The 43,151-nt window shown below is 60.3% G+C and carries 31 protein-coding genes, 2 pseudogenes and 1 riboswitch; of the genes and pseudogenes, 9 read left to right on the top strand and 24 right to left on the bottom strand.

Annotated elements, in window-relative coordinates; genetic code table 11:
* Positions 1–884 precede the first annotated feature (884 nt).
* From BM413_RS30015 to BM413_RS30030, 3 genes are all read left to right on the top strand, one after another.
* On the top strand, positions 885–1,499 hold the full coding sequence (locus BM413_RS30015) for a plasmid pRiA4b ORF-3 family protein (RefSeq protein ID WP_091918546.1): 615 nt from the start codon (positions 885–887) through the stop codon (positions 1,497–1,499).
* Positions 1,500–2,036: 537 nt separating this feature from the next.
* Complete coding sequence (locus BM413_RS30025; protein ID WP_244538107.1) at positions 2,037–2,984, top strand: transposase; 948 nt, start codon at positions 2,037–2,039, stop codon at positions 2,982–2,984.
* 74 nt (positions 2,985–3,058) lie between these two features.
* Entirely contained in the window at positions 3,059–3,898 is an 840-nt protein-coding gene (locus BM413_RS30030) for a hypothetical protein (RefSeq protein WP_091918519.1), read from the top strand.
* A gap of 160 nt (positions 3,899–4,058) precedes the next feature.
* On the opposite strand, the gene BM413_RS30035 is transcribed toward BM413_RS30030, so the two are convergent.
* The 20 genes from BM413_RS30035 to BM413_RS30130 form a co-directional block, all read right to left on the bottom strand.
* A complete protein-coding gene (locus BM413_RS30035) occupies positions 4,059–4,523 on the bottom strand; it encodes a hypothetical protein (RefSeq protein WP_244538108.1) in 465 nt (154 codons plus the stop codon).
* 401 nt (positions 4,524–4,924) lie between these two features.
* Positions 4,925–6,088, bottom strand: a complete 1,164-nt coding sequence (gene argE / locus BM413_RS30040; protein WP_091918520.1) for an acetylornithine deacetylase — start codon at positions 6,086–6,088, stop codon at positions 4,925–4,927.
* A gap of 96 nt (positions 6,089–6,184) precedes the next feature.
* The gene (locus BM413_RS30045) at positions 6,185–8,182 is read right to left on the bottom strand and encodes an FAD-binding oxidoreductase (protein ID WP_091918521.1); all 1,998 of its coding nucleotides are present in this window, start codon (positions 8,180–8,182) and stop codon (positions 6,185–6,187) included.
* 11 nt (positions 8,183–8,193) lie between these two features.
* The gene (locus tag BM413_RS30050) at positions 8,194–9,828 is read right to left on the bottom strand and encodes an ABC transporter ATP-binding protein (protein ID WP_091918522.1); all 1,635 of its coding nucleotides are present in this window, start codon (positions 9,826–9,828) and stop codon (positions 8,194–8,196) included.
* On the bottom strand, positions 9,825–10,655 hold the full coding sequence (locus BM413_RS30055; protein WP_091918523.1) for an ABC transporter permease: 831 nt from the start codon (positions 10,653–10,655) through the stop codon (positions 9,825–9,827). Before BM413_RS30055 ends, BM413_RS30050 begins: the two co-directional genes overlap by 4 nt.
* A 14-nt stretch (positions 10,656–10,669) precedes the next feature.
* On the bottom strand, positions 10,670–11,647 hold the full coding sequence (locus tag BM413_RS30060) for an ABC transporter permease (protein ID WP_091918524.1): 978 nt from the start codon (positions 11,645–11,647) through the stop codon (positions 10,670–10,672).
* Positions 11,647–12,846, bottom strand: coding sequence for an amidohydrolase (locus tag BM413_RS30065; RefSeq protein WP_091918525.1), 1,200 nt, complete (start codon positions 12,844–12,846; stop codon positions 11,647–11,649). The genes BM413_RS30060 and BM413_RS30065 overlap by 1 nt, the downstream gene beginning before the upstream one ends.
* 121 nt (positions 12,847–12,967) lie before the next feature.
* Entirely contained in the window at positions 12,968–14,545 is a 1,578-nt protein-coding gene (locus tag BM413_RS30070) for an ABC transporter substrate-binding protein (RefSeq protein WP_091918526.1), read from the bottom strand.
* A 65-nt stretch (positions 14,546–14,610) separates the two neighbouring features.
* Entirely contained in the window at positions 14,611–15,849 is a 1,239-nt protein-coding gene (locus BM413_RS30075; protein ID WP_091918527.1) for an ABC transporter substrate-binding protein, read from the bottom strand.
* Positions 15,850–16,038: 189 nt separating this feature from the next.
* Positions 16,039–17,895 carry an ABC transporter permease gene (locus BM413_RS30080; RefSeq protein WP_091918528.1) on the bottom strand — a complete coding sequence of 619 codons (1,857 nt, stop codon included), beginning with the start codon at positions 17,893–17,895 and terminating at the stop codon, positions 16,039–16,041.
* 20 nt (positions 17,896–17,915) lie between these two features.
* Positions 17,916–18,635, bottom strand: coding sequence for an ABC transporter ATP-binding protein (locus tag BM413_RS30085; RefSeq protein ID WP_091918529.1), 720 nt, complete (start codon positions 18,633–18,635; stop codon positions 17,916–17,918).
* A complete protein-coding gene (locus BM413_RS30090; protein ID WP_091918530.1) occupies positions 18,628–19,386 on the bottom strand; it encodes an ABC transporter ATP-binding protein in 759 nt (252 codons plus the stop codon). The genes BM413_RS30085 and BM413_RS30090 overlap by 8 nt, the downstream gene beginning before the upstream one ends.
* Before the next feature lie 65 nt (positions 19,387–19,451).
* Positions 19,452–20,954, bottom strand: a complete 1,503-nt coding sequence (locus BM413_RS30095) for a sugar ABC transporter ATP-binding protein (RefSeq protein ID WP_091918531.1) — start codon at positions 20,952–20,954, stop codon at positions 19,452–19,454.
* Positions 20,951–22,096 (bottom strand): hypothetical protein, encoded by a 1,146-nt coding sequence (locus BM413_RS30100; protein ID WP_091918532.1) that lies wholly within the window; start codon positions 22,094–22,096, stop codon positions 20,951–20,953. The genes BM413_RS30095 and BM413_RS30100 overlap by 4 nt, the downstream gene beginning before the upstream one ends.
* Positions 22,093–24,207 carry an ABC transporter permease gene (locus BM413_RS30105; protein WP_091918533.1) on the bottom strand — a complete coding sequence of 705 codons (2,115 nt, stop codon included), beginning with the start codon at positions 24,205–24,207 and terminating at the stop codon, positions 22,093–22,095. Before BM413_RS30105 ends, BM413_RS30100 begins: the two co-directional genes overlap by 4 nt.
* 69 nt (positions 24,208–24,276) lie before the next feature.
* The gene (locus BM413_RS30110; protein WP_175544502.1) at positions 24,277–25,281 is read right to left on the bottom strand and encodes a sugar ABC transporter substrate-binding protein; all 1,005 of its coding nucleotides are present in this window, start codon (positions 25,279–25,281) and stop codon (positions 24,277–24,279) included.
* A gap of 31 nt (positions 25,282–25,312) precedes the next feature.
* Entirely contained in the window at positions 25,313–26,257 is a 945-nt protein-coding gene (locus BM413_RS30115) for an ABC transporter permease (RefSeq protein WP_244538110.1), read from the bottom strand.
* A gap of 74 nt (positions 26,258–26,331) precedes the next feature.
* Positions 26,332–27,105 (bottom strand): enoyl-CoA hydratase/isomerase family protein, encoded by a 774-nt coding sequence (locus BM413_RS30120; RefSeq protein WP_091918535.1) that lies wholly within the window; start codon positions 27,103–27,105, stop codon positions 26,332–26,334.
* Between the two features lies 1 nt (position 27,106).
* On the bottom strand, positions 27,107–28,348 hold the full coding sequence (locus BM413_RS30125; protein ID WP_091918536.1) for a CaiB/BaiF CoA transferase family protein: 1,242 nt from the start codon (positions 28,346–28,348) through the stop codon (positions 27,107–27,109).
* Positions 28,349–28,438: 90 nt separating this feature from the next.
* A complete protein-coding gene (locus tag BM413_RS30130) occupies positions 28,439–29,353 on the bottom strand; it encodes a hydroxymethylglutaryl-CoA lyase (RefSeq protein ID WP_091918537.1) in 915 nt (304 codons plus the stop codon).
* A 120-nt stretch (positions 29,354–29,473) separates the two neighbouring features.
* Between BM413_RS30130 and BM413_RS30135 the strand changes: the two genes are divergently transcribed.
* From BM413_RS30135 to BM413_RS30145, 3 genes are all read left to right on the top strand, one after another.
* Positions 29,474–31,492 carry a helix-turn-helix domain-containing protein gene (locus tag BM413_RS30135; protein WP_210189008.1) on the top strand — a complete coding sequence of 673 codons (2,019 nt, stop codon included), beginning with the start codon at positions 29,474–29,476 and terminating at the stop codon, positions 31,490–31,492.
* Between the two features lie 125 nt (positions 31,493–31,617).
* Positions 31,618–32,892: a hydroxymethylglutaryl-CoA reductase, degradative gene (locus tag BM413_RS30140; protein ID WP_091918539.1), complete on the top strand. Its 1,275-nt coding sequence runs from the start codon at positions 31,618–31,620 to the stop codon at positions 32,890–32,892.
* Positions 32,893–33,257: 365 nt separating this feature from the next.
* A complete protein-coding gene (locus tag BM413_RS30145) occupies positions 33,258–34,016 on the top strand; it encodes a glycosyltransferase family 2 protein (RefSeq protein WP_244538109.1) in 759 nt (252 codons plus the stop codon).
* A 351-nt stretch (positions 34,017–34,367) separates the two neighbouring features.
* Here BM413_RS30145 and BM413_RS30150 read toward each other — a convergent pair.
* The 4 genes and pseudogenes from BM413_RS30150 to BM413_RS30165 all read right to left on the bottom strand — a co-directional run bounded on the left by BM413_RS30150 (position 34,368) and on the right by BM413_RS30165 (position 41,081).
* Positions 34,368–35,488 (bottom strand): annotated as a pseudogene (locus BM413_RS30150) (ribonucleotide-diphosphate reductase subunit beta).
* 201 nt (positions 35,489–35,689) lie between these two features.
* Positions 35,690–38,420 (bottom strand): annotated as a pseudogene (locus tag BM413_RS30155) (ribonucleoside-diphosphate reductase subunit alpha).
* 173 nt (positions 38,421–38,593) lie between these two features.
* Positions 38,594–38,804: riboswitch (cobalamin riboswitch) on the bottom strand.
* Between the two features lie 103 nt (positions 38,805–38,907).
* Positions 38,908–39,573 (bottom strand): response regulator transcription factor, encoded by a 666-nt coding sequence (locus tag BM413_RS30160; protein ID WP_091918541.1) that lies wholly within the window; start codon positions 39,571–39,573, stop codon positions 38,908–38,910.
* The gene (locus tag BM413_RS30165) at positions 39,570–41,081 is read right to left on the bottom strand and encodes a histidine kinase (protein WP_091918542.1); all 1,512 of its coding nucleotides are present in this window, start codon (positions 41,079–41,081) and stop codon (positions 39,570–39,572) included. The genes BM413_RS30160 and BM413_RS30165 overlap by 4 nt, the downstream gene beginning before the upstream one ends.
* Positions 41,082–41,532: 451 nt before the next feature.
* Between BM413_RS30165 and BM413_RS30170 the strand changes: the two genes are divergently transcribed.
* The 3 genes from BM413_RS30170 to BM413_RS30180 form a co-directional block, all read left to right on the top strand.
* Positions 41,533–41,784, top strand: a complete 252-nt coding sequence (locus tag BM413_RS30170) for a hypothetical protein (RefSeq protein ID WP_091918543.1) — start codon at positions 41,533–41,535, stop codon at positions 41,782–41,784.
* Complete coding sequence (locus BM413_RS30175) at positions 41,785–42,759, top strand: YVTN family beta-propeller repeat protein (protein WP_091918544.1); 975 nt, start codon at positions 41,785–41,787, stop codon at positions 42,757–42,759.
* Between the two features lie 42 nt (positions 42,760–42,801).
* On the top strand, positions 42,802–43,151 hold a 350-nt coding region (locus BM413_RS30180; RefSeq protein ID WP_091918545.1), incomplete at its 3' end, for a hypothetical protein.

A 43,151-nucleotide genomic window follows, 5' to 3' on the forward strand; every position in this document is an offset into this window, starting at 1 on the left:
ACAACCGACCCATCCAAGCCTCCAATCCGTTGATCGGAAATCCTGAATCTGATTTGCTACGCCAAATCAACGCGATAAATGGGTTTGAACCCTAGCATCCCCCGCCGATCCCGTAGCGCGCTGCGCGAGCGCCATATGCGATAAGCGCAACCGACGGAGTGCTGGCCAACGTCGCTGGCCTAATTCTTCGCGGCTCTTGCGGCGGTCTATGTTCACTGCGAGACGGCAACCGTTTCGTCTGCTCCAACCATGTCGACGAAGAGCTTCGTGGTCGAAGCCCGGTACGACGAGTTGGGGCCTACTATCACCATAAGCCATCACCAGCAGGGAAGAGGCGCCAACTGCGTTAAAGGAGGCGAAGACACGGTCGCTGGCCACCTCGCGCTGGAAGCGGCTTCCTCGATCAGCACCGTCTTCGCCGGGGGATGGATTTCGCCGAGAGCCGATCAAAGCTCCTGCGTATCAGGTCCCTTACCATCAGGCAGCAGCGCAAGCGGTCGTCTGAAGCCCGCAAATGAGCGGTCAATCACGCCATGCAAGGATCACCATAAAAACGGGTGTGCCGATCAGAGCGCCAGCAATAGAGAACAACGGTCCATAGATCAGCGCGCTCAATGGAATGACAGAAATACATTCCCCGATACTATCATTCAGGCAGTTGTGCGACCCGCCCTCGAAAATGCCGTAGACAGGTAGAAACAGCCCGCGACGATCAGGCTGGCTAAAACCGCTAAGATGGCAGACAGGATCAGGTTCAAAGGTTATCTAGGTCGGCGCTTGACAGACTGTGTCAAAATGCCATGCGGTTTTTCCGCATGGCGTTTCCTGCAAACTGGCCAATGGCTTTGGCTTGATCTTTTTTGATCCGCCTGTTCATTTACGGCATGTTCAAAGCTATCAACGCAGTCCAGATCCACGTTTCGCTGGATGAGATCGAGCCGACAATTTGGCGTCGGCTGGTTTTGCCGGCGAACTGGAATCTCGAGCAGTTACATCTTGCCATTCAGGCGGCTTTCAATTGGTGGAATTACCACCTTCACGAGTTCCGGATTGGAGGATTGCGCTACGGCGATGTTGAGTTGTTGACCGAAGATACCTTTGACGACGACCCTTGTGTTTTCGATTTCCGTGACGTTCATCTTCGCGACTTCGAACAGGGTGCCCTCTTCCGTTATCTCTATGACTTCGGCGATAGCTGGCGCCACACGATCGTAGTCGAGGAATTCGGGGCCTTCGATGTCACACCCAAGCACGGGAGTTGCATCGATGGGGCGCGTGCCAGGCCGCCCGAAGATGTGGGTGGCGTGCCCGGATACGAGCGTTTTCTGGAAATCATGTCGGACAAAGCGGACCCCGAACATGCCGATACCAAACGGTGGTGTGACGGGCATTTCGATCCGGAATGGTTTGATCTCGCCGTGGCCGACAAGGATGTACGCAACGCCCTGCGCCCAAACGTGAAGCGTCGGCTGCATCAACCCAAGCCCAAGCGCGACTGACCGACGCCGGTAAAAATCATGCCAAAAGGCGGCGAGATGCAGATTATTTAGCCGCTATCCTTCAGATTTTGCTATGATTTCCATCCGAACCGGTGGAGTGAACATGACATATATCGTGGGGATTGATCGGTGTCAGGCAACGTTGCTGCCAGCGACGATCGATGACTATGTCGAGGTGGATTCCCCGATACGAGTCATCGACGCATTCGTTGAGAACCTTGATGTTTCCGCCCTCGGCTTCCAACGGGCAACTCCTGCACCGACAGGTCGACCATGCTACGATCCGAGCGACCTGCTCAAGCTCTATATCTATGCGTATCTGAACGAAGTTCGCTCTTCCCGCAGTATCGAGCGTGAATGCAAACGAAACGTTGAAGCTATGTGGCTGGTTGGCAAGTTGGTTCCTGATCACAAGACGATTGCCGACTTCCGCCGTGTCAATGGCGCTGCAATCATCGCAACTTGCCGGGCGTTCGTTCTATTCTGCCGTGAGCAAGGGCTTTTACTGCTCGTCTTGTCGCGATCGACGGTTCGAAGGTGCGCGCGGCGGCAAGTTCGCTGCGTGTGCTCGACAAGGCACGCATTGGCGAAGAGCAGGAGAAACTCGACAAACAGATCTCCGGTTATCTCAACCGCCTTGACGGCGAGGACAGCAAGGACATCATTGATGCTGGAGGCGTCGTAGGAAATGCCTTGCATATTCTAAAGGAGCGACGCGCCAAACTGCAGCGGTTATCGGAACAACTGGATCAGGATGACCGACGCCTTGTGGTACAGGGAGAGCCGGAAGCGCGCCCAATGGGCTTCGGTCGTGGTGGCAAACCTCCGTCATACAATGTGCAGATCGCGGTGCATGCCAATACGGGGATCGTATTGCATCACGCCGTCATTGATGAGGTCAACGATCAGCGGATGCTGCATCCCATGGCGAAGGCCGCAAATTTGCTGGAGTTGAAGGAGCTGACCGTGGTCGCCGATACCGGGTACTCCAACGGCAACGCGGCTGCTGCCTGCGAGGATGACGGCATCATCGCTTGCGTTCCGGTGAAGCGTTCAGTCAACAATCGAGGTGACGGCAATCAATTCGATCGTTCCAGCTTTATTTACGATGCTGGGCGCGATGAATTCACCTGCCCCGCAGGTCGAATCCTACGCCGAAAGGGCCCTGTGAACCGCAGCGGCTATACTTATGTCTCCCGGGATTGCACGGATTGTGAGCTGAAGTCGAAATGTACGCAGTCAGAACGGCGCTGGGTTAGCAGGCATCAGCATGAAGATGCTCTTGAGCGGATGGCGGAGCGCGTCAACCTGATGCGCTGCATCAATCTGCAGGCGCGACGGTGTGAGCCGGACGCACCTGCACGGCTGCGTCTCACCCTTAGAGACGCTTGCGTTTTGACACAGCCTGTCAAGCGCCGCCGTCGAACTTCACTCCCCTGGGGGGATGGACGCATTCACTTCGGAGCAATATGGATAGGGATATAGTCCGCTGTAACGCTCACATTTCACCGCGTCGCTAAGTTAGGTGACGAAGACGTTCGATATCAGGAGAGCCGGTCATGACCGACAACAAGCCAGACGTCACCAAGGATTGGCAGGCGACGCAGGGTCAGAAGTCTTCCGCCACGCGCCTTCGCCTTTTCGCCGCGCTCGCGTGGCTCATCGCCATAGGCGGCGAGATCTACGGGATTATTCTTTTTCGCCAGAACAAGTTCGACCACGGAAACCTGCCACTGCTGATCGGCATTCTGATCGGGATCGCGATTTTCGCAATCGCCGGCAACTTGCTATGGAAGGCTGCCAATCGGCACGATCCGGCTCGCGCATCCGACACAGGAAGGTTCTTCTTCCAAAACCAGCTCGGCGCGATCATCACGCTGATCGCTTTCCTCCCGCTGATCTTCCTGATTTTCACCGACAAGAACATGGATCCGCAGACCAAGAAGGTTGCCGGCGGCGTCGGCGCTGCGCTGGCCGTGCTCGCCACGGTAATGGGGGTCAGCTTCAAACCCCCGTCGGTCGAGCAGTACACCCAGGACATGAACGCGTGCGCGACCCAGATCAAATCGGGGCAGCCCACTACCGCCTGTTCACCCGACGTCGCCGCCCAGGCGCAGCAGATCGCCACGGATACCGAAACGGTGGCGGCAGCAACAAAGGACGCGAGTCACCCCGACGGTCTGGATGTCGTCTACTGGATCGCGCCGGAAAACGGCGCCGCAAAGTCTGCGGAGCCGCATGTTTTCCATCTCTGTGCAGCCGTCAGTCCGCTGAAGGACAAGACCGTGAATAGCGGCTCTGTGACGGAGGCTTACGCGCAGAACGCCATCCGCATCACGAAGCAGATCGATATGGAACAGAAGCAATGCGGGATCACCGGCGCAACCAGCGCCAATTGAACCCGCCCGCGCCCGTCTATCGCACCCGCTGCAGTTGCGGCCCCGCCCGGAGGGCGAGACCGCCTGCCATCAGATCTCCATTGCCTCGGCCAATGTCAGTGCATCGTCCACACCGACGCTGGCACTCATAGGTCACCTGCCTGTCTAGGCGGTCTCGGGTCTACTGCACCCGGTTCGGGCACAGCGCCTTGAACTGGCCCAGAGCGACATCGTAGCCCGACGCGCTCGAGCCGTCCAACGGCTCCTTGCTGTCAAGCTCGACCAACAGGTATTCCGTGCTCATCCCGGTCGGATCATAGTCTGCATTCGGTCCCAAGAACTGGTAACCCTGCCCGTAGAGTGTCATGAAGTTGCCCGTTCTGCAGTTCGCCGAAATCTCCGGCAACAGCTGCACTTTCAGCTCGTCAGCGATGCACTTCGGCGTTACCTTCTGGACATACTCCCGGCAAAAGGCCGTGGCATTCTCCTTCGTGTGCTTCGTGACGATTTTTGCGTGAGTCGTGCCGATGTTCGACTTCTTGACCACCGTCACCTCCATGCCGGCGCGTGATCCATAGTAAAGTGTTTCCGCCTTTGCGGCAGCGCTCATGGCGAGCAGTACTCCGATCGTCGTAGCAATGCGCATGTGTCCTCCTGTCCAATTCCCCATCGGGGCTTCATAGCACTCCCCATCCGCCCTTCCTTTCCTTCTCTCACGAGGATACCTGTGTCGGATACCAATTGGATATCGTTAAGCCCACCCGTCCGGCCTGGCGGTGATCGGAGTTAAAGGTCCAGCTGGTCCCCTTCCTTACCCACGTCTGCCACGGGCCGGGATTACTGGGATTCTGGTGGCGTCACCCGTGGTCCGTCTGCGCAGCACGGCCGGAAATCTACCGGGGCTAGGCGTCGAAGTCTGTCCCCCGAAATTGGCGGCCGCGTCCTGCAGGGGGATCGCGTCCGGATCATGTGCACCCTGCCCGAGCTTGGTAGACCTCAGTCGACCTCATCGTGACCGACCCGCCGCTTCAGGTCCAAGTCCAACGGCTATCGGGCAAGTTCCGTGATAAGTCTCTGGATGAACCGCTCTCCGGCTGCCAGTTGCTCAGCCTCGATATACTCGTCGACCTGATGGGCGTGCGCGATGTCGCCCGGTCCAACAACGACCGTCGACCAGCCTGCATTCTGGAAAATGCCGCCTTCCGTCGCATAGGCAACGACCGCCGTATCGTTTGCATCCGTAAGCGCCAGCGCCAGTGCCTCCGCATCGCCGTCCAATTCCGGCCCAAGGCCAGGGACGGATGAGAGATCCTCGATCTCGATGCCTGAATTCGGGGCAATGGCTTTCATCGCAGGCTCGATTTCAGTGCGCGCATAATGCTCGAACCTGTCGCGGAAATCCTGCCCGTTCTCCTGCGGAACCGCGCGGATATCGGTGATGAAGCTGCAGGATTCAGCCACGATATTGCCCGCCACGCCGCCATTGATCACCCCGCAATGCAGGGTCGTATAGGGCGGTTCGAAGGCACCCGGCGCGGGACGGCGGCTGTTGTCTACCATCGTGTCGTCCAGCCAGGTCACAAGCCGGGCCGCGACCATGACTGCGCTTACGCCGGTGTCGATCCGGCTGGAATGGACCGCGTGCCCGCGCACACGGGTGTTGAATGCGACTATCCCCTTGTGCCCATTGACCACGCGCATGCGCGTCGGCTCGCCGACGAAGACCGCGCGAGGCGTAGCGATCGTCTCGGCCATCCTTTCGACCATCGAAGGGGCGCCCTTGCATCCGACTTCTTCATCATAGGAAAGAGCAATGTGGATCGGCGCCTTGAGACTTGCCGCGAGCATGTCCGGCACTGCCGCGAGCGCAAGCGCATCAAAACCCTTCATGTCACACGTGCCCCGGCCGTAGAGCCGGCCGTTGCGTTCGGTCAGCGACCACGGGCTGTTCGTCCAGCCTGCTTCAAGCGCCGGCACCACGTCGGTATGCCCGGACAGCACCACCCCGCCAGGCACCATCGGGCCGATCGTCGCAAAAAGGTTGGCCTTCGAGCCATCCTCGTTAAAGATCAGCGTCGAGGACACGCCATGCTCGGCGAGATAGGTTTTGACGAACTCGATCAGTTCGAGGTTGCTGTCCGACGAAACGGTAGGGAAGGCGACGAGGCGCTCCAGCATCTCCTTCGGTATCATTCGGTTGGGTGAAGGCATGAGAACCCTTTCAGGCAATCTTTCGGTCGCAAACAGCTTGGGGAAACGATCCCCCTGTGCGGGGTACCGGATGCGGCAGGAACATCAATCGAAGGCTCAGCAGTCGATGACGAGATCGCCGCGCGGGATGGCCTGGCAAAGCATTACCTGGCCGCGCGCCAGAAGCGGCTCTTCGCCGGTGGGATAGTCCGCGCTGCCGCTGACGACGCGCTGCACACAGGACTGGCATTCGCCGTTTCGGCAGGAGAACTGGACGTCAATGTCGTTCGCCAAGGCGAGATCGAGCAAGGAACCGCTTTCGGGTTTCCACGTCAAACTCTTGCCCGAACGTGCAAACTCCACCATGCAGGGTGTGCGGTTGGCCGCCCCACCGGTCAAGGCTCCTGCCAGACCGCCGCTTCGCGGCTCGAATGCCTCGATCCTGATGCTTTCGGGCGCAGCGCCAAGATAGATCAGGCCTTGCCTGAGCGACGACATGAATTCGTCCGGGCCACAGATGTAGAAATCGGCATCGGCAACCGGCACCAGCGATGCCAGTGTCTGGGCATCAATGCGCCCAAAATGATCGCAGGCGTCGTCGCTTTCAGGCCGGGAATAGGCCGTGAACAGCCTGACGTTGGTGCTAGCATCTCTCGCAATGCGCAACGCCTCTTCCCCAAACAAATGATGTCTCGCGTTGCGAGCTGCGTGAACGAGCCAGACATCGCGCCCGGCAGGCTCGCGTCCCAGTTCCTCCAATATAGGCAGAAGCGGCGTGATGCCGACGCCTGCACTGACAAGCACCACCGGACGCAGCGGCGCACTGTCGAGCACGAACTGTCCACCTGGCGCACCGAGGAACACCTCATCTCCGATATCGACCGCATCGTGCAACAGATCAGACACGCCACCGCCGCCGATCCGACGCACTGAGATGCGCAGCGACTGCGCGTCCGGAGTGCCGGAAACGGAATAGCAACGCCGCCGCTGAGGCTGATGCTCGTCCTTGGGCAGGGACACGGTCACATACTGCCCGGGCGCAACCGCTCCGATCGGCGCATCGTCGCGAGGCTTCAGCACGAAGGACATCACGTCAGGACTTTCCCGCGTTCGTGCAGCGCAGGTGAAGCTGCGCCGACCGCTCCAAGCAACCGGGCGAGAATCCGTCCATATCCGCGAGCGTGCAAAGGCAGCGGAGCAGTGGAAGTAAATCTCTTCGGGATGCACGCTCAACCGGCGTTGCCCGTCCGGCTGCGAGCTCACCTCGCGATAGGCACCGTTGAGGCGTATGTTGTCGGATCGGCCCGGTTCGGCAGCCAGCAGCGCGAATGTGGCGGAATGCGGCGTGGCGGACGCTGCCGAACCTTCGTGGCTGACATCGAGTAGGAGGGACTGCCTGTTCGTGTCGGGATCGAGCCGAAGCGGCGTTCCACCCACCAGGTCCATCAGGATCTCGCCCGTATCGCTTTCATGCGCGAAGACGATGAACCGCGCATCGTCGATAAATCCCATGAAGCCGGGGCCGGCGGTGTTGTAGACCTTGGTCTGCACCAGTGGGCTCGGCGTCCCGTAAAAGTCTCGCAGGCCGGATTCTGCAAGACGGCTTTCAGCGGCAGCATCATAGAGAACCGGCTTGCGCCCGCCCTCAGCCTGCCATCGGCCGTCCCTGGCGTAGATATCCAGGACGTCCAGCGGAGGCTTCCTGTCGGTCGGATCGATCCAGAAGCCGCTCCTGGCGAAGGCCTTGCTTGGCACGAACTCCATCCGGGTCGGCGTCAGCACAATGACACTGAGCGGACGGTTCTCGTCGGCGGGAAAGGCAGCGATGTCTTCCTCGCTTCGCGACACCGTCGCTCGTGCGGCAACCCGCAGATACTCCTCAGAACGCCGGTTGAGAAGGACCAGTGCCACATCGGGATTACTCAGCACATTGCCGATCGTGTCGAGTCGGCGGTTGCCAACATAATCCGGGAGCAGCAGACTGCCATCCGCGCGCAGCCGGACCACCGATGGCTGCCCACCCCGCGGTGAGACATCCATCGCGCCCTCGGCATTGCGGGAAGCAATGAACAGCAGCGTAGACTTCTCGATGAAGGAACAGATGTGGTCATCCATGGTCGTCAGTCCTAGACGGCAGCGCCGGTCATTTCGCGTGATGCAAAGAAGTCCCTTCCTGGGACGGCTTGGAGCAGTCGGCGGGTATAGTCGGCGCGCGGGGCGTCGAAGAGTGTTGCTGCTGGTGCTTCTTCGACGATGCGGCCGTGCTGCATCACCACGATGCGGTCGGCGATCTCGCGGGCGACGCGCAGGTCGTGGGTGATGAAGAGCATGCTGAGCCCCATCTCCGCCTTGAGATCCGCCAGAAGCTGCAGCACCTGTGCCTGCACCGAGACATCGAGCGCCGAAACAGCCTCGTCCGCGATGAGGCAGACGGGATCAAGCGCCAAGGCCCGTGCAATGCAGATGCGCTGCCGCTGCCCGCCGGAGAATTCGTGCGGGAACCGGTCGAGCGCGCGAGCGCCAAGGCCCACCCGTTCCAGCCAGCGCCGGGCGATGGCCTCGGCATCGCTGCGAGAGGTGCCGAAGGCCATCGGTCCCCGGACGATGCTCTCGCCGATCTTCAGGCGGGGGTCGAGCGAGGCGTAGGGATCCTGGAACACGATCTGCGTGCGGCGGCGGAACTGCCGCAGCGCCTCACGGCCCATGGCGTTGACCGGGGCACCGTCGAACAGGATCTCGCCACCGTCCGGTTCGATCAGGCGCAGCACCATGCGCGCCAGCGTCGACTTGCCCGAACCGCTTTCGCCCACCACGGCAAGCGTGTCGCCCCGGTTCAGGACAAGGTTGACCCCCTCGGCTGCAACCACCCGGCGCGGGGTGGCAAAAAAGCTCTGCTTGGTTGTGAACACCTTTTGCAGGTCCTTGATCTCCAGCAGCGGTGCTTCGCGGCTTTCGGCCTTGTGTATCGCCCCCCGTCCCGGCACGGCATCCAACAGCTCGCGCGTATAGTCTTCGCGCGGTGCGCTCAGGACCTCGGCTGACGGGCCTTCCTCGACCACCCGGCCATGACGCAGCACGATGACGCGGTCGGCAATGTCGGCGACCACGCCGATGTCGTGGGTGATGAACAGCACCCCCATGCCGCGCTTTTCCTGCAGGCTGCGGATCAGGTCGAGGATCTGGCGCTGCGTCGTCACGTCGAGCGCGGTCGTCGGCTCATCCGCGATCAGCAGCCGCGGGTTGTTGGCGAGCGCCATGGCGATCATCACGCGCTGGCGCTGGCCGCCCGAAAGCTGGAACGGATAGGCAGAAGCCAGTGCCGTGGGGTCGGGCAGGCCGACCTGGCCGAACAGCTCCTGTACCCGGGCCTCGATGATCGCCGCATTGGCTGCCGGATCGTGTGTGCGGATTGCCTCGGCTACCTGCGCGCCCGCCCGCGCCAGCGGGTTCAAGGCAGTCAGCGGCTCCTGGAAGATCATCGCGATCTCGCCACCGCGCAGTGCGCGCATCTCGCGCGGCGAAAGTTGCAGCAGGTCACGCCCACCGAAGCGGATCGCCCCATTGAGCGCCTTCACCTTGTTCGGCAACAGCCCGAGGATCGCATGGGCGGTCATCGACTTGCCCGACCCGCTTTCGCCGACAAGGCAGACGATCTCGTTGGGATTGACGGTCAGGCTGATCCCGTCCACGGCATGGGCGCGGTCGGCACCGTCCGGCAGGCTGAGAAAGAGGTTTTCGATGGCAAGCAAGGGTTCGGTCATGCCCGGGATATCCTCGGGTTGAGCGCATCGTTCAGCGCTTCGCCGACAAGGTTGATGGCGACAACCGTCAGCAGGATGGCAATGCCGGGGAAGACGCTCATCCACCAGGCCTGGCGGATGACGGTGCGTCCCGCCCCGATCATATAGCCCCAGCTCATGAAGTTCGGATCGCCAAGCCCCATGAACGATAGCCCAGCCTCGATCAGGATTGCCGCTGCGACCGTCAGCGAGCCGGCGACGATGATCGGCGAGATGGCGTTCGGCAGCACATGGCGCACGACGACCGAGAGAGTGGATTGGCCCTGGCAGCGCGCCGCCTGGACGAACTCGCGCTGCGCCACGGTACGCACCTGCGCCCGCGTCAGCCGCGACAGCGGTGGCCAGCTCACCAGCCCGATCGCCAGGATGATGGTGCCGATCGACGGCGTCAGGATTGCGACCAGAAGGATCGCAAGCACGAAGCTCGGGATGGTCTGGAAGATCTCGGTGAAGCGCACGATGACGGCATCGACCGCACCGCCGGCATAGCCCGAGATGCAGCCGAGAAGCACGCCGATGCAAAGTGCCGTCAGCGTCGAAGCCAGTCCGATCAGGATCGAGACCCGCGCGCCATGAACGATCCCGGACGCGATATCGCGGCCGAGCGTATCGGCACCGAGAAGCATGCCGTTCTCGCCCGGGCGGCTGAAGGGTATGCCTGACATTTCCCACGGCGAGGCGGGGTACACCAGAGGGGCAACGACCGCCATCAGGCAGACGAGGCCCAGAAGCACCAGCCCGACGATACCCGCCGGGCGCCGCAGAAAGGTGCGGATGATATCCTGCATGTCGTCTCTCCGCTCTAATGTGCGCCGATGCGCGGGTCGATCAGCCGGTGCAGGAGATCGGTCAGCAGATTGACTGCGATCACCATGACCGACATCACCAGGAACAGACCGAGCAGCACCGGGTAATCCCGTGCCGTGACCGCATCGAAGGTCAACCGGCCAAGGCCCGGCCATGAAAACACCGTCTCGACCACCACGGCGCCGCCGATCAGTGCGCCGGCCTGAAGGCCGGCAAAAGTCACCACCGGCACGGCGGCGTTGCGCAGCATGTGGCCGCGCAATATCCGCCCCTCGGTCAGGCCTTTTGCCCGGGCCGTGCGGACGTGATCCTCATGCGATATCTCGATCAGCGAGGACCGCATGAGCCGTGTGTAGACGGCCATATAGATCGCCGAGAGCGTCACCGCCGGCAGGATCAGATGCCGCGCCACATCCATCGCATAGTCGAAGCTGCTGTAACTGGCGGCCCTTATGTTCGTATAGCCGAAGGCTGGCAGCCACTCGAGCTGGACCGAAAAGATCAGAACCAGCATCAGCCCCAGCCAGAACACCGGCGTGGCGTAGAGCAGCAGCGACACCAGCGAAATCGCTAAATCCGACCATTTGCCGTGCCGGAGCCCGGCAAATGCGCCGAAGAACACACCGCCGATCAGCGACAGGAAGAACGCAGTCAGCGTCAAAAGCAGCGTCGGCCCTAGCCGGTCGAGGATCAGATCGCTCACCGCCCGGCGTTGCCGGTAGGAGTATCCGAGATCGAGTTGCACCACCTTGGAGAGATAAGTGCCGAGCTGCACGAAATAGGGCTGGTCGAGCCCGTACTCGGCACGAACCTGCTCAAGGAACTTCGCATCCGTATCGCCCGACTGGCCGGCAATCACCAAGGCAGGGTCGCCAGGCGCCGAATGGACGAGCACGAAATTGATTGTCGCAATGACGAGGATCGCAGACGCGATCCCAAAAAGCTTGGCAAAGAGACGGGAGACTATCGACATCAGACGAATTGCGTCCTTCGCATTTGCTGCTCGCCCTGCTGCGTGAACCCCAGCAGCTGATCGAGAACACCAAGGAACAATCCAGCCCCTACCGGGATCAGTTCGTCGGGAAAATCATAGTCGGGATTGTGAACCATCGGCCGATCCATCCCGGCACCGATGAACAGAAGCGCCGACTTCGAGCAAGATCCGAAAAGCCCAAAATCCTCTGCACCCCGTATCGGCACATAGTCCGTGACGCGTAAGAGGTTCATGCGCGTTGCAGCGTTGTCGAAGACTGCCGCAGCCTCGGGGTCATTCACGCAGGCCCGGAAGAAGTTGTGTATCGAGTGCGCGAGCGTGAGACGCTCTTCGGCGGCGACCGTACGCACCATCTCCAGCACATCCTCGACCAGCGCCGGCATCCCGTCGCTTTCGGGCCTGCGAAGGGTCATGCAGATTTCGGCCGAACCTGGGGTGATACCGAAAACAGGCTTTCCCATCTGGACGCTCGTCAGTGTCACCCGGCGGAAGCCCTGCGCGACGACATCACCCGCCTCGAAAGTCTTCAATGCCGCGATAATGCGGGCGACCGCTGTCGCTGGCGAGATGCCGGTTTCAGGCATCGAGGCGTGCGCAGTCTTGCCGACAAGCTCGATGCGCAGGCCCATCGATGCGCAGGTGATCTGGCCCGCGGCGACCGCAACATGGGCGAGCGGCAGGCCGGGCATGTTGTGGATCGCGAAGGCGTGGTCCGGCGTGATCGCGGCGAATTTCGGATCGGCAAGGACGGCCTCGGCCCCATGGGCCGTCTCTTCGGCAGGTTGGAAGAGCAGGACGGCCCTGCCCCGCGCGGGCCTGTGCCTGGCAAGGTGCCGAGCGACAGCGGCCATCATCGTCATGTGTCCGTCATGGCCGCACATATGTGCCTTGCCGTCGTTGCGGGAGCGATAGGGAAGATCCGAAATCTCGTGGATCTGAAGCGCGTCCAACTCGCAGCGCAGCAGGACGGTCGGTCCCGCCTCGGCAGCCTCGTAGACGAGCGCGACACCATGACCGCCGAGCTCCGTGACGACTTTGTCGGGCTTGGTGTCGGCCAGGAAGGAGACTACCTCGCGGGCGGTCTCGATCTCTTGGCCCGAAATTTCCGGAAACTGGTGCAACTTGTGTCGCCACGCTTGCAGAACAGCAATTTCCGCGTCGTCGAAGTATTGGGTCATGTTGGCTAAGAGCTTCCTCTGTCGCGGCCGCTAGCCGCGTTGGACGGATGAAGTGCGGGACCAAGTCCGCTGTGAAGCGATGCGCCGGCACCGTCAAGGCGTCGGCGCATCTCCAGGGCAATCAGGCTGCGAAGTGAGTCGTGCCGAAGTTGGCGTTGACCCCCGTAGACGAGGTCACGACCTCCTTGAGCCGGTTGTCGTAGATCGTCGGATACTTCTGCTCGCACAGCCAGAGGACGGGCATCTCCTCGACGAGCAGCTGCTGGACTTCCGTGTAGTAGGCCTGACGTTTTTTCTCGTCGAGCTCCACGGCCGCCGCCTCGAATAGCTCATCCACCTTCGGGTTCGAATATCCGGAAGTGTTGGAGAACATGACGCCCTTTCGGATGTTGGAAGAGATGTAGGTGCGTGCCACGCCAAGCGCGGGATCGCCGTTCTGGTAGAGCTGGTTGCCGCTGATATCGAAATCGCCATTGCTGACGCTGGCGACCCAGCCGGCGAGATCGTTGCTCTGCAGCTCGACATTGATTCCAGCCGCGCCGAAGGCTTGGCGGACATATTCGCCGATCCGCGTCCAGACCTCGCCTGCCGGCACCGTCGTGAACTTCAGGGCGACGCGCACGCCGGCAGCGTCGGGCTTCAGGCCCATCTCGTCGAGCAGCGCGACCGCCTTCTCGACGGAATGCTCATAAACCTTCACATCCGAATCGTAGAAGCGCATCGAAGACGAGATCGGACCGGTAGCCGCGTTGGCAAGGCCGAACAGGATGCGGTCGCGCACGAATTCGCGGTCGATCAGATGCATCAGTGCCTGGCGGAATCGCTTGTCGTCCAACGGCGGACGGCGGCAGTTCAGCTCGATCCACACCATGGGCGAGAAGTACTCGTAACCGTCGGTCGTCATCTCGAGATGTGGCAATGCAGACAGACGCTCGGCGTCGAAGGGCTCGATATCCTGCCACTGCGCAAGCTGCGTCTCGCCCTGCTCGAGTGAGACAGCGCGCGAGGCCGCGTCCGGAATGACGCGATAGTAGATCTCCTTCAGCTTCGGCTGGTCCGGCCGGTAGTAGTCATCAACCGCCGTGAGGTGGATGTGCGAACCCTTGACCCATTCATTAAGGCGGAACGGCCCGGTGCCGATCGGCGGCTGTTCCGCGCCATCCTTGCGATAATCCTTCCCTTCCAGGAGATGGCGCGGCACCATCGGCGCGGAAGCCGTCTCGAAGGCCATGATGAAAGCCGGGAAAGGCTGCTTCAGCTTGAAGACGACCGTGAAGTCGTCAGGCGCCTCAATGCTTTCGCAACGGTCGAAAACAGCCTTTGCGCGGGGATGCGTTTCCGGCAGGAGCGACTTGCAGGAGAAGATGACGTCCGCTGACGTGAAGGGCTGGCCGTCGTGCCATTTCGCGTTCTGAACCAGTTTGAACGTGTAGGTAAGGCCGTCCTCGGAAATGTCCCACGTGTCGGCGAGCAGCGGCTGTGGCGTGAGATCCTTGGCATAGGAAAGCAACCCCTCGTAGAGCTTGCCGCCCACGACGCCGGTCGGCGTCTGCTGGTTGATCCCCAGGTTCAGGATCGGTGGCTCGGGCTGGATGATCGCCGTCAGCGTCTCACCCGCCTCCTGGCTCAAGGCCTGCCCCGCAAAAGCCGTCGAGCCAAGGGTGGCAGCCAGCATCATGTTGAATTCCCGCCGATTCATTTCATCTCTCTCCTTTTTCAATCAAAACGCTGCCGAGATACGGTGCGCTGCGGTTCCCCGACCGCTTATTTCTTCGTGACCAGTGAGCAGGTGGACTTTTCAAGCGCCTGGAACGCGTGTGCTGCATCGACTTTCGAAATCAGCCTGTAGTAGTCCCAGGGCCCCTTTGACTCTTCAGGCTTCTTGACCTCGAACAGGTACATGTCGTGCACCATCCTGCCATCTTCCCGGATAGTGCCCTTGTAGAAGATGTCCTCGATGGGCAGTTCCCGCATCTTGGCCATCACGGCCTCGGTTTCATCAGTGCCGGCGGCCTCGACGGCCTCGAGGTAGTGCAAAACCGAGGAGTAGGTGCCGGTTTGAAGCATGTTCGGCATGGCCCCCACCTTGTCGAAAAACCGCTTCGACCATTCGCGCGTTGCGTCGTTCATGTCCCAGTACGACGCCTCGGTAACGGTGAGGCCCTGCGCCTCGGATAGGCCGAGGCCATGCACGTCATTGATGAAGCCGGCCAAAGTCGCGAGCTTTTGACCGCTTTGGGTCAGGCCGAATTGAGCTGCCTGTTTGATCGAGTTGATCGTGTCGGCGCCCGCATTCGCAAGCGCCACCACCTTGGCGCCTGAGCTTTGAGCGGTGAGCAAGGCGGAAGCAAAGTCGGTCGTACCAACGGGAAGACGTGTGCTGCCCAGAACCTGGCCACCCTGCCCCGTTACGACATCGCCGGTGTCCTTTTCCAGACTGTGGCCGAAGGCGTAGTCGGCGGTGACGAAGTACCAACTGTCAAATCCTTCGGCCACCAGCGCTTGGCCGGTGCTGTGGGCGATGGCGTAGGTGTCGTAGGCCCAATGAACGACATATGGACCGCAAACATCATTGGTGATGCGCATCGATCCTGGCGAGCTCAGCGTGATGATCTTGTTTTTCTGCTTGGCGACTTCGAGGACCGCCAGCGCTGGGGACGAAGAAGCTACGTCGAGAATGGCATCCACCTTGTCCTCGTCGAACCACTTGCGTGCGGCCGAGGCTGCAATGTCGGGCTTGTTCTGATGGTCGGCAAATACCACTTCCACGGGCTTGCCGAGGACTTTGCCGCCGAACTCTTCGACAGCCATCTGGGCTGCGGTGACTGCGCCCTTTCCCGTGATATCGGCATAGACACCGGACATATCCTCGATGAGCCCTATGCGGACGGCATCGTCGCTGAGCTTGGCCTCCTGAGTCATCGCGATCGTCGGCAGTAAGGTAGATGCCGCCACAGTCAGGGTTACGAAGCAGATGCCTGCTATCCTCCTAGAGTTGTTCATTCACGTCCTCCCTCTTTAATTATCTGCACCAACATGAATACGACTCGCCGATGCGGTATTTCCAACACCTTAGGGAATGCGTGATGTGGCGTTCAATGTCTCGGAATCACACCCGCCGAGACCTAAAGTGTCTGTCGTTGACAAGTCATCTCGCAACGATGCGTCATTGGATCGCCGGCGGTGAACTGCTCAACGGCTCGGCAGACGCGCAAGGAGCTCGCCGATCAAGCCGCGACGAAACAACAGGACACATACGACGAACATCGCGCCCAGGACGACGGTCACAGGCAGATCGGTGCCGGCCAGATAGCTCTCCAGCGTCACGACAAGCGCAGCACCCACGACAGGCCCCAGCAGCGTACCAAGGCCACCCAGGAGTGTCATCAGCACGACTTCGCCGGACATCTGCCACGCCACGTCAGTGAGGGACGCAAGTTGGAAAACCAGTGACTTGGTTGCCCCCGCCACACCGGCAAGCGTTGCTGACAGGACAAAGGCGAGAAGCTTGTAGCGCTCGACACGATAACCCAGAGAGATAGCACGGCTCTCGTTCTCGCGGATTGCCTTCAGAACCTCACCGAAGGGAGAGTTGACTGTCCGCCAGATCAGAAGGAACCCAAGCACGAAGATCAGCAGCACGAAATAGTACATGGCAAGTTGATCATTGAGATCGATGACGCCGAGCAATTTGCCTCGTGGTACCCCTTGGATACCGTCCTCGCCATGGGTGAAGGGCATTTGAATGGCCAGGAAATAGACCATCTGGCTCAGCGCCAAAGTGATCATGGCGAAGTAGATGCCCTGTCGACGGATTGCGAGGGCGCCGAAACAGAACCCGAGCACGCAGGCAAATGCTGCCCCCATTGCGATGCTCATCAACGGTCCCAGACCCCAGACGCTGGCGGCATGAGCAGTGACATAGGCCGCGCCGCCGAAAAAGGCGGCGTGGCCAAATGAAAGCAAGCCGGCATAGCCAATCAACAAATTGAAGGCGCAGGCAAAGAGCGCGAAGCATAGTATCTTCATCAGGAAAATCGGGTAAAGCACAAATGGCGCGGCGGCGGCAACCAAGAGCGCGGCCACTATCAGCAATGCTCGCTTCCATTCACTGATACGGAGGGGGCGGGCAGTAATGACCCCGTGGGTTCCGCTTGCCGCCTGATGATCGCGACCGAAGAGACCAGCGGGCTTGACGAGGAGAACGACCGCCATCGCGACGAAAACCACAATGCTGGCAGCCGGCGGATAGAAGACCTTTGTCAGTCCCTCGAGGAGGCCGAGCGACAGGCCCGAAACGATCGCGCCCATTATGGAGCCCATGCCGCCAATGACCACCACGGCGAAGACGACGATGATCAGGTTTGACCCCATGAGCGGGCTGACCTGATAGAGGGGTGCAGCAAGGACACCGGCAAAGCCAGCCAGCCCCACACCAAAGGCGCAGGTCAACGAGATCAGAACCGGGACGTTGATGCCGAATGCCTGCACAAGCCGCGGATTTTCCGTCGCGGCGCGCAGATATGCGCCAAGCTTTGTGCGTTCGATTGCAAACCAGGTGCCGACACAGATGAAAAGTGCGGCTGCAATAACCCAGGCCCGGTAATCCGGCAAAAACATGAAACCGAGATTGCGCCCGCCCTTCAGCGCCTCGGGAATCGGATATGGCTGCCCCGAGACACCGAAGAACTGGCGGAACACGCCTTCCAGAACGAGCGCGAGACCGAAGGTCAAGAGCAGGCCGTAGAGAGGATCGGATTTATAGATCGGCCGCAGGAGAAAGCACTCCATCACGAGGCCGACCAAGGCAACGATTGCCGGGGCCAGGATGAGCACCGGCCAATAGCCTATGCCAAGATATACCAACAGCAGCCACGCCACGAACGCACCGACCATATAAAATGCGCCATGGGCCATGTTCACGACATTGAGCATGCCGAAGATGACCGCGAGCCCCAGACTGAGAATGGCATAGAATGAGCCATTGATGAGTCCCAGCAGGAGTTGTCCAAAGAGGACCTGCGGCGGTATTCCGAAAACTGCGTCCATGTCGGCCCCTGTTGTTTGAGTTAGACGCCGAGATAAGACGCGAGCTTGTTCATGCTTGCGGGAAGCTGATCGTTAGGGATCATGTCGACGACACGTCCCTCCTCCATGACGACATGTCGATCCGCAATCATCGACGCGAAGCGAAAATTCTGCTCGACCAGAAGAACGGTCAGGCCACGGCTTTTCAGCTCTCGAAGCACAACGCCGATCTGTTCGACGATGGCCGGTGCGAGACCTTCGGTCGGTTCATCGAGAAGGATCAGGTCGGCCCCAGTGCGTAATATCCGGGCGATCGCCAGCATCTGTTGCTCGCCACCGGACAGACGTGTCCCTTGAGTGGTCCCGCGCTCGGCGAGATTTGGAAAGAGCTTCAATATCTCCGGAATTGTCATTCCGCCCTGCTTCACGACGGGCGGAAGCATCAGGTTCTCGTCAACCGAGAGGCTGAAGAATATGCCTCGCTCCTCGGGCACGTAGCCGATACCGCGACGGGAAATTCGATATTGCGCTTGGCCGAGGAGTTCTTCTCCGCGAAAGGCGATCGAGCCCGTATACTTGTCGATGAAGCCCATGATCGCGCGCATCGTGGTCGTCTTGCCGGCGCCATTGCGACCGAGCAGTGCTACGACCTCCCCCTCTCGGACATCAAAGGTGACGCCGTGCAACGCATGGCTTTCCCCATAGTAGGCATGAAGGTCCCGAACCTGGAGGACAGGATGCGGCAGCGAAGCTCTAGACATTTGCTGTCCCCATATAGGCTTCGCGCACCTGCGGGACGCGCGAGACCGTTTCGTAGGAACCTTCGGCCAGCACCTCTCCTCGACGCAGCACCGTGATGACATCGCAAAGCTCGGCGACGACGGAGAGGTTGTGCTCGACCATCAAAACTGTCCGATCGGCGGCGACACGCCTGATCAAGGCGGATGTACGGGCGATATCCTCGCGGCCCATTCCCGCGAGCGGCTCGTCTAGCAGCAGGACCTTCGGGTCCAGCGCCAGGGTGGTGGCGATCTCCAGCGCCCTTTTGCGGCCGTAGGGCAGCTCCGCTGCTATATGATCCGACCATTGCGTAAGGTTGACGACCTCGATCAACTCGCGGGCGCGATCATTAAGTTTGTAGAGGCTGGATTTTGGTCTCCAGAAGTGAAAGCTCGTTCCGAGCGGCCTCTGGAGCGCGACGCGCACGTTCTCCAACACGGTCATATACGGAAACACCGCCGAGATTTGAAAGGAGCGGCAGAGGCCCATTCGCGCGACATCTGCCGGTTTCAGCCCCGTAATGTCGTGACCCTCATAGATGATCTTGCCGCTCGTCGGCGGCAGGAACTTGGTCAGCAGATTGAAGACCGTGCTCTTGCCCGCACCATTCGGGCCGATCAAGGCATGTATCGTGCCGCGCCTTATCCGAAGGTCGACGTCCTTCACGGCGACGAAGCCCCCGAAGGTCTTTGTCAGGCGTCTCGCCTGCAGAACAACGTCGTGATCAATCATGCAGCGGATCCAAACTTCTGGTTACTCGGCGACCACGTCTCGCGCCGTAACCCACACAACTCGCACTAGTGGACTGCGGCATACATGATCGATTCCTCACTGGCCGTCCGGCGGTCCATCTCCTCCACGATCTTGCCTTGTCGGGCGACGAGGATCCTGTCCGACAATGCCAGCACCTCGGGCAGATATGAGGAAATTACGACCACCGCGATGCCGTCGTCGGCAAGCTGATTGATGAAGGCGTGAATCTCCGCGATGGCACCGACGTCGACGCCGCGCGTCGGCTCATCGAAGATCACCAGCCGCGGCGTCTGCACCAGCGCCTTGGCGATCACCACCTTCTGCTGGTTGCCGCCAGACAACTCGATCACCTTGGCATTCGGATCGATTGCGCGGATGTTGAGCTGCTTGCGCCACTCCTCAGCCAGCCGCCGTGCATCGGACGGTGACACGATCTGAAAGCCGCCATAGGCCTCGCCGGCGATCTTGCCCATGTGGATGTTGTCGGCGATGCTCATCGTCTCGAAGAAGCCCTCGGCCTTGCGCTCCTCCGTGACATAGACGACGCCGTCGCGCACCGCTGGAGCCGGAATGCGGTAGCGCACCGGATTGCCGGCAAGCCGGATTTCGCCACCGTAAAAAAAATCCCGCTTGAGGACGCCCGCCACCACCTTCATGGTCTCGGTTCGCCCCGAACCGACCAGCCCGAATATGCCGGTAACCTGTCCGTCGTAGATCGAGAAGGACGTGTTGCGCACAATGCTTCCCATCGAGAGGTTCTCGACGGAAAGTACCTTGCGTCCGCGCGCTCGCGGCGGCCTGGACCGTGCGGTGGCGCCATAGATTTCGTCGGTGAGGTTGCGGCCGACCATCGCCTGGACGATCTTCGGGCGATCGAAGGTAGCAGCCTTGTCCGAAACGATCAGGTGTCCGTCGCGAAGGATCGTGATCCGGTCGGCGATCTGGAGGGCCTCCTCCAGCGCGTGCGAGATGAAGATGATCGACACGCCCTCCGCTTTCAGTTTGCGGATCAGCTTGAAGAAGTAGCTCTTTTCCTCAGGCGTCAGCGTTGCGGTAGGTTCGTCGAAGACGATGACGCGCGCTTTATGGTGCACTGCGCGTGCGATCTCGACCATCTGCTTTTGCGCAGCGCCAAGCGAGCCGACCAGCGCAGCCGGATCGACGTGAAAATTGAGCGATTGCAGGAATTGCTGGGCCGCGATGTAAATGCCGCGAAGTCGGTTCAACGGCTTCTCGTTGCCGAGATAGATATTCTGGGCGACCGTCATCGACGGCACCAGGCTGTTCTCCTGGTAGACCATCGCAATGCCCTTTCCCAGGGCTTCGGCAGGCGTCGCCAGCGTCTCTTCCCTGCCATTGATGAGAAGCGTACCCGCCGTCAGGGGATAGACGCCTGCAATGATCTTGGTGAGCGTGGATTTTCCAGCGCCGTTCTCGCCGAGGAGAGCGTGGATTTCCCCTTGCTCGAGGACAAAGTCGACCTGCGAGAAGGCCGCGATGCCCCGAAACTCCTTTGTAGCCTTGCGCAATTCGACGATCGGCGTCATGCGGCGTGCTCCGTCGGCATCGTGAGATCCAGGGGCTCTGAAAGCGCGACATGGTCGATCAAAACAACCTCGCCCTTCCCTTTTGACGTCGCAACCAATGCACCATTGACCTCGACCAGAGACGTGATGCCGTGGCGTGCTCCATCAGCCCTGCTATGCGCACTCCAGACTAGCTGCAGGTCTGCATCGAGCCGCACGACCAGACCGTAGGATCGGGTCGGCGCCCACGGTTTGTGGATACCGAGACGGATGACGCCGCCCGATTGCAACGGCTCCTTGAAGCTGTGGCCGCTGGAGAGCGCCGGCGCGATCCAGAACGCAGGGTCGATCTCGGCGATCATCTGCCGGCGGAACCTGTTCTCCCGCAGCACGAACTCCTGGAGTTGCGAGCGCACGGCAAAGAGTGCAAGCCAGTAGCCGCCCGAATAGGACTGGCAGATGCGGCCTGGATAGGCTGGCAGGCCTGCGAGCATCTCGCGGGGCTGAGATGGGGCATTCGCGTCGAGGGTCAGTAGCCGGTGCCGCCAAGCTTCCGCGACCACGATCTCGGCAGCCTCTTGTCGCAAGCAGAGCCCTGCCGGGAAATGCAGTCCCGCCGCAAGCCTGACTCCCTCGTCACTGGAAAGGTCGAGGCGAACCACGGATCCGGACCGCCCATGATGGATAAGGTCATGGCTCCATTGCGCCGCCGTGAACTCGGCCGATCCATTGGTCACGATCAGCGTATCCTCATCGAGAAACACTGCAGCGGTCGGGCATTTCAGCCCACCATCTGCAGCCCTGTCTATCAGCAAGCCGTCGTGCCTGCCGCCGATGATCTTCACGCCGACGCCGTCGAGGCCGACGACCAGTGCGCCGCCTTTCGAGACTGCAAGGCAGCTTATCGCGGCATCGTGCTCGGAATGAATGCGGCCGCTACCGTCGGCGCCTAGCTCCAGAATTCGGGATGCAGAGGAAACCAGCAGTTTGCCACCCACTGGAACTGCATTGTCGGCTCCCTCGACCACTGCCAGGCTGGCGGCTCGCTCGAGATAGTCGTTCGGCTTCAGCGCACCGTCCATGACCGGAACGGTGATGGAGAACTCACCGCGACCGCCCATGAAGCGGTCGAACGTCCTCCTGATTGCGGCGGAGACGCTCATTTGCCTTCTCCCCAGTAGAATGTCTGCGACGTCCAGTTTGGATCGGCCTCAGGCAGCTTCATTCTGCCGATACGGTCGTTGTAAAGGCCGCCCAGATAGAGATAGCCCTTGTGCTCGCGCATCGAGGTGACCATCGGATGGTTCGCCCCGCCCAAATCCCACAGGGATTCAAGCACGTCTCCTCCACCTGTGAACTTCAGCACGCAGCCGGTGTTAATGTTCGGGAAGAGCCATTCATCCCGTGCGACACGCTTGGCCATGCGCTTGCGCAGGCTCGGCATGCGCAAGGCGAGATCGAGCGCGGGCGAGCGCATGCCCACCAGTGCGACCCAGAAATTGCCGTCCGAGGCGCGGTTGATGTTGTCGGGATAGCCCGGCAGATCTGCGATCAGAACTTCGCAGGTGCCCTTGCGTGGGCCGTCGAACCAGTAGCGGTTGATCCGGCAGCCCCAAGTCTCGGCGAAGAGTAGAGACTGACCGTCCCCGGCCATGCAGACGCCGTTGGGAAACTGCAGATTGCGCAGGACAGTGCGGGTCGAGCGATCTCGCGGATCGTAGCAGATCAGACGGCCATTGCCGCGGCTTTCGAGCGCATCATAGGCCCAGTCGTGCATGTCGTAGCGGATCGTCGCCTCGGAGAAGAAGATGCGTCCGTCCGGCGCGATGTCGAGATCGTCGGCAAGCTTCAGGCGCGAATCGTCGATGATCGAGAAGAATGTGCGGTCGGTCTCGTCGGTCAGTTTGCGGACCTCACGCTCCGGCGTCACCTGATAGAGGCCCATGCCACCGATGCAGACGTTGAGATTGTCGTTTTCATCGAAGGCCATGCCCAGCGGATGTCCGCCGATATGGGCAAAGATCTCCCACTTCAAATAGTCGGGCGCGAGGAAGCGCACGATGTCGCCGTGACGGTTGGGGCAATATAGATTGTCGCGGCGATCGAAGATGACGTCCTCGGGGCCTTCGATCTCGCCCTTGCCGATGAGGCTGACGCCCTTGAGACGATCGTTGAGCGCGTAGGGACTGCTGCTTCCAGCATCCGTCGCCGGCGGTGGCGGCAGCCGGAAATATGCGGGAGAGACGTAGACTTTGTTCAGGATCTTGTGCCGGTTCTTCAGCCAGCGCACGTCGATCGCCACTACGAGCAAGAGCACAAGTCCAAGGATGGTGGAACTGACGCCGCCGCTGATTCCGATGCGAACCATGCTGTCGGTCAGAATAAGGACGACGACGGCGCCGAGCACCGACTTGACGACCGATCCCCTGCCGCCGCCAAGGCTGTTGCCACCGAGCACCGCAGCAGTCAACGCGGCGATTTCCAGGCCGACGCCCGTATCGGAACCGGCGCTGCCCAGGCGCGCGGCGAAGAAGATGCCGGCAATCGACGCCAGCGTGCTCGACCAGACGTAGGTCATGAAAACGGTACGCTTGACCTTGAGGCCGGCGTTGAAGGCCGAGCGCCTGCTACCGCCAACAGCCGTTATATGCCAGCCGACGCGCGCGCGCGTCAGGATCACGTGCCAAGCAGCGATGATCACGAGAGCTACTGTGAAGGAGAAGGGCACGCCGAGGACTGTGCCTTCGCCGATGAAATACCAGAGTTCGGAATCCGGAAATCCTGCCGATATCTGCACCGCGTAGCGAAGCAGGATGATGTCGACGATCGAGCGGATGATGATCAGCGTCACCAGAGTAGTCAGGAAGGCGCGGATGCGGAGGTAACCGATGAGAAAGCCGTTCACCGCTCCACAGAAAGCGCCGACACCGAGCGTAGCTGCGACGCTCGCCCATACCGGCCAGCCGAGCAGGTTCATGCAGATCAGGGCGGTGATGTTGGCGAGGGCGAAGACGCTGCCGAGTGACAGGTCGAGCCCCCCGGCCAGGAGCACGATGCCCATCGCCACGACGATCAGCATGAACTCGGCCAGTTGGCGCGACGTCTCGGTCAGGCTGGACACGGTGAAGAAGCCGATGTCGTGCCAGAGGAAGGCGCCGATCACCACGATGGTGGCAAAGACCGGAACGATGTTGTCGCTCCAACGCTTGGTGAGAACCTCGCCGAGGAGTTTCTCCGGGAAATATCGGAAATAGAGACGCTCGATCGCTTCCATGGATGATCCTGCCTGCGGATTCCGGACACGGCCGCCGCGCAGGCGGCGGCCTTCGATGGGTTCGTTCGGCTACCGCTTCAGCAGGTCGAGGTCCCAGCAACTGTCGGTCGTCAGCGTGTCCTTGGAGATGATCTTGTTTGGCGTATAGAGGGCGAACTTCATCTCGCCCGCTGCCGCCGGTGACTGCAGCAGGATCTTGATCGTGTTGTTGAGGTCGCGTCCCTGCCCGGGGACGTCGTAGGATATGACTTCGTTAAATGTCCCGTTCTCGACGCCCTGGCACGCGGTCTTGTTTCCACCGCCGGAGGTGATGAGATAGATGTCCTTGCCGGATTCGGCGATTGCGGCACCGGTGCCTGCGTCCATGACGTCCCAGAAACCAATGATGCCGCACAGATCCGGATTTTGCTGGATCACGGTCTGCGCGATACCGCGCGCCTTCGACTGATCCCAGTCGCCGGTCTGGCTCGATACGATTTCGATGTCTTTGCTATCCTTCAGCGTCTGCGAAATGGCGCTGAGCTGGTAGACGCTCGCGGCAGCCGTTGCCGGGCCCTGGATCAATGCGATCTTGCCGCTTTTGCCGGCGCCCTTACCACATTTCTCGACCATCCGGTTTGCCGCGTACTGGCCGATGCCGTACCAGTCGGCACCGACGAAAGCGTCGGTCTGGTAGCTCGACTTCATGTTGACCTGGACAACCTTGATGCCGGCTTCCTCTGCGCGCTTCAGCGTACGTGCATAAGAAGCGACGTCGAAATTCTGTACAACGAGGATGTCCGGCTTCTCAGTGATAGCCTGGGTGATCGCTCGCGTGCCCGTGTCGGTGCTCCAGTTGGCATCGCGAATGTCGAGCTTGTAGCCGAGCCGGTCGGCCTCCTTGCGCATTACGGCCGCCCAGCCTTCCGGCAGGTCGAAGCTCATCGACATCGGCACGAAGATCACTTTCTTCCCGGCCAGCGCGTCGAGCGTGGGCTGGCGGATCTCGTCGGTCAAGCCTTCCTGGGCCAGCGCCGGCGAGATAGCGACCAGTCCGGCAATGGCAGCTGCGAGCGCAGTCTTGAGCATCCTCATTTTCAGTTCCTCCCGTGGTTGAAAACAGCGATTAAATGTCGCCTTGTTGAGATGTTTGTTCATCGCGCGGGTTCAGCAGCGCGTCGACGACAAGAGCACCGAGCAAAACGGTGCTCTTGATCAGGTTCTGGACGGTGTAGGAGATGTCCATGATGGTCATGCCGTTGAGCAGTAGACCAATGAGGGCGGTGCCTACCAGCACGTTGCGAACGCCGCCGCGGCCGCCGGAAAGGCCGATGCCGCCAAGGATGACGACGAGCAGCACGTCATAGATCATCGTCGAGTTGACAACGCGCATGTTCATGCTGGCGATAGAGGCGGCGGTCACGGCGCCGGCAAGGAAGGCCATCAGGCCGGACAGTACATATTGCACTATGATCATCGGCCGTACCGGAATGCCCGAAATACGCGCGGTCGAGATGTTGTCACCGACCGCGTAGATGAAGCGGCCGAGCCCGGTCTTACGCAGGAAGAGATGGATGACCAGCGCCGCGGCTGCAAAAAGCCAGATCGGCAGCGGCACGCCGAGGGCGCTTCCGCGGCCGAGAAAGATGAACCAGCCGAGCCCGTCGGGGATGTTGTTGACGTCGAGGTTGGCAATCACCCCACGGCCAAGGCCGTAGACGATCGCGGAAACGGCGAGCGTGGCAAAGATCGCCGGGATTTCCACGTAGGCGATGAGAAATCCCATGATGACCGCCACAGCGACAACGAAGACCAGCCCCAGTCCCAACGCAGTGACGAACGAATATCCCTTATTGGCGAGCACGATCGAAAGCGTGATGGAGACGGCCATCACGGCCACCAGCGACAGGTCCACGCCGCGACCGATGACGACGATCGCCATGCCCAGGCTGAGCATGCCGAGCACCGCGACATTGCGCACCAGCGTGAGGATATTTCCCGAGGAGAGGAAATTGTCGAGGGTCAGCGAAAAGACGAGGAACAGGACCAGCGCCGCCAACGCGACGATCATCTCCTGCGTCAGCCTCAGCCCATTGAAATAGCTCATCGGCGATGGCCGCCTTGCCGTATTGGTTTGCGGTGCGATCATCTCTGCCTTCCGCTTGAGTTTGCCGAGCGTTCGGCGAAAGCCTGCAGCCCGCGCTTGGCGTCGTCGCTGGTGAAGGTGCGGTGACCGAGCCTGGCTTCCTCGGCAAAGGCCTCGTCGAGTGGCAAATCCTGAAGCGTAAGCACGGCTTCCTTGATGGTCTGGATTGCGGTCGGGCTGAAGGCGGCGATCTGCGCGGCGATCTCCTGGGCGAGCGGCTCGACCTGGTCTGGCGCGACAACTTGGTTGACGACGCCCTTCGCTGCCATTTCGTCGGCGCGAAACCGCCGCCCCGAGAGCAGGATCTCCATGGCGTGGGCGTAGCCGATCTGACGAACCAGCCTCACCAGCGTACCTCCTGCCGGCACGAAGCCGAGGGTAGGTTCGGGAAGCTGGAACACGGCGTCTGTGGAGGCGATTCGGATGTCCGTCGCCAGCATAATCTCGAAACCGCCGCCGATGCACAGACCGTGCACCGCGCAGACGATGGGTTTGTAGAATTTCAGTCCCTTGAGATGAGCCGGATCCCAGGCGCTGATGTCGAAATGGTCGCTGGCCAGCGCCGGGATGGACTCCGTCAGGTCTGCGCCGACACAGAATGCGCGCTCGCCCGCACCCGCCAGGACGACAGCCCGAACATCGTCGTCGTCGCGAACAGTCATGAAGGCTTTGCCCAGATCCTCATACATGGCAAGCGAAAGGGCATTTAGCTTTTCGGGGCGCGACAGGCGGATCGTCGCGACGTGACCGGAGCAATGCAGTTCGATCGCCATCTCAGATCGCTCCGTCCTCGGCGAGCTTGCTCAGCTCTTCGGGCGTAAGACCCACCAGCCGCGAATAGACGAAGGTGTTGTGCTCGCCGGGGTTGGGCGCTTTGGCGCAAGCGTTGCCGGGCGTGCCGGAAAGCTTGATCGGCAGCCCGAACATGCGAACCAGCTTGCCGCCGACCGGCACCTTGACGATCATGTCACGAGCCGCGATGTGCGGATCCTCCACCACCTCCGCTATGGTCTTGATCGCGCTGAGCGGGATGCGGTCGCCTGCCAGTTCCTCAAGCTCAGCCTTGGTGTATTTGCTGAACCAGCCTTCCAGTATGGGCTTGACGCGCCGCTCGGCGACCTCCTGCTGGAAGCGCTTTTCCATCGTGTCGATCTCGGGATCACTGGCGACTTCCGGCTCGCCGAAAAGCTCGCAGGTGATCCTCCAGAACTTGTCCGTGTAGCCGCCAAAGAAGACGTAACCATCCTTGCAGGGAAACTGCCCGTAGGGGCGGACGAAAGGATGCTCATTGCCGAGCGGCGAGGCAACGTCTCCTTCCATGGTGTAGCGGACCACCGCGTTCTCGGTCAGCGTGAGCACGGAATCCTGCTGCGAAATGTCGACCACCTGGCCCTCGCCGCCGCGCTCGGCTTCGCGCAGCGCAGCAAGCGTCCCGATCGCAGCGTAAAGCGAAGCCGCGAGGTCGCCGATAATCGTGCCGACCCGAACTGGCGGGCGGTCGGCATAGCCGTTCATAGACCATAGGCCGCCGGCCGCCTGGCCGGTGTTGTCGTAAGCGGGACGCGAGGCGTTCGGGCCGGTGCGTCCGAACCCGCTGATCGCGGTGTAGATCAGGCGTGGATTCTCCTTCTTCAACACCTCATAGCCGAGACCCAGGCGTTCCATGGTCCCCGGCCGGAAATTCTCCACCAGCACATCCGCCCGACGCACCAACTTGCGAAGCAGCGTCTTGCCCTCAGCAGACTTCATGTTCAGCGTGATGCCGAGCTTGTTGCGGTTGAATTGCGTGAAGAAGGCGCTGAATTCCTCGTCTTCTCCGGAGACGAAGGGCGGGAACGTCCGCGCGTAGTCGGGATCGTCTGGATGCTCGACCTTGATCACCGTCGCGCCAAGATCGGCCAGCAGCATGGAGCAAAACGGGCCGGCCACTACCCGCGTTATGTCGAGTACGGTGACGCCCTTCAAGGGACCGGATCCGGTGACCCCGGCTCCAGCGACTGCAAATTCTTCCGACATTTATTCCTCCCTAAGGGCAATTCTTTGCGATGATCCCGGCGCTAACAATATCTCGCCGCCACATCAACCAACGACATAGGCGTGCGTTTCTCACATAACCGGCTTGGAACCACCGCCCGCCATCATCGCCTGCGCCACTTTCGAGCCCGTGGACCGCCCGAGTTCGGCCGAGATGAAGACGCCTGCGTCAATGACGGAGGTAAGATCGACGCCTGTCTCCACGCCCATTCCGTTAAGCATGAACAGGAGATCTTCGGTCGAAACGTTTCCGGTCGCGCCGCTTGCATAGGGACAACCACCCAGCCCAGCGACCGCGCTGTCGACGACGGCGACCCCTTCTTCGAAGCATGCGAGAATATTGGCCAGTGCTTGACCGCGCGTATCGTGGAAGTGAACCGCCAACGCGCCCACTCCAAGCTCCTGAGCGACGGCACGAACGACCGCGCGGGCTTGGCGCGGCGTGCCGATACCGATGGTATCGCCGAGCGAAATCTCGTAACAGCCGAGCTCCGCCAGACTCTGCGATATAGAAACCACTGCATCGGTCGCTACCGGCCCCTCATACGGGCACCCGAGTACACACGATACGTAGCCGCGAACTGCCACATGGTTCGCATTTGCCATCTCGACGACCGGGCGGAACCGCTCGATGCTTTCGGCGATCGAGCAATTTATGTTTCTCGCAGAGAATGTCTCCGATGCCGATGCGAAGATAGCTATCTCTCTTGCGCCGGCTTCGATTGCAGCGACCATGCCTTGTTGATTGGGAACCAGCACCGGATAGCGCACCTCATCAGTCATCGGCAGCTGCCTGACGACCTGGTCGGTACCGACCATCTGAGGGATACGCTTTGATGAAACGAAGCTGCCGACCTCAATCGAGCGAAGCCCTGCCGCAGCGAGGCGCTTGATGAGTTCGAGCCTTGTTGTGACCGGAAGGGCGACTTTTTCGTTCTGAAGACCGTCTCGTGGCCCCACCTCCACAATACGCACACTCTCCGACATGCCGCTCCTCCATATTTTCTTGCGCGACACTATGTCGAACGACAGTGGCAACCGAATATCTTTTATAAACATGAATTGCCCATTCTTATGTGTAAAAGATACATTCTCTGCAGCACGCAAGTGTGGCAGTGCGAGAGAAGGCCCGCACAGCAGAAGAAGACGAGCCGCGAGGATGGAGGGAGCAAAATGACCAATCCTATTGGCACTATGCCAATCGACCCGCAAACGAGCGGAAGCGCTGCGGCTGTCACTTATTACCGACGACTGTTGGACCTTCTCGACAGCAACGCATCGCTGTCGAGCTTTGAGCAGCTGACTACCGATGCCAAGGATGTAGCCTGGAGTGAGGAGTTGGCAGATACGATCGGTGACGCGATCGCCATCACAATGCGGCTGCGCGATAATTTCGAACTCAAACGCAAGCGCGAGATCGAGCTCTCGGCCCTCTACGAGACCGCACGCGATCTGTCCGCGCTTCGCGACACGGACCAAATCCTGCAGGCAATCGTTCAGCGGGCCAGGCAGCTGGTTGGCAGCGACATAGCCTACCTGTCAGCCGCCGACGAAGAACACGGCGATTTCTTCGTGCGAACGACGGAAGGCGTCATCTCACAGGATTTTGCAAGGATTCGCGTGCCGCGCAACATCGGCGTGTGCGGCAGCGTCGCCCGGACGAGGCGGCCATTTTACTCGAGCAACTACCCGGCCGATCACAAGTTCGACCATGACGCGGGGATCGACCGGGCTATTCACGGAGAAGGCATCGTCTCCATTTTGGGCATACCGCTCGAGCTCGAGGCATATGTCATGGGCGTGCTCTTCGTGGGAGATCGCTACGTTCGGTCTTACACGCCGCAGGAGATGGCCGTTCTTTCTTCGCTTGGCACATTCGCCGCACTTGCGATCGAGAACGCAAGACTGCTCGAAGAAGCGCAACGCGCGCTTCTCCTGGCGCGGGAAGCCAATGCCGCACTCAGAACCAAGGCAGATGACATAGAGCAGGCTGCAGTCGCGCATGAACAGCTGACCGAGTTGATCGCGCGTGGTGGTTCGCTAGACGATCTGGTGAATCGGGTTTCGAATTTGTTGAAGGGTCAGGCCGGCGTCGTCGACGAGAGCAGGCATCTTATTTCAGGAGCCTTTTCCGACCACCTTACAGACGAGGCGCTCGCCAAAGCCGTGCGCGAGAGCGACCGCGTCGGCCGATCGGTCTCGCTTCCGTCCACCGACGGCGGCGTCACGGTGGTTACGGCGGTAATGGGAGGCTCGGCTCGCCTGGGCGCACTCATCTTTAGCCGCAGCAGAGCCCTTTCGGCGCCTGAGACGCGCACGCTCGAGCGCAGTGCGATTGTTACCGGCATTGTGCTCCTTTCGCTCGACCGGATTTCGCAGATCGCGCATCGCAACGTTGCCGATACTGTTTCAGCGCTTCTGCGGGGAACCACCGATCCGTTCTCGCCCGAAGGCGCGCGTCGTCTGTCTCCAGGGATTTCCCTTTCGTGGCCGGTTACGGTGATGCTTGTGGAATTGGTCACGATCACATCAGCCCAGGCTTCCTCGGCGCTGCGCTCGATACTGGCCGGTCGCGATACGATCTTCGCCGAGTTCAATGGAGATCTGGCGATCGTCACGAATGCCCCAGAGCCGGACGCTCTCGCCAACCGAATATCGGAAAAGCTGGAGGAAGCCTTCGGCCACAGGTCCAGTATTGTGATCTCCGATCCGATCACCACATTGGACAAGGTGCCTGTCGAATATGAGGGATTGCGTCGATGCTTTGGCCTGATGCGTGGTCTCAAGCAACAGGGTCGGGTCGTGTTCGAAAAAACCCTGTCGGTTTATGCGCTGCTGTTTCACAGCAAGGGAGAGAACGCCGTCGATTTGTTCATGCGCTCCTCGATCGGCGCCCTCGTCGAACATGATGAAAAACGCAAGAGCCAGCTCGCGGCTACGCTGCTTGCTTATCTCGATACGGGGCGCAGCGCACAGAAGGCCGCTGAGCTGTTGGGCATTCACGTCAACACGATGCGCCAGCGGCTCGATGCGATCTCGCTGATCAACCCTGATTGGGCCGATCCTTCGAGAACGTTGGAAGTCCATATTGCGCTACGCCTTCATATCCTCGGACAGGCCACCTGATTTGGCGCGTTACCCCTGTGATGAAGCCACAAGGAAGCGTGGCCCGACTGTAGGCCCCGCACATTGTCCTCGGGACGGAGACCCACTTAGGTTTCGACAAAATCCATCGTGGGAGACTCGTTTTCATGTCCGTCAACAGCCGCATTCCGGGGTTCTACAAGCTCACGCCGCCGGAGCGCTTCAAGACCATAGTCGAACGCAGCGGCTTGTCCGAAGGCGATCTCGCAAGCTTGGCCGCAACGGACGGGAAAATGCTGGCGATCGCCGACCGCATGATCGAGAACGTCGTTGGAACCTTGCCGATACCGCTCGGCGTTGCGGCCAATTTCACCATCAACAGTCGTGACTACCTGATCCCGATGGCAACCGAAGAACCTTCCGTCGTTGCGGCGGCAAGCAACATGGCCTCCGTTGCGCGTATCCACGGAGGATTCCGCACGTCAAGCGATAAGCCCATCATGATCTCGCAGATTCAGGTCGTCGGGGCGAAAGATCCTCAGGCCGCCCGTCTTAGGCTCTATGAGAGGCGGCAGGATCTTCTCGATCTCGCCAACGAACAAGACCCTCTGTTGGTGAAGCTCAGAGGCGGCGCGAAAGACATTGAAGTGCGTATCGTCGAGGCGGCCGGCAAGACCTATGTCGTTTTGCACCTGATCGTCGATGTTCGCGACGCCATGGGAGCAAACGCCGTCAACACCATGGCGGAGGCCCTCGCGCCGCTTGTCGAGCAGATTACCGGCGCGCGTGTTCGCCTACGTATTCTGTCCAACAAGGCAGACCGGCGGCTTGCACGGGTCCGCGCCACTTACGACTCCCAGGCTCTTGGCGGATCGGATGTCGTGGACGGCATCATCGATGCCTATGCTTTTGCCGCGGCGGATCCCTATCGCGCAGCGACGCACAACAAGGGGATCATGAACGGGATCACCGCTGTCGTGCTTGCGACCGGCAATGACACGCGCGCTGTAGAAGCCGGCGCGCATTGCCATGCTGCAGCGGGAGGTCGCTACACGTCGCTATCCCATTACGAGAAGGATGATGCCGGCAACCTCGTTGGCACATTGGAAGTACCCATGGCCGTAGGATTGGTCGGCGGTGCCACCAAGACCCATCCGGTTGCGCAAGCGGCCGTAAAACTGCTGGGCGTCAAAGGCGCTCAGGAACTTGCCGAGATCATTGTTGCCGTCGGGCTTGCCCAGAACACCGGTGCCCTTCGCGCCTTGGCCGCTGAAGGGATACAGAAGGGCCACATGTCGCTTCACGCCCGTAACATCGCCGTCGCTGCTGGAGCTGACGGCGACGAAATCGAGGAAGTTGTGTCCCGCCTGAAGGACCAAGGGCACGTTCGGCTAGACAAGGCGCAAGCTGTTCTTGCAGAGCTTAGGCAAGCCAGCCGCTAATTGGCCCACACAGGACATACTTTTTACAACCCCGTTTTGCCGGTCCGGGTCGTGGTGTGACCCCTTCACGGCATGCGGGATGACTGACTTTTCCTGCGGATTGTCAGTGAATTGTTCACTGGCGCTAAGCGTTCGCGATTCCTGAACTGGCTGCTATCGACGCTCTCCGAGTTATGAGCCCGGCGGGATGAACACTTCCCCACACTGCTGAAATGGACAGGCGCCCTATTGACTGGCGGCGAGCGGGCCTTGACTACTGCCTGCGCACAAGGCACGAGGAACCCCCTCCACCAATTCCGAGCAAATCTTTGCGCGTCATCTCGCTTACGACAATCCCGCCACGGTTTGAAGCAGTTGGAGCCACCTTGAAAAGCCTGGTCAGCCAGACCGGACAGATTGACGAAATCCGCCTTTACGTGCCGAGACGTTACCGTCGTTTCCCAGACTATGGAGGCGAACTGCCCGATGTTCCCGCCGGCGTAACCATTGTACGATCCGACGACGACCTCGGACCCGCCACCAAAGTGCTTTTTGCGGCCCATTCTCTGCGTGGCCGCGATGCGCAGCTACTCTTCTGCGACGACGATCGTCTCTATCGTCATGATTGGGCCGCAACACTCTTTGACGCCCAGAGCGAGAGGCCCGATGAATGCGTCGCGCTTTTCGGCAAGGACTTACGCCTCGGCCTTAAACGCTCGCTCCTGCCAAGGGCTGTCCGAGACAAGAGCAAATTTGACCATCGTTTTGCGCGCTTCAAGCACGGCCTTGCATCCATGTTGACGAACACGCCTGGCCCACGCCCTGGACGTGTCGTTGTCTCCCGCGCGGGATATGCGGACGTGCTGACGGGCTTCGGCGGTGCCGTGGTTCGTCCGCATTTCTTCGATGAATCAGCCTTCGGCATTCCCAGCATACTCTGGGCGGTAGACGATTATTGGTTGTCCGGCCTTTTGGCAGCCAAAAGCATCGGTATTTGGCTCCCGGCCGGTCTGGAACAACCCGGCTGGACCGATGCCAACGAATTGGATGCCTTGGTCGAAGCGACGATAGACGGCGCAGGCCGGACCGAAGCGAATGCTCGCTGCATCCGTTACATGCAAGATCATTTTGGTGTCTGGAAATAGTCGGAGACCGGTCTTTTACGCCGCCTCTTTCCGCTTCCGTGCCTCTCTAGCGGCGGAGTTCGTTGCGCTGGCAGCCCAACTGAAATCATGTTTGGTATCTGAGAGGATGGACGTGAATGCGTCGTTTGCGATCCAATTGTTCAGGCCGTCTCGTTAGTCCGCGTCTTCCTCGACTGTAGCCGAACATCGCTGATTTGATGGCCACTTGCCAACGGCCGAGGCGACTGATCTCTATGTCCGCTGTAGCAGCCAGATCGGCACCGATCGGCTGCGCCAGAAGCCATGACAGGAAAACGCCCTCGGGTTGCGGCGAGCGTGTCATGCTCGCCGCCGCGGGGATGTGCTCCGTACTCAATCCCAAGCCGGTGCTCCGCCGTTCTGGTATTCGATGACGCGGGTCTCGAAGAAGTTCTTTTCCTTCTTCAAATCCATCGCCTCGCACATCCAAGGAAACGGATTTTCCACCTCCGCAAAGACCGGTTGAAGGCCAAGCTGGGCGCAGCGGCAGTTGGCGATGAAATGCATGTAGGTTTCGCACAGCGCTGCATTGAGGCCGAGGAAGCCGCGCGGCATCGTATCGCGGCCATAGGCGGCTTCCAGTTCCGCCGCATCGCGGATCATACCGCGTACCTCATCCTGGAATGCGTTGCTCCACAGATCGGGGTTCTCGATCTTGATCTGATTGATGACGTCGATGCCGAAATTCAGGTGGATGCTCTCGTCGCGCAATATGTACTGATACTGTTCGGCGATGCCGACTATCTTGTTGCGGCGGCTGAGCGACAGGATCTGCGCAAAGCCCGTATAGAACCACATGCCCTCGAAGATGACGTAGAAGGCCACGAGGTCGCGCAGGAAGTCGCGGTCCGCTTCCGGCGTGCCGGTGCGGAAATCGGGATCGTCGATATTCTGCGTGTGTTTCAGCGCCCACGCCGCCTTGTCGGTGATCGACGGCACTTCGCGGTACATGTTGAACAGATCACCCTCATCGAGGCTGAGACTTTCCACGATGTACTGGAAGGTGTGGGTGTGGATCGCTTCCTCGAAAGCCTGACGCAGCAGATATTGCCGGCATTCCGGGTTGGTCAGGTGCCGATAGATCGCCAGCACAATGTTGTTGGCCACCAGCGACTCTGAAGCGGCGAAGAAGCCGAGATTGCGCTTGATCATGCGCCGCTCGTCGTCGGTCAGCCCGTCCTTCGATTTCCACAGGGCAATATCTGCCTGCATGGAAACTCGGTCGGCATCCAGTGATTGTTGCAGCCGTTGAGGTATTTTTCTCAGGCCCAGCGATACTTCAGCGGCAGAAGTTGATTGACGTCCGCACGCGCATTGATCATCCGCTTGTCGTCGACGCGCACGCGGCTGCCGCCACGCTCGATCTCGCCGAGGCCGGTAGCATCAGTGAGAGGCGCATTGCCGGCGAGAAGCGAGACAGCGGATGTGGTTTTTGATTCGGACCAGTCGAGCATTTTGTTGTTCTCCTCAACGATTATTCTGCATGGCCGGCGCTGCCCCTCACCTGCCTGCCGGCATCCTCTCCCCGTATAGTGACGGGGAGAGGATGCCTGGCAGCAACCTTGCCGCTTTTCTTCCTTCTCCCCGTTCACGGGGAGAAGGTGGCCCGAAGGGTCGGATGAGGGGCGGCGTCGGGCTACGCGATCAGCTTTAGCCTACTGGCACGCTTCAAATTCGGGATCGTCGATGGCACAGGCCTTGCCCCATGCGGCGTCGGCATTGACGACGATGGGTGCCGCAGCCACGCTGACCGCGGAGACCGCGGAGACCGCGTTGAGCTTGCCGTTGGTGCCCTTCAGCGTCGATTTCTCGACATGCAAGGCCGAGCGCGAACGCAGGTAGTAGGTAGTCTTCAACCCCTTGTTCCAGGCCAACGGTAGAGCGCGTCGAGCTTCTTGCCGCTGGGATTGGCAATGTAGAGGTTGAGCGACTGCGCCTGGTCGATCTGCCCGACCGAGCCGTCGAAATATTTGAGATCGGAAACCATCACCTCGTCCCACAGCCCCCTCGCCTTCAGGTCATGCATAAGTGCTGCATTCACCACGGTAAAATCGCCGGACATGTTCGATTTGACGAACAGGTTCTGGTAGGCCGGCACGATCGACTGCGACACGCCGCAGATGTTGGAGATCGTCGCCGTCGGCGCGATCGCCATAGTGTTGGAATTGCGCATGCCGTTTTTCTTCACGCGCTTGCGCAGGCTCTCCCAGTCGAGCGTCAGTGAACGGGTCCATATCGACCTTGCCACCACGCGCCTGCGCCAGAAGGTCGATGGAATCGATCGGCAGAACGCCCTTCGACCACAGCGAACCGGCAAAACTCGGATAGCGACCGCGCTCGGCGGCAAGATCGCAGGACGCCGAGATCGCGTTGTAGCTGACCGCTTCCATGCTGATATCGGCGAATGCCACGGCCTCGTCGGAAGCGTAGGCGATCTTCAGCGCCTGCAGCGCATCGTGAAAGCCCATCAGCCCAAGCCCGACGGGCCGATGCTGCAGGTTCGAACGGCGCGCCTCGGGGATCGTGTAGAAATTGATGTCGATGACATTGTCGAGCATGCGCATGACGGTCTTTACCGTGCGCGCCAACCGGTCGAGGTCGAGGCCACTCACAGTCAGATGATTGATCAGATTGACGGAGCCGAGATTGCAGACCGCGACCTCGTCCTTCGGCGTATTGAGTGTGATCTCTGTGCAGAGATTGGACGAATGCACGACGCCGATATGGCCCGGCGGCGAGCGGATATTGCAAGGGTCCTTGAACGTGATCCATGGATGCCCGGTCTCGAACAGCATGGTCAGCATCTTGCGCCAGAGATCGAGCGCGCGGACCTTTCTGAATACCTTGATGCCGCCGGCAGCAGCCTTCGCTTCATAAACCTCATAGGCCGTCTTGAAAGCCGAGCCGTAGAAATCGTGCAGATCCGGCGTCTCGTCGGGCGAAAACAGCGTCCACTCGCCATCAGTCTCAACGCGCTGCATGAACAGGTCCGGCACCCAGTTGGCGGTGTTCATGTCATGCGTGCGGCGGCGGTCGTCGCCGGTGTTCTTGCGCAGGTCCAAAAACTCCTCGATGTCGACATGCACGTCTCGAGATAGGCGCAGACCGCACCCTTGCGCTTGCCGCCCTGGTTGACGGCAATCGCCGTGTCGTTCACCACCTTGAGGAACGGCACCACGCCCTGGCTTTCACCATTGGTGCCCTTGATATGCGCGCCGAGCCCGCGCACCGGGGCCCAGTCATTGCCGAGACCGCCGCAATATTTGGCCAGCAGCGCATTGTCCTTCACCGCCTTGAAAATGCCGTCGAGATCGTCCGCAACGGTGGTCAGGAAGCAGGAGGAAAGCTGCGGCCGCAGCGTGCCGGAGTTGAACAGCGTCGGCGTCGAGGCCATGAAATCGAAGGACGACAGAAGGTTGTAGAATTCGATCGCGCGGGCCTCGCGGTCGATCTCGCGTGAGGCCAATCCCATCGCGACGCGCATGAAGAAAGCCTGCGGCAGTTCGAACCGCTTGCCTTTGGTGTGCAGGAAATAGCGGTCATAGAGCGTCTGGAGGCCAAGATACTGGAATTGCAGGTCGCGTTCGGGCTTCAGTGCAGAACCAAGACGAGCGAGATCGAAGCGGCCGAGTTCCGGATCGATCAGCTCAGCCTTGATGCCGGTCGCAATGTACTCCGGGAAATAGGAAGCGTAGCGTTCACCCATCTGGCTTTGCGTCGCCTGCTCGGTCCGACCCGTGACGAAGGTCAGCGCCTCACGCCGCAACCGGTCGAGCAGCAGACGCGCGCTGACCAGCGCATAATTCGGTTCGGTCTCGACAGCGTGCGCGCGGCCAGGATCGGCGCAAGCGAAAGCTCGTCCAGCGTGATGCCATCATAGAGATTGCGCCCCGTCTCGCCGAGGATCAGATCGGACGAAACCGCATCCAGCCCTTCACAGGCTTCCTCGACGATGCGGGCAAGCCGCGCCTTGTCGAACGGAACAAGGCTGCCGTCATCGGCCCTCACCTTCAGCGAAGGTGCGGCAATCTCGGTCGTAGCTGCCTTCGCAAGCGCCCGCTCACGCGCCCGCTCCTCGCGATAGAGTACATAGGCGCGCGCTATCCTGTGGTGCTCGCTTCGCATCAGCGCCAGTTCGACCTGATCCTGAATTTCCTCGATATGAAAGGTGCGGCCAGCATCGGCGCGCCGCGTCAGCGCATACACGACGTGCGACGCCAGTTCTTCCACGACATCGTGGACGCGCCGCGAGCCTGCCGCGACCGAACCTTCGACGGCGAGAAACGCCTTGGTCAGCGCAACGGTGATCTTGGAGGCGTCGAACGGCGTCACCGCGCCGTTGCGGCGAATGACGCGATAACCGGGCTCGGTCTGCCGATCTCCCATCTCGGTGAAAGTGGATGGAACCCTGTCGGTCCCGTTGGTCTGAACTGTCGAAGTCGCCGGCATCTTAAATCCCCGTAGTGTTGCAAGACGGGGATAACTGCGGACGCATTCCGATAGACCGTGCGACGCAAGCCGCACGAAGCAAGCGCACCACCGGGACACCCCGCCCGTGGACGTTCAAAATCTATCGCGGCAGGTCTCGTGGCTCGCAGGTCGTCGCTTCCGTCGGCCTTCCCAGCGCCTTGGCGCCAGTGGCGTTACTCGACTTAAGCTCACTGCTTACAGTTGCGGGGGCAGCGCCGGCATTGCGATATCGCGCACCGGCTTCCCTCTTAGCTCTCAAGCCCGAACAGACTCGAAAGAACCACGATATCTACATACTGTGCCAACGACACAGTAGACGTCAACAGCTTGTATTCGGATAGCACGGATAAATTCGACACGATCACCTATGGCCGGAACACATGCATTGGAATGGATTGGCCAGTTATCGCAGAGAGCTGGCCACCGGACGGTCGGAAGACGAAGAGACGTATTGAACAGCCATACGAATCAACTCGGGAAGATTGCGAGCGCCGAGCTTGATTTTGAGCTGTGAACTCATATTCACAACCGTTTTATAGCTGACGCCGAGATCATCGGCGATTTCCGCGTAAGGCTTGCCTTCTGCCAGCAGGGCAAGCGTCTGCAACTCTCGTGGCGTTGCCTCTGCGAGCAAGCCGCGGCTGCGCCCCGGCGTTCCGATGAGCGCCACCTGCAGAGCCATTTGATGACCAAGATAGGGTTTTCTGGCGCGCACTGACTCAAATGCTTCAAGAAAGTCGCGAGGACCGGCATCCTTCAATACATATCCGGTAGCGCCAGCCTTTAGTGCACGGCTCACGATGACGGGGTCGCTATGCATGCTGAAGACAAGAATTGGCGTGCGGGTGTCGTGAAGTCGCATGCGTCTGATCAGATCGAGGCCGCCAAGCCCGCCGCCCTGCAGGGCGAGGTCAATGACGACGACATCCGGGTGCTTGCGTCGGTAAAGGCGGTAGCCGGCAACGACACTGTCGGCCTCCAACATCTCGTGAACTCCCGCATCCTGCAGAATGCGCCGGCATCCCTGCAACACAATCGGATGATCATCGATGATGAGAACCTGCGTCATGGCTGTCCTACCCGAGTACCGTTCTGGCCGCGTGTGGATTGCTGCTGATTGAGCGGGATGGAAATTTCGAGACGGGTTCCAGCACCGGGTTGGTTCGTGATCGAAAAATTTCCGACAAGTGCACGCACGCGCTCTTCCATACCGGTCAACCCGAGACCACGGGCCGTTCCCGGCGCAAAGCCGCGCCCATCATCCTTGATCGAAAGTTGCAGCACAGTGCGATGCCCCGGATGCTCGCTCTCTTGACTGGTGGCCGGCTGCTCGCCCAATGCGACGTCTATGCTCCGTGCTTCAGCATGCCGAAGGACATTGGTGATTCCCTCTTGAATGCATCGGTGGATCGTGATGTTGACCGGATCATCATATCTGTCGGCAAGGCGGCCGACGGCAAGGGAGATCTTCGGCGTCGGTCCATGCCGTTGGAACTCGGCCAGCAAACCGGCAATCACTTCGGCAAGCGGAAGATGATTGAGTGCCATAGGGCGGAGCTTGTTGAGAAGGCTGCGGTTCATGGTCTGAATCTTGTCGGCAATCTCATCGATCGTCGCCGTACGTTCCCTCACCTGCCCCGCCACATTGTCCGGCAGGCTTCCTGCGAGGCGTTCCAGGGAAGCGACGTTGGCTTTGATGCCGAACAGGCAAGGGCCCAGTTCGTCGTGGAGCTCGGTGGCGACCTGCCGGCGCTCATCGTCCTGGACCGTAACCAGCTGATGATTCAGGTGCTCATTGTCGACCTTCGCGGCACCGAGCCGATTGGCGAGCGCGTTGAAACGATCGGTAATATCAGCCAGTTCCTGCACGTTTGGGCGCGAGAGGCGATGTCGAAACTGCCCCTTCTCGAGTTCACGCAGGCCATTCGCCAGATTTGTCAGTGGGTGAAGCACGCGCCCAAGCGCAAGGTAGAGTATCCCCAACACGATCAGGCCGAGTACGAGCGCTACAAGACCGAGAGACCGGGTGTCCTGCCAGACTTCGCCGATCTCGTCCGATGCGTGCCCGACAATGATAACCGAGCCGATGTGACGGCCGCCGGAAACGACCTGCATCTCGCGGCGAACGTCCTCGACGCGGACAATCGACGTAAACCACCGCGGCACGGCGACTTGATCGCCGACGACTGCGTTGCTGGCTGCCATCGGCAGAAGTGCGGCCCGGCCGCCGTCGGCATTGGTTACAAGTATTCGCACGTGACGCAGATTGCCTATCCGCAACGGAATATCCGCAAGCTGCAAGACCTCTGAGTCTGCGCCTTGCGGATGTTCGAGAACCTCGCGCACCAGACGTTCCGCGAGTTCCAGGGCCGCTGCCACCTCAACCTCGGTTGCCCGCTTGGCGTTGTAAACGATGAGAATGGCAGCGGTGATCGCTGCTACGAGACTTACGAGAATGATGGCTGAAAGTATCTGCCAGCGGATCGATAGCCTCTGCCACGGGCGGTATGACCACCCGTCCGTTACGCCACCGTGGGTTATCCGATCCGCTGCCTGCTCAAAAGTGCTGTCGGCCATCGCTTACCCTATCATTCGATCGGAATTCTCCAAACTTCCCAGAATTGGCGCGTAACGCGGGTTCGTTCTGGCCGTCGAACTGCATCAAACCTTGCACAGGTGGCTTTCCTCCAGCAAGGCGATTACAGGCGATCCCCGATTTCCCTCACTCTTCCTTCCCGGACATGGCCGGATTCCAACCGCAGCATACGTGCAAGACAGGAAACCGTCTCGGGCACTTTTGGCAATCAAATCGAGAACAACTGCCATAGCCAGCACAGGCTGGTCTCCGTAACGTGAGAGTGCTTGGAAGCAGGCGACGCACTTTGATCTTGTGCGCGGTGTCCGGAAGGCGGCCCCTAACCGTCAAATTCCGGACACCCGGCAAGTGCGGAATTGACAAATTGGGCACCTCCTTAGCGCGTTGAGTTCGGTCATTTTTTGCCGCAGCGCGAAGAGTGATACATGTCTCATGAAAGACTTCGTGCCTGATATCCTCGCGTCCTTAAGCGCGCTGTTCTGCATTTCTCTCGGCAGCGCGGCGGCGCAGCAATCCAAGGCCGAGCCGGATGTGGATGCCGTTGCTCTGTTCAACGACACCGTCGCCAGGGGCAATCATTATCTGCTTGCCGACATTTCAGCACAGAAACTGCTGTCGACCGGTCGATACCACGCAGGATCACGGCATTCTGATCTTCAAACAATCAGTCGGGAGGAGTTTTGAATGGGAAGACGATTGGCATTGCTGGCCGCGACCTTGGCTGCAGGTTGCGTGGCCTCGCCGGCCTGGGCCTACATGGTCTATGTCTCCAACGAGAAGGACAACACGATGAGCGTCGTCGATTCCACGACGATGGAAGTGGTCAAGACCGTCAATGTCGGCCAGCGCCCGCGCGGCATCACCATCTCCCATGACGGCAAATTCGTCTATCTCTGCGCCAGCGACGACGACACCATCGAGGTCATCGATACGGCAACGCTGGAGATCGTCGACACGCTGCCGTCCGGTCCCGATCCGGAACTGTTCGTTTTGTCTCCCGACGGCAAGAAACTCTACGTCGCCAATGAGGACGACAACCTCGTCACCGTCATCGATGTCGCCACCAAGAAGGTGCTGGCCGAAGTGCCGGTCGGCGTCGAGCCAGAGGGCATGGGCGTCAGCCCCGACGGCAAGGTCATGGTCAACACGTCGGAAACGACAAACATGGCCCATTTCATCGACACCGAGAGCCATGAGATCGTCAACAATGTGCTGGTCGATTCGCGCCCGCGCTTTGCCGAGTTCAAGCCGGATGGCTCCGAGGTCTGGGTCAGCGCCGAGATCGGCGGCACAGTTTCGATTATCGACAACGCAAGCCGAGAGGTGACGCACAAGATCACCTTCGAAATCCCCGGCCTGCGTGCAGAGTCTATCCAGCCGGTCGGCATCCGCATCACCGCCGACGGCAAGAAGGCCTATGTCGCGCTCGGGCCGGCCAATCGGGTGGCGGTGGTCAATGCCGAGACCTACGAGGTCGAGAAATATGTGCTGGTCGGCCAGCGTGTCTGGCAGCTTGCCTTCACCCCCGACCAGAAGACGATCATCAGCACCAACGGCATATCCAACGACATCACCTTCATCGATGTCGCCACCGACGAGCCGACCCAGTCGGTCACGGTCGGGGCGCTGCCATGGGGGGTGGTCGTGTCGCCGAACTGAGCGGCAGAGAGTTTACGCAGGCAACAAGAAGGAGGAGACGTAATGAGGAAATACCGCAGGATCGCTTTCGCGGCACTGATGGGAGTGGCACTGTCTGCCTCGCACGGCTGGGCGCAGGATGCCGACGACGATGATGACGACAAGCCGGCAGCCGCTGCCACCACCGCCGCCGCACCAGCGAGCGGCGAAAAGGAGCAGGTGACCCGTGCCAGCAAGGACGTGCCCGAATTGATCCTCGGCACCAAGGAGGACCAGTTCACCGCCAACCAGAAGGATTTCGAGCTGATCGCCGGGCAAGGCTACCGCTGGAAGATTTCGGCTGCGGGCGGGCTGGAATACAAGTTCGTGACCGACCTGTTCCGCAATGTCTGGATGAACCAGATCGTCATCAA

The sequence above is a fragment of the Mesorhizobium sp. YR577 genome (assembly GCF_900116595.1).
Lineage (GTDB): Bacteria > Pseudomonadota > Alphaproteobacteria > Rhizobiales > Rhizobiaceae > Mesorhizobium_M.

Bases quoted from the DNA above. Each gene is read 5' to 3' on its own strand.
- BM413_RS30015 (WP_091918546.1), top strand. From the start codon at position 885: ATGTTCAAAGCTATCAACGCAGTCCAGATCCACGTTTCGCTGGATGAG.
- BM413_RS30030 (WP_091918519.1), top strand. From the start codon at position 3,059: ATGACCGACAACAAGCCAGACGTCACCAAGGATTGGCAGGCGACGCAG.
- BM413_RS30035 (WP_244538108.1), bottom strand. From the start codon at position 4,523: ATGCGCATTGCTACGACGATCGGAGTACTGCTCGCCATGAGCGCTGCC.
- argE (WP_091918520.1), bottom strand. From the start codon at position 6,088: ATGCCTTCACCCAACCGAATGATACCGAAGGAGATGCTGGAGCGCCTC.
- BM413_RS30045 (WP_091918521.1), bottom strand. From the start codon at position 8,182: ATGGATGACCACATCTGTTCCTTCATCGAGAAGTCTACGCTGCTGTTC.
- BM413_RS30050 (WP_091918522.1), bottom strand. From the start codon at position 9,828: ATGACCGAACCCTTGCTTGCCATCGAAAACCTCTTTCTCAGCCTGCCG.
- BM413_RS30055 (WP_091918523.1), bottom strand. From the start codon at position 10,655: ATGCAGGATATCATCCGCACCTTTCTGCGGCGCCCGGCGGGTATCGTC.
- BM413_RS30060 (WP_091918524.1), bottom strand. From the start codon at position 11,647: ATGTCGATAGTCTCCCGTCTCTTTGCCAAGCTTTTTGGGATCGCGTCT.
- BM413_RS30065 (WP_091918525.1), bottom strand. From the start codon at position 12,846: ATGACCCAATACTTCGACGACGCGGAAATTGCTGTTCTGCAAGCGTGG.
- BM413_RS30070 (WP_091918526.1), bottom strand. From the start codon at position 14,545: ATGAATCGGCGGGAATTCAACATGATGCTGGCTGCCACCCTTGGCTCG.
- BM413_RS30075 (WP_091918527.1), bottom strand. From the start codon at position 15,849: ATGAACAACTCTAGGAGGATAGCAGGCATCTGCTTCGTAACCCTGACT.
- BM413_RS30080 (WP_091918528.1), bottom strand. From the start codon at position 17,895: ATGGACGCAGTTTTCGGAATACCGCCGCAGGTCCTCTTTGGACAACTC.
- BM413_RS30085 (WP_091918529.1), bottom strand. From the start codon at position 18,635: ATGTCTAGAGCTTCGCTGCCGCATCCTGTCCTCCAGGTTCGGGACCTT.
- BM413_RS30090 (WP_091918530.1), bottom strand. From the start codon at position 19,386: ATGATTGATCACGACGTTGTTCTGCAGGCGAGACGCCTGACAAAGACC.
- BM413_RS30095 (WP_091918531.1), bottom strand. From the start codon at position 20,954: ATGACGCCGATCGTCGAATTGCGCAAGGCTACAAAGGAGTTTCGGGGC.
- BM413_RS30100 (WP_091918532.1), bottom strand. From the start codon at position 22,096: ATGAGCGTCTCCGCCGCAATCAGGAGGACGTTCGACCGCTTCATGGGC.
- BM413_RS30105 (WP_091918533.1), bottom strand. From the start codon at position 24,207: ATGGAAGCGATCGAGCGTCTCTATTTCCGATATTTCCCGGAGAAACTC.
- BM413_RS30110 (WP_175544502.1), bottom strand. From the start codon at position 25,281: ATGAGGATGCTCAAGACTGCGCTCGCAGCTGCCATTGCCGGACTGGTC.
- BM413_RS30115 (WP_244538110.1), bottom strand. From the start codon at position 26,257: ATGATCGTCGCGTTGGCGGCGCTGGTCCTGTTCCTCGTCTTTTCGCTG.
- BM413_RS30120 (WP_091918535.1), bottom strand. From the start codon at position 27,105: ATGGCGATCGAACTGCATTGCTCCGGTCACGTCGCGACGATCCGCCTG.
- BM413_RS30125 (WP_091918536.1), bottom strand. From the start codon at position 28,348: ATGTCGGAAGAATTTGCAGTCGCTGGAGCCGGGGTCACCGGATCCGGT.
- BM413_RS30130 (WP_091918537.1), bottom strand. From the start codon at position 29,353: ATGTCGGAGAGTGTGCGTATTGTGGAGGTGGGGCCACGAGACGGTCTT.
- BM413_RS30140 (WP_091918539.1), top strand. From the start codon at position 31,618: ATGTCCGTCAACAGCCGCATTCCGGGGTTCTACAAGCTCACGCCGCCG.
- BM413_RS30160 (WP_091918541.1), bottom strand. From the start codon at position 39,573: ATGACGCAGGTTCTCATCATCGATGATCATCCGATTGTGTTGCAGGGA.
- BM413_RS30165 (WP_091918542.1), bottom strand. From the start codon at position 41,081: ATGGCCGACAGCACTTTTGAGCAGGCAGCGGATCGGATAACCCACGGT.
- BM413_RS30170 (WP_091918543.1), top strand. From the start codon at position 41,533: ATGAAAGACTTCGTGCCTGATATCCTCGCGTCCTTAAGCGCGCTGTTC.
- BM413_RS30175 (WP_091918544.1), top strand. From the start codon at position 41,785: ATGGGAAGACGATTGGCATTGCTGGCCGCGACCTTGGCTGCAGGTTGC.